This window comes from Kitasatospora sp. NPDC002227 (genome assembly GCF_040296285.1).
GTDB lineage: Bacteria > Actinomycetota > Actinomycetes > Streptomycetales > Streptomycetaceae > Kitasatospora.
This window is the reverse complement of the sequence record NZ_JBEOWY010000045.1, coordinates 1-57,671: the sequence shown is the minus strand read 5'-3', so window position 1 is coordinate 57,671 and position 57,671 is coordinate 1. Positions and strand designations below refer to the sequence as shown.

44 protein-coding genes and 3 pseudogenes (1 of these 47 running past the window's edge) are annotated in these 57,671 nt (G+C 72.3%); 27 read left to right on the top strand and 20 right to left on the bottom strand.

Features of this window, described 5'->3' with window-relative positions; all coding sequences use genetic code 11:
* A protein-coding gene (locus tag ABT095_RS29915) for a LacI family DNA-binding transcriptional regulator (protein WP_350532673.1) crosses the window boundary here: on the bottom strand, positions 1-91 show its 5' portion. 944 nt of this gene lie to the left of the window's left edge; only the first 91 of its 1,035 coding nucleotides appear in the window; its start codon is at positions 89-91; its stop codon lies beyond the left edge, outside the window.
* A 258-nt stretch (positions 92-349) separates the two neighbouring features.
* Between ABT095_RS29915 and ABT095_RS29910 the strand changes: the two genes are divergently transcribed.
* The 8 genes and pseudogenes from ABT095_RS29910 to ABT095_RS29875 form a co-directional block, all read left to right on the top strand.
* Positions 350-1,669 (top strand): ABC transporter substrate-binding protein, encoded by a 1,320-nt coding sequence (locus tag ABT095_RS29910; RefSeq protein ID WP_350532672.1) that lies wholly within the window; start codon positions 350-352, stop codon positions 1,667-1,669.
* A gap of 71 nt (positions 1,670-1,740) precedes the next feature.
* Positions 1,741-2,718 (top strand): carbohydrate ABC transporter permease, encoded by a 978-nt coding sequence (locus tag ABT095_RS29905; protein WP_350532671.1) that lies wholly within the window; start codon positions 1,741-1,743, stop codon positions 2,716-2,718.
* Positions 2,715-3,587 carry a carbohydrate ABC transporter permease gene (locus ABT095_RS29900; protein ID WP_502885051.1) on the top strand — a complete coding sequence of 291 codons (873 nt, stop codon included), beginning with the start codon at positions 2,715-2,717 and terminating at the stop codon, positions 3,585-3,587. The genes ABT095_RS29905 and ABT095_RS29900 overlap by 4 nt, the downstream gene beginning before the upstream one ends.
* A gap of 41 nt (positions 3,588-3,628) precedes the next feature.
* The gene (locus tag ABT095_RS29895; RefSeq protein WP_350532670.1) at positions 3,629-5,083 is read left to right on the top strand and encodes a GH1 family beta-glucosidase; all 1,455 of its coding nucleotides are present in this window, start codon (positions 3,629-3,631) and stop codon (positions 5,081-5,083) included.
* 121 nt (positions 5,084-5,204) lie between these two features.
* Entirely contained in the window at positions 5,205-6,209 is a 1,005-nt protein-coding gene (locus tag ABT095_RS29890; protein ID WP_350532669.1) for a LacI family DNA-binding transcriptional regulator, read from the top strand.
* 147 nt (positions 6,210-6,356) lie between these two features.
* On the top strand, positions 6,357-9,362 hold the full coding sequence (locus tag ABT095_RS29885; RefSeq protein ID WP_350532668.1) for an MGH1-like glycoside hydrolase domain-containing protein: 3,006 nt from the start codon (positions 6,357-6,359) through the stop codon (positions 9,360-9,362).
* 112 nt (positions 9,363-9,474) lie between these two features.
* Positions 9,475-11,052, top strand: a complete 1,578-nt coding sequence (locus ABT095_RS29880; RefSeq protein WP_350532667.1) for an alpha-L-arabinofuranosidase B — start codon at positions 9,475-9,477, stop codon at positions 11,050-11,052.
* A gap of 107 nt (positions 11,053-11,159) precedes the next feature.
* Positions 11,160-11,825, top strand: a pseudogene (locus ABT095_RS29875) (CE1 family esterase); the annotation flags it as partial.
* A 518-nt stretch (positions 11,826-12,343) separates the two neighbouring features.
* Here the strand turns inward: ABT095_RS29875 and ABT095_RS29870 are convergent.
* From ABT095_RS29870 to kdpB (ABT095_RS29825), 10 genes and pseudogenes are all read right to left on the bottom strand, one after another.
* Positions 12,344-13,018, bottom strand: coding sequence for a response regulator (locus ABT095_RS29870; RefSeq protein WP_350532666.1), 675 nt, complete (start codon positions 13,016-13,018; stop codon positions 12,344-12,346).
* Positions 13,015-15,564, bottom strand: a complete 2,550-nt coding sequence (locus tag ABT095_RS29865; RefSeq protein WP_350532665.1) for an ATP-binding protein — start codon at positions 15,562-15,564, stop codon at positions 13,015-13,017. The genes ABT095_RS29870 and ABT095_RS29865 overlap by 4 nt, the downstream gene beginning before the upstream one ends.
* Before the next feature lie 100 nt (positions 15,565-15,664).
* Positions 15,665-16,300, bottom strand: coding sequence for a K(+)-transporting ATPase subunit C (gene kdpC / locus ABT095_RS29860; protein ID WP_350532664.1), 636 nt, complete (start codon positions 16,298-16,300; stop codon positions 15,665-15,667).
* A 12-nt stretch (positions 16,301-16,312) separates the two neighbouring features.
* Entirely contained in the window at positions 16,313-18,418 is a 2,106-nt protein-coding gene (gene kdpB, locus ABT095_RS29855; RefSeq protein ID WP_350532663.1) for a potassium-transporting ATPase subunit KdpB, read from the bottom strand.
* Positions 18,418-20,079, bottom strand: a complete 1,662-nt coding sequence (gene kdpA, locus ABT095_RS29850) for a potassium-transporting ATPase subunit KdpA (protein WP_350532662.1) — start codon at positions 20,077-20,079, stop codon at positions 18,418-18,420. The genes kdpB (ABT095_RS29855) and kdpA overlap by 1 nt, the downstream gene beginning before the upstream one ends.
* 1 nt (position 20,080) lies before the next feature.
* Positions 20,081-20,170, bottom strand: a complete 90-nt coding sequence (kdpF, locus tag ABT095_RS29845) for a K(+)-transporting ATPase subunit F (protein WP_350532661.1) — start codon at positions 20,168-20,170, stop codon at positions 20,081-20,083.
* Positions 20,167-20,424 (bottom strand): hypothetical protein, encoded by a 258-nt coding sequence (locus ABT095_RS29840; protein WP_350532660.1) that lies wholly within the window; start codon positions 20,422-20,424, stop codon positions 20,167-20,169. Before ABT095_RS29840 ends, kdpF begins: the two co-directional genes overlap by 4 nt.
* Before the next feature lie 88 nt (positions 20,425-20,512).
* Positions 20,513-20,704: pseudogene (locus ABT095_RS29835) on the bottom strand (hypothetical protein); the annotation flags it as partial.
* A 45-nt stretch (positions 20,705-20,749) separates the two neighbouring features.
* Positions 20,750-21,160: a hypothetical protein gene (locus ABT095_RS29830; RefSeq protein ID WP_350532659.1), complete on the bottom strand. Its 411-nt coding sequence runs from the start codon at positions 21,158-21,160 to the stop codon at positions 20,750-20,752.
* A gap of 127 nt (positions 21,161-21,287) precedes the next feature.
* The gene (gene kdpB, locus ABT095_RS29825; protein ID WP_350532658.1) at positions 21,288-23,414 is read right to left on the bottom strand and encodes a potassium-transporting ATPase subunit KdpB; all 2,127 of its coding nucleotides are present in this window, start codon (positions 23,412-23,414) and stop codon (positions 21,288-21,290) included.
* Between the two features lie 398 nt (positions 23,415-23,812).
* Between kdpB (ABT095_RS29825) and ABT095_RS29820 the strand changes: the two genes are divergently transcribed.
* Together ABT095_RS29820 and ABT095_RS29815 are read left to right on the top strand one after the other, a co-directional pair.
* A complete protein-coding gene (locus tag ABT095_RS29820) occupies positions 23,813-24,568 on the top strand; it encodes a DUF4118 domain-containing protein (protein WP_350532657.1) in 756 nt (251 codons plus the stop codon).
* Positions 24,569-24,733: 165 nt separating this feature from the next.
* On the top strand, positions 24,734-26,278 hold the full coding sequence (locus tag ABT095_RS29815; protein ID WP_350532656.1) for a Na+/H+ antiporter: 1,545 nt from the start codon (positions 24,734-24,736) through the stop codon (positions 26,276-26,278).
* A 134-nt stretch (positions 26,279-26,412) separates the two neighbouring features.
* Here the strand turns inward: ABT095_RS29815 and ABT095_RS29810 are convergent.
* The 5 genes and pseudogenes from ABT095_RS29810 to ABT095_RS29790 form a co-directional block, all read right to left on the bottom strand.
* Positions 26,413-26,775: pseudogene (locus ABT095_RS29810) on the bottom strand (phosphoketolase family protein); the annotation flags it as partial.
* Positions 26,776-26,912: 137 nt separating this feature from the next.
* Positions 26,913-27,332: a hypothetical protein gene (locus ABT095_RS29805; RefSeq protein ID WP_350532655.1), complete on the bottom strand. Its 420-nt coding sequence runs from the start codon at positions 27,330-27,332 to the stop codon at positions 26,913-26,915.
* Between the two features lie 186 nt (positions 27,333-27,518).
* Positions 27,519-28,364, bottom strand: coding sequence for a universal stress protein (locus tag ABT095_RS29800; protein ID WP_350532654.1), 846 nt, complete (start codon positions 28,362-28,364; stop codon positions 27,519-27,521).
* Positions 28,365-28,526: 162 nt separating this feature from the next.
* A complete protein-coding gene (locus ABT095_RS29795) occupies positions 28,527-28,790 on the bottom strand; it encodes an LPXTG cell wall anchor domain-containing protein (protein WP_350532653.1) in 264 nt (87 codons plus the stop codon).
* Positions 28,791-29,162: 372 nt separating this feature from the next.
* Entirely contained in the window at positions 29,163-29,954 is a 792-nt protein-coding gene (locus ABT095_RS29790; protein ID WP_350532652.1) for a universal stress protein, read from the bottom strand.
* A gap of 415 nt (positions 29,955-30,369) precedes the next feature.
* Here ABT095_RS29790 and ABT095_RS29785 point away from each other — a divergent pair, with 415 nt between their 5' ends.
* The 4 genes from ABT095_RS29785 (at position 30,370) to ABT095_RS29770 (ending at position 33,602) form a co-directional block, all read left to right on the top strand.
* The gene (locus tag ABT095_RS29785) at positions 30,370-31,224 is read left to right on the top strand and encodes a universal stress protein (protein ID WP_350532651.1); all 855 of its coding nucleotides are present in this window, start codon (positions 30,370-30,372) and stop codon (positions 31,222-31,224) included.
* A gap of 58 nt (positions 31,225-31,282) precedes the next feature.
* Positions 31,283-32,266, top strand: a complete 984-nt coding sequence (locus ABT095_RS29780; protein ID WP_350532650.1) for an Acg family FMN-binding oxidoreductase — start codon at positions 31,283-31,285, stop codon at positions 32,264-32,266.
* 123 nt (positions 32,267-32,389) lie between these two features.
* Complete coding sequence (locus ABT095_RS29775) at positions 32,390-33,079, top strand: response regulator (RefSeq protein WP_350532679.1); 690 nt, start codon at positions 32,390-32,392, stop codon at positions 33,077-33,079.
* An 88-nt stretch (positions 33,080-33,167) separates the two neighbouring features.
* A complete protein-coding gene (locus ABT095_RS29770) occupies positions 33,168-33,602 on the top strand; it encodes a pyridoxamine 5'-phosphate oxidase family protein (RefSeq protein WP_350532649.1) in 435 nt (144 codons plus the stop codon).
* Between the two features lie 8 nt (positions 33,603-33,610).
* Here the strand turns inward: ABT095_RS29770 and ABT095_RS29765 are convergent, their stop codons facing one another.
* Positions 33,611-35,320, bottom strand: a complete 1,710-nt coding sequence (locus tag ABT095_RS29765; protein WP_350532648.1) for a sensor histidine kinase — start codon at positions 35,318-35,320, stop codon at positions 33,611-33,613.
* 231 nt (positions 35,321-35,551) lie between these two features.
* Here ABT095_RS29765 and ABT095_RS29760 point away from each other — a divergent pair, with 231 nt between their 5' ends.
* The 3 genes from ABT095_RS29760 to ABT095_RS29750 all read left to right on the top strand — a co-directional run bounded on the left by ABT095_RS29760 (position 35,552) and on the right by ABT095_RS29750 (position 40,551).
* Positions 35,552-36,289, top strand: a complete 738-nt coding sequence (locus ABT095_RS29760) for an MIP/aquaporin family protein (RefSeq protein WP_350532647.1) — start codon at positions 35,552-35,554, stop codon at positions 36,287-36,289.
* Between the two features lie 269 nt (positions 36,290-36,558).
* Positions 36,559-38,172, top strand: a complete 1,614-nt coding sequence (locus ABT095_RS29755; RefSeq protein WP_350532646.1) for a peptide chain release factor 3 — start codon at positions 36,559-36,561, stop codon at positions 38,170-38,172.
* A 192-nt stretch (positions 38,173-38,364) separates the two neighbouring features.
* Positions 38,365-40,551, top strand: a complete 2,187-nt coding sequence (locus tag ABT095_RS29750; RefSeq protein ID WP_350532645.1) for a transglycosylase domain-containing protein — start codon at positions 38,365-38,367, stop codon at positions 40,549-40,551.
* Positions 40,552-40,602: 51 nt separating this feature from the next.
* Here the strand turns inward: ABT095_RS29750 and ABT095_RS29745 are convergent, their stop codons facing one another.
* The gene (locus ABT095_RS29745; protein WP_350532644.1) at positions 40,603-41,715 is read right to left on the bottom strand and encodes a substrate-binding domain-containing protein; all 1,113 of its coding nucleotides are present in this window, start codon (positions 41,713-41,715) and stop codon (positions 40,603-40,605) included.
* A 303-nt stretch (positions 41,716-42,018) separates the two neighbouring features.
* Between ABT095_RS29745 and ABT095_RS29740 the strand changes: the two genes are divergently transcribed.
* Positions 42,019-44,979, top strand: a complete 2,961-nt coding sequence (locus ABT095_RS29740) for a polysaccharide lyase family 8 super-sandwich domain-containing protein (RefSeq protein ID WP_350532643.1) — start codon at positions 42,019-42,021, stop codon at positions 44,977-44,979.
* Positions 44,980-45,099: 120 nt separating this feature from the next.
* Positions 45,100-46,158 carry a LacI family DNA-binding transcriptional regulator gene (locus ABT095_RS29735; protein ID WP_350532642.1) on the top strand — a complete coding sequence of 353 codons (1,059 nt, stop codon included), beginning with the start codon at positions 45,100-45,102 and terminating at the stop codon, positions 46,156-46,158.
* Between the two features lie 6 nt (positions 46,159-46,164).
* On the opposite strand, the gene ABT095_RS29730 is transcribed toward ABT095_RS29735, so the two are convergent.
* The gene (locus ABT095_RS29730; RefSeq protein ID WP_350532641.1) at positions 46,165-46,944 is read right to left on the bottom strand and encodes a sugar phosphate isomerase/epimerase family protein; all 780 of its coding nucleotides are present in this window, start codon (positions 46,942-46,944) and stop codon (positions 46,165-46,167) included.
* A gap of 5 nt (positions 46,945-46,949) precedes the next feature.
* Positions 46,950-48,869, bottom strand: coding sequence for a DUF2264 domain-containing protein (locus ABT095_RS29725; protein ID WP_350532640.1), 1,920 nt, complete (start codon positions 48,867-48,869; stop codon positions 46,950-46,952).
* 292 nt (positions 48,870-49,161) lie between these two features.
* On the opposite strand from ABT095_RS29725, the gene ABT095_RS29720 reads away from it, so the two are divergent.
* From ABT095_RS29720 to ABT095_RS29685, 8 genes are read left to right on the top strand one after another with little or no spacing between them, the layout of a single operon-like run.
* Positions 49,162-50,508 carry an ABC transporter substrate-binding protein gene (locus tag ABT095_RS29720; protein WP_350532639.1) on the top strand — a complete coding sequence of 449 codons (1,347 nt, stop codon included), beginning with the start codon at positions 49,162-49,164 and terminating at the stop codon, positions 50,506-50,508.
* Positions 50,505-51,455: a carbohydrate ABC transporter permease gene (locus ABT095_RS29715; RefSeq protein ID WP_350532638.1), complete on the top strand. Its 951-nt coding sequence runs from the start codon at positions 50,505-50,507 to the stop codon at positions 51,453-51,455. Before ABT095_RS29720 ends, ABT095_RS29715 begins: the two co-directional genes overlap by 4 nt.
* Entirely contained in the window at positions 51,452-52,297 is an 846-nt protein-coding gene (locus tag ABT095_RS29710; protein WP_350532637.1) for a carbohydrate ABC transporter permease, read from the top strand. The genes ABT095_RS29715 and ABT095_RS29710 overlap by 4 nt, the downstream gene beginning before the upstream one ends.
* Before the next feature lie 29 nt (positions 52,298-52,326).
* Positions 52,327-53,307, top strand: a complete 981-nt coding sequence (locus tag ABT095_RS29705) for a hydroxyacid dehydrogenase (RefSeq protein ID WP_350532678.1) — start codon at positions 52,327-52,329, stop codon at positions 53,305-53,307.
* 45 nt (positions 53,308-53,352) lie between these two features.
* Positions 53,353-54,504: a Gfo/Idh/MocA family protein gene (locus ABT095_RS29700; RefSeq protein WP_350532636.1), complete on the top strand. Its 1,152-nt coding sequence runs from the start codon at positions 53,353-53,355 to the stop codon at positions 54,502-54,504.
* On the top strand, positions 54,504-55,652 hold the full coding sequence (locus ABT095_RS29695) for a dihydrodipicolinate synthase family protein (RefSeq protein ID WP_350532635.1): 1,149 nt from the start codon (positions 54,504-54,506) through the stop codon (positions 55,650-55,652). Before ABT095_RS29700 ends, ABT095_RS29695 begins: the two co-directional genes overlap by 1 nt.
* Positions 55,649-56,470 carry a sugar phosphate isomerase/epimerase family protein gene (locus ABT095_RS29690; protein ID WP_350532634.1) on the top strand — a complete coding sequence of 274 codons (822 nt, stop codon included), beginning with the start codon at positions 55,649-55,651 and terminating at the stop codon, positions 56,468-56,470. The genes ABT095_RS29695 and ABT095_RS29690 overlap by 4 nt, the downstream gene beginning before the upstream one ends.
* The gene (locus tag ABT095_RS29685; protein WP_350532633.1) at positions 56,467-57,549 is read left to right on the top strand and encodes a glycerate kinase; all 1,083 of its coding nucleotides are present in this window, start codon (positions 56,467-56,469) and stop codon (positions 57,547-57,549) included. Before ABT095_RS29690 ends, ABT095_RS29685 begins: the two co-directional genes overlap by 4 nt.
* The last annotated feature ends 122 nt before the right edge of the window (positions 57,550-57,671 follow it).

Here is a 57,671-nt window from a genome sequence, read left to right as displayed (position 1 = left end):
GGGACACGGTGCCCCGGCCCACCCCGGCCCGTGCGGCGACCGCCTCCAGGGTCGGTCGGACGGCGGACGGCTGCTGTTCGGCTCGGCTCATGATCGGTCTCCCGGAGGGCGGCGGGCGGCTGTTCCGAGAGGTGCCGGACACGTTCCGGTAACGGAGCCGACTCGCACCCTTGACACTCCCTCGCCTGACGCAGCAATCTTCCCACATCGTAGTGGGAGCGCTCCCAAGATGGATACCGACCGCGCTCCCGAATCCCCACCCAGCTCCCCGCTGTTCCATGTCGCAGCACAGCCGGCCGCCCCAGTGCGGCGCATCCACGAACCACCCTGGACGAGGAGACATTCGGCCATGCGGAACTCCGGCACCACCCCGGGCAGAAGCGCCCTGACCACAGCATCGGCACTGGCCCTGAGCGCCCTGCTGATCAGCGGCTGCAGCAGCTCGGGCTCCGCCTCCACCGGTGACGCCGCCTCCGGCGGCAAGGTCACGCTGACCGTCGGCGACTTCGGCACCTTCGGCTACAAGGAGGCGGGCCTGTTCGACGCCTACCAGCAGGCCCACCCGGGCATCACCATCGTCGAACACAACGTCCAGCAGGAGGGCGACTACTACCCGGCCCTCCAGACCCACCTGGCCTCCGGCAGCGGCCTCGACGACATCCAGGCGATCGAGGTCGGCCGGATCGCCCAGGTGGTGAAGAAGCAGGCGGACAAGTTCGCCGACCTCGGCAAGGCCGACGGCGTCCACCAGGCCGACTTCCTCCCCTGGAAGTGGCAGCAGGCCACCACCACCGACGGCAGGACCATCGGCCTGGGCACCGACATCGGCCCGATGGCGGTCTGCTACCGCAAGGACCTCTTCCAGCAGGCCGGGCTGCCCACCGACCGCGACCAGGTGGCCAAGCTCTGGAAGGGCGACTGGGCCAAGTTCGTCGAGGTCGGCAAGCAGTACCAGGCCAAGGCGCCCGCCGGCACCTTCTTCACCGACTCCGCGAGCGGCCTCTTCAACGCTGTAGTCACCTCCAGCACCACCCAGTACGCCGACAGCAGCGGCCAGTTGGCCTACAAGGACAGCGCCTCGGTCAAGACCGCCTGGGGCCTGGCGGTCAGTGCCGCCCAGTCCGGGATCAGCGCCGGGCTCAAGCAGTTCGACACGCCCTGGAACCAGGGCTTCGCCAACTCCAAGTTCGCCACCGTCGCCTGCCCCTCCTGGATGACGGCCATCGTCTCCGGCAAGTCGGGCGACGCCAACAAGGGCAAGTGGGACATCGCCGCGCCCCCGGCGGCCGGCAACTGGGGCGGCTCCTTCCTCGCCGTGCCCAAGGCCGGCAAGCACCAGAAGGAGGCCCAGGCCCTGGCCGCCTGGCTCACCGCGCCCGAGCAGCAGGCCAAGGTCTTCGCCAAGGTGGGCAACCTGCCCTCCAACGTGGCCGCGCTCAGCCGGCCCGAGGTGCAGGACGCCAAGCTCGACTACTTCGCGGACACCCCGACCGGCAAGGTCTACGCCGCCACGGCCGGCTCCGTCCAGCCCGCGGTGATCGGCGAGTGGGACGGCCTGGTCAAGGACACCCTCTCCAACGGCCTGCTCGGCATCGAGCAGCACCACAGCGACCCGGCCAAGGCGTGGAGCGCCGCCGTCAAGGAGATCGACGACAAGGTCAGCGGCTGACCCAGACGCCAGTCCCCTCGGCCCCGCCCGGCGTACCCGGGCGGGGCCCGCTCCCCGAGAGAGGCCACACCATGCTCGACGAGGCCGTGCCGGCCAGCACCGTCGGTGTCCCCCGTCCCGCTCCCCCGCCCAGCCCCTGGCGGACCCGCCTGTACCGATGGGACGTCAAGGCCTCGCCCTACGCCTACATCGCCCCGTTCTTCCTCTGCTTCGCGGCCTTCGGCCTCTTCCCGCTGCTCTACACCGCCTGGGTCTCCCTGCACAGCGTCGACCTGCAGACCTCGGACCAGCTGCAGTGGCGGGGCCTGGACAACTACACCCGGCTGCTCCACGACGACCTGTTCTGGAACGCCCTGCGCAACACCTTCACCATCGGTGTGATGTCCACCGTGCCGCAGCTGTTGATGGCCCTGGGCCTGGCCCATCTGCTCAACTACCGTCTGCGCGGCCGTGGTTTCCTCCGCGTCGCGATGCTCGCCCCTTATGCGACCTCGATCGCGGCGGCCACCCTGGTCTTCTCACTGCTCTTCGGCCGCGACTACGGGATGATCAACTGGCTGCTCGGCCAGGTCGGCCTCGGTCACGTCGACTGGGAGGCCGGCACCTGGAGCTCGCAGATCGCCGTCTCCACCATCGTCACCTGGCGCTGGACGGGTTACAACGCACTGATCTACCTCGCCGCCATGCAGGCCGTCCCGCACGACCTCTACGAGGCGGCGGCGATCGACGGCGCGAGCCGGTGGCAGCAGTTCCGGCACGTCACCGTGCCCGCCATCCGGCCCACCGTGCTGTTCACCGTCCTGGTCTCCACCATCGGCGCCACCCAACTCTTCGGCGAGCCCCTGCTGTTCGGCGGATCGAACGGCCACAGCGGCGGCTCCGCGCACCAGTACCAGACGCTCGGCCTCTACCTCTACGACCAGGGCTGGTACGCCTTCCACCTCGGCCGGGCCGCCGCCGTCGCCTGGACGATGCTGCTCCTCCTGCTGGCGATCGGCGCCCTCAACCTCGCGTTCGCACGCTACCGCCGTGCCAAGGAGGGACGTTGACCACGACCACCCCGACCGGCCGCCTGCGACCCCGCACCGGGGCCCGCGGCCTCCACGGCGCCGGACCGCTCACCTACGTCATCCTGATCCTGGTCGCCTTCGTCTCGCTCTTCCCGCTCTACTGGACGCTGGTCGGCGCCTCCACCTCCAGCACCAGGATCTCCCAGACCCCGCCCCCGCTGCTGCCCGGCGGCAACCTCTGGCACAACCTCGACATCGCCTGGAACCAGGTCCACCTCGGCCAGGCGCTGCTCAACTCCACCGCCGTGGCCGGCTGCGTCACCGCCAGCACCGTGCTCTTCGCCACCCTGGCCGGCTTCGCCTTCGCCAAACTGCCGTTCCGGGGCCGGAACGCGCTGCTGACCCTGGTCGTCGCCACCATGACCGTCCCGGCCCAGCTGAGCGTCATCCCGCTCTACCAGATCATGGCGAAGCTGCACTGGACCGACCAGCTGCAGTCGGTGATTCTTCCCAACCTGGTCGCCGCGTTCGGCGTGTTCTTCATGCGGCAGTACCTCTCCGAGGCCCTGCCCCTCGAACTGGTCGAGGCCGCCCGGATGGACGGCGCCAACAGCCTGCGGATCCTGCGCAGCGTGGTGCTGCCGATCGCCCGCCCCGGCATGGCCGTGCTCGGCATGCTGGTCTTCGTGCAGTCCTGGAACGACTTCTTCTGGCCGCTGATCGCCCTCAGCCAGAGCAACCCCACCGTCCAGGTGGCTCTGGCCAGCCTCGGCGGCGGCTCCTACGACTCCGACCAGGCCGTCATCCTCACCGGCGCCCTGATCGGCACCGCACCCCTGCTCCTGGTGTTCGCCCTGCTCGGCAAGCACATCGTCGGCGGCATCACCGCCGGCGCCGTCAAGAGCTGACGTACCGTCAGTTCAACCGTCTCGATGAGGGAGAAGCCAGCATGACAGCCGTACGGGCCGAGTCGGCCCCCATCCGCACCGCCACCTTCCCCACCGGCTTCGTCTGGGGCGCCGCGACGGCGGCGTACCAGGTCGAGGGCTCCGTCGACATCGGCGGCCGGACGCCCTCGATCTGGGACACCTTCAGCCGCACCCCCGGCCGGACGGCCGGCGGCGACACCGGCGACCAGGCCACCGACCACTACCACCGCTACCGCGAGGACGTCCGGCTGATGGCCGAACTCGGGCTGGACGCCTACCGGTTCTCGGTCTCCTGGCCCCGGGTGCAGCCGACCGGGCGCGGACCGGCGGTGGAGCGGGGCCTGGACTTCTACCGCCGCCTGACCGACGAGCTGCTCGAGCAGGGCATCTCGCCCGTCGTCACGCTCTACCACTGGGACCTCCCGCAGGAGCTGGAGGACGTCGGCGGCTGGCCGGCCCGGGACACCGCCGCCCGCTTCGCCGACTACACCGCGCTGGTGGCCGACGCCCTCGGCGACCGGGTCTCGACCTGGATCACCCTCAACGAGCCATGGTGCTCCGCCTTCCTGGGCTACGGCTCCGGCGTCCACGCGCCCGGCCGCGCCGACTGGGCCGACTCCCTGCGGGCCGCCCACCACCTCAACCTCGGCCACGGCCTCGCGGTCGCGGCCCTGCGCGCCGCGCTGCCGGCCGACGCCAAGGTCGGCGCCTCGCTCAACCTGCACGCCGTCCGCCCGCTGAGCGGCTCGCCCGCCGACCTCGGGGCCGCCCGGCGGATCGACGCCGTGGGCAACCGCGTCTTCACCGGGCCCATGCTGAAGGGGAGTTACCCGGAGGACCTGCTGGCCGACACCGCCCACCTGGTCGACTGGCAGAAGCTGGTCCACGACGGCGACCTCGCCGAGATCGCCCGGCCCGTCGACCTGCTGGGCGTCAACTACTACACCCCCACCGTGGTCTCCGCCCGACCGGCCGACCACGACCCGGCGGCCGACACCTCCCGCGACGACGGTCACGGCGGTGGGGCCCAGTCACCCTGGCCGGGCAGCGAGGGCGTGCTCTTCCACAAGGCGCCGGGCGACGTGACCGCGATGGGCTGGCCGATCGACCCGACCGGCCTGACCGACCTGCTGCTCGACCTCCACCGCGACCACCCCGGCCTGCCGCTGCTGGTCACCGAGAACGGCGCGGCCTTCGAGGACACCCTGACCCCGGACGGCGCCGTCCACGACCACGAGCGGATCACCTACCTGCACGCACACCTGGCCGCGCTCCGGGCCGCGATCACCGCCGGTGCGGACGTTCGGGGCTACTTCCTCTGGTCGCTGATGGACAACTTCGAGTGGGCGTACGGCTACGCCAAGCGCTTCGGCCTCTACCGCGTGGACTACGCGACCCAGCTGCGCACCGCCAAGGACAGCGCCCACTGGTACGCGGAGGTGATCCGGCACAACGCGCTGCCCGGAACGGAATGAGCGGTTCGCGTCAGATCTCTTGACGCTGATCGCCGGGCGGCCCAAGCTTGCGGGTGGCCCGATGCGGGTGACGGCCGACGCGCAGCCCCTCCCTGTCATGGACCGATCCAGGACGGCCCGCATGCAGTCGATCCCCCGTACCGAATCCGCCCCCACCCTGGCCGAGGTCGCCCGCCGGGCCGGCGTCTCCACGGCGACCGCCTCCCGGGTGCTGAACCGCTCCGCCCGGGTGTCCGCCGAGGTGGCCGCCCGGGTGGAGCGCGCGGCGCACGATCTGGCGTACGTCCGGCGCCGGGCCCCCAGCACCCGGGACACCGGGGTGGTGGCCGTGGTGGTCTTCGCCGATCCGCTCCAGTACCACGTCGACACCTTCCACGTCCGCCTGCTCGCCGGCCTGCGGCGCGCCCTGCCCGGCGTGGACCGGGAGTTGGCGGTCTTCACGGTGCCCAGGCGCTCGCGAAGGCCGCCGCTGGTGCGCTACCTGTGCGGCGGTCACGCCGACGGCGTGGTCCTTGTCGGCCCGTGGGGGGACGTCGCGCTCGCCCGGCTGCTGCACGCGGCCAGGATCCCCGTGGTCTCCCTCGGCCGTCCGCCGGAGCCCGGCGTGGTGGCCTTCGTGGACGCCGACAACCTCACCGGCGCCCGGGACGCGGTGCGGCGGCTCTGCGCCTCCGGCCGCCGCACGATCGTCACCGTCGCGGGGCCGCCCGACACCGCCGTGGGCGCGGACCGACTGGCCGGCTACCACCAGGCGGTACGCCAGAACCGCCCGGCGGCCCGCCCCGCCGTGGCGTACGGGGATTTCACCAGCGCCTCCGGCGAGCACGCGATGCACCGGCTGCTCGACCAACGCCCGGACCTGGACGCGGTGTTCGTCGCCTCCGACCAGATGGCCGCAGGCGCGCTCAGGGCCCTGCGGCGGCGCGGGCTCCGGGTGCCCGAGGACGTCGCGGTGATCGGCTTCGACGACGCTCCGGTGGCAGCCCGATCCCGCCCGGGCCTGACCACAGTGCGTCAGCCGGTCGAGGAACTCGGCTCCCGCGCCCTGGAGTTGCTGCTGCAGGGCCCGAAGGCCGGCGAGTCGGTCGTACTCCCCACCCGCCTGATCGCCCGCGCCTCGGGCTGACCGCACCACCCGAGGCCAAAACGTACCGGGCTATTGACTCGCCAGAACTTGCCATGGACACTTCTGCGAGCATGTGAGCGCTAACAACTATTTGTGAGCGTTAACAACTGTACTGACAACTGCACATGACCACCCGACGGAGATCCCATGCGTCGCCACTCCGACCTGCCTCACCGGGTGTTGTTCCCACTGCTCTCCGTGGCGCTGGCCGCCGCCGTGCTCCCCGGCGTCACCCGGGCTCAGGCGGCGGCCGCCACCGGGGCCTCGGTCATCGACGAGGATGCCGTCCTCGCCGCCCAGGGCCTGGCCGAGCCGCAGTGGTACAAGGACAACATCCCGTTCCTGGACACCCCGGACTCGAACATCAACGGCGTCTACTACTACCGCTGGAGCACCTACAAGCAGGCCCTGCGCTACACCACGCCGGGCACCGGGTACATCGCCACCGAGTACGACCAGCCCGTCTGGTACTCGGGCAACGCGTCCTACAGCGGGCTGTCGGACGCGGCCGGCTACCACATCCTCGACGGCCGCTGGCTGCGCGACCGGACGTACCTGGACGACTACCTCGACTACTGGCTGCGCGGCTCCGGCGAGGCCGGCGCCCGGGGCTTCAGCGAGTCGATCACCAGTGCCGCGTACCAGCGTTACCTCGCCACCGGTGACGCCACGCAGCTCAAGGCGGACCTGCCGCAGCTCATCGCGCTGTACGACAAATGGAGCTCCAACTACACCCGGAACATCACCGTCAACGGCGCCCCGACCGACGACGGCCTCTACTTCCAGTCACCGCTGTCCGACGCCACCGAGTACACCGAGACCTCGATGCACAGCACCAACTGGTTCTCCGGCGGCTCCGGGTACCGGCCGACGATCAACAGCTACCTGTACGCGGCGGCCCAGGCGATCGGCAAGGTCGCCGCCATGACCGGCGACAGCGCGACCGCGAGCACCTTCAGCGCAAAGGCGAGCGCGCTCAAGACCGGTGTGCAGGACGCGCTGTGGGACCCGCAGCGCAACTTCTTCATGCAGGTGTACAACGACAACTCCACCAACGGCGGCCTTGCGTGGACCCGCACCACCTGGCGCGAGGCGATGGGCTACACCCCGTGGGCGTTCGAACTGCCGGACGCGAAGTACTCCAGCGCCTGGCAGTACGTCAACGACCCGCAGCGCTTCGGCGCCTCCCACGGGCCGACCACCCTGGAGCGGACCCACGACCTCGAGGCCGAGCAGGCCGCCGTCGTCCACGCGAACGTGCACGGCAGTCCGAGCGCCTCGAACGGCCAGTACGTCGGGCAGATCGACTACCCCGACAGCGCCGTCACGTTCACCGTGAACGCCCCCGGCGCCGGGACCTACCCGGTGACCGTCCACTACGCCAACGCGACCGGTGCCACCTCCACCCAGAACCTGACCGTCGACGGAGCCGCCACGCCGATCACGGTGAGCTACCCGCCCACCTCCGCCTGGGGCTCCTTCGCCCCCACGCAGACCGTGACGGTCCAGGTGCCGCTCAATGCCGGTGCGAACACCCTGAAGTTCACCAAGGGCACCGGCTTCGCCGAACTCGACGAGATCGCCGCGAACCCCTACTTCGACTACCAGGCCTCCCCCGCCGTCCAGCACCACGACGACACCAACTGCTGCCACTGGAACGGCCCGAGCTGGCCATTCGACACCTCGGCGATCCTCACCGGGATGGCGAACCTGCTGCAGGACTACCCCGCCCAGGGGTACGTCACCAAGCAGACGTACGACACGATGCTCAGCCAGTTCGCCACCCTGCAGCACCGGGGCGGCAAGCCCTACGTCGCCGAGGCGGCCGACGGCGACACCGGCGACTGGCTCTACGACGCCTCGGACTTCAGCGAGAACTACAACCACTCCAGCTTCAACGACCTCGTCCTGACCGGCCTGCTCGGCATCAAGCCCCAGGCGGACGACACGCTGGTCCTCAAGCCGCTGGTGCCGGACAGCTGGGACTGGTTCGCGCTCCAGGACCTGCCCTACCACGGCCACACGCTGACCGTCCGGTGGGACCGGGACGGCACGCACTACCACCAGGGCTCCGGCCTGCAGGTCTTCCAGGACGGCACCCGGATCCACCAGTCAGCTGGTCTCGGCACCACCACCGTCCTGGTGGCGGCCCCGATCGTCCCCGTGGCGAAGACCAGGCTGGAGAACGTGGCCGCCAACGCCTGGACGGCCGACCAGGACTGGTTCAAGGGTTGGGACAACCGCAGCTACCAGCCGACCTACCCCAAGGCCTTCGCCTCGTACACCAACACCGGCTCCAACGGCCTCCGCTGCCGCAGCGCCGACAACCCCCGCTGCGTCCAGGCCCACGACTCGCCGCTGAAAGCGATCGACGGCTTCGTCGGGTACGAGCAGCTGCCCGACGACCGGTGGACGAACACCGGGTCGCCGAACGCCACCGACTACCTCGGGGTGGACTTCGGGGCCGAGCGGCCGGTCGACGAGGTGAAGCTCTACACCTACGACGACGGGCAGAACGTGCGCGCGCCGCAGAGCTTCGACCTGCAGTACCTCTCGGGCAGCACCTGGACGTCGGTACCGGGCCAGACCAGGACGCCGGCCGCTCCCGTCGCCAACGGGCCCGAGGAGGTCACCTTCCCGACGGTCACCACCTCCCAGCTGCGGGTCGTCCTCACTCCCCAGCCGGGCAAGTCCATCGGCGTGACCGAGCTGGAGTCCTGGTACCCGCAGACCACCGTGCGGATCGTCAACCGGAACAGCGGCCTGCCGCTGGGGGTCCCCGGGGCGTCGACCGCAGCCGGAGCCGCCGTCGTTCAGCAGACGGCCGACAACGGCGGCGACCAGCAGTGGCGGCTGGAGCCGGCCGGGGGCGGTTACTACAAGATCGTGAACCGGAACAGCGGCCTTGTCCTCGGAGTCTCCGGCGCCGCCACGACCGCCGGAGCCACCGCCCTGCTGTGGGGCGACAACCTGACGCCGGACCACCTGTGGAGCCTGGTCGACGCGGGCGGCGGCTACCGGAGGCTGGTCAACCGGAACAGCGGCCTGCTGCTCGGCGTCCAGAACGCGTCCACAACTCCCGGAGCCGCCGCCCTCCAGTGGAGCGACAACGGCACCGCCGACCACCTCTGGTCCCTGGAGCCGGTCGGCTGACCGACCAGGACCATTGTTAGCGCTAACCCGAGCGTTAGCGCTAACACGAGATTGTGAGCGCTAACACAAGATAGCGCTCGCCTCACACCCACCCATGTGAAGGAGTTCTGACGTGACCAAGCCCCCCTGGCTCCGCCGCGCGACCCGCGCCGCCCGTGCGCTGCTCGCCACCGGCACCACAGCCGTACTCGCCGCCGGCCTGCTGACCGCCACGGCCACCACCTCGCAGGCCGCCACCCAGGCTCCGTGCGACATCTACGCAGCCGGCGGCACCCCCTGCGTCGCCGCCCACTCCACCACCCGGGCCCTGTATGCGGCGTACAACGGCCCGCTCTACCAGGTCAGGCGCGCCTCCGACAGCGCCACCAAGGACATCAACCCGCTCACCACCGGCGGCTACGCCAACGCCGCCGCGCAGGACTCCTTCTGCGCGGGCACCAGCTGCCTCATCACCGTCATCTACGACCAGTCCGGCAAGGGCAACAGCCTCACCCAGGCCCCCAAGGGTGCCTTTTCCGGCCCGGCCGCGGGCGGGAACGACAACCTGGCCAACGCCGTCGAGGCACCGGTGACGGTCGGCGGCCACCAGGCGTACGGCGTCTATGTGGCCCCCGGCACCGGCTACCGGAACAACCACACCTCGGGCATCGCGACCGGCGACCAGCCCGAGGGCATGTACGCGATCTTCGACGGCACGCACTTCAACGGCGGCTGCTGCTTCGACTACGGCAACGCCGAGACCAGCAGCACCGACACCGGCAACGGCCACATGGAGGCCATCTACTTCGGCAACAGCAACTTCTGGGGCTCCGGCAGCGGCAACGGCCCCTGGGTCATGGCCGACCTGGAGAACGGCCTGTTCTCCGGGGCCGGCACCGGCAACAACCCGGGTGACCCCTCCGTCGCCAGCCGGTTCCTGACCGCCGCCGTCAAGGGCGGCCCGAACCAGTGGGCCATCCGCTCCGGCAACGCCCAGTCCGGCGGCCTCGCCACCGACTACAGCGGCGTGCGCCCTAACGCCTCCGGCTACAACCCGATGCACAAGGAGGGCTCGATCATCCTCGGCATCGGCGGCGACAACAGCAACGCCTCCGCGGGCACCTTCTACGAAGGCGTCATGACCTCCGGCTACCCCTCGGACGCCACCGAGAACGCCGTCCAGGCCAACATCACCGCCGCCGGTTACAGCTCCGCCGCCACCAGCACAGGCGCCCTCACCCCCGGCTCCCGGATCTCCCTCCAGGCCACCACCGCGCCTTGCTGCACCTCGCACTACCTCCGCCACGACGACGCGGACAGCAAGGTGGTCATCTCTCCCATCAGCTCCGCCAGTTCGGCCACCGACAAGGCTGATGCCGGCTGGATCGTCCGGGCGGGCCTGGCCAACAGCTCCTGCCTGACCTTCGAATCCGCCAACCAGCCCGGCCGCTTCCTCCGCCACTACGCCTTCCAGCTGTACCTGGACGCTGACGACGGCGGCAGCAACTTCGCGCAGGACGCCACCTTCTGCGCCACCACGGGCAACAGCGGCACCGGGCGCTCCTTCCAGTCGGTCAACTACCCGGCGAAGTACCTCCGTCACTACAACTACACGGGCTACCTCGCCGCCGACGGCGGCTCCAACTCCTGGGACGCCACAGCGTCCTGGGCCCAGGACACCAGCTGGCTCACCGCGGCGCCCTGGAGCTGACGAGCAGCTGGCCGCTTCACCGGATCAAACCCGTTTCGACCGGCCGGCGGAGGCTCCGCCGGCCGGTGCCCTGAACTCCTGTCCGCCCACAGCGAAGGGAAGAGCCCATGAAACGCAGGTCCTTACTCACCCCCGTGCTGGCCGCGACGGTCGTCATCGTGACCGCACTCACCCTGGCGCTCGGCACCGGCCCCGGCGCGACCGCCACTCCGGTCAGGGCAGCCGCGGCTGCGGGTACCGGCGGCTGCGGCAGGGCCCCGGCCCTGGCGAGCGGCGCCCACACCATCACCAGCAGCGGGCAGAACCGCAGCTACATCCTGCGGGTCCCCGCCAACTACGACCAGAACCACCCCTACCGGCTGATCTTCGGACTCCACTGGCGGGGCGGTACCGCGGGCGGCGTCGACTCCGGCGGCACCGACGGCTACAACTGGTCGTACTACGGGCTCCGGAAGCCGGCGAACGCCGACAACAGCACCGTCTTCGTCGCGCCGCAGGGCTTCGACAACGGCTGGGCCAACTCGGGCGGCCAGGACGTCACCTTCATCGACGACCTGACCAGGCAGCTCGAGGGCCGCCTGTGCATCGACACCACCCAGCTCTTCTCCGCCGGTTTCAGCTACGGCGGTTCGATGAGCTACGCGCTCGCCTGCGCCCGGCCGACGGTCTTCCGCGCGGTCGCGGTCTACTCCGGCGCGAACCTCAGCGGCTGCAGCGGCGGCACCCAGCCGGTCGCGTACATGGGGCTCCACGGCCTGCGGGACGACGTCCTGCTCAGCCCGGGCCTGCTGGACATCCGTACGCGGGAAGCGGCCCATGGCCTGGACAGGTGGCCGCGCCTGTTCATGCACCGAGCTGTGTGACAGTTCCATCAGGGCAGTTGCCCAGCACGAGCAGCACAAGCGGCGGACCGCCAGCACCAACCCGGCGATGCGGACGGACCGGACTCCACCGCCTCGTGATCGCCGGATGGCAGGTGCGGGGCGCGCCGCGCGGTGACCGGAGCTGTCTTCCGTGAGCAGGCCCCCCAGGCCGGCTCGCCATCTCCGGGTTCGACCGTGTTGGTCGTTCTCCGCTGTTGTGTGCCGCGCGCCGCCGCACCCGATCTCCGCCGGCCCTCCATGGCTCTCGACACCGCCGGCGGAACCGGACCGGCTCCCTCCCCCCACGGAGTGGACCGGCCCGTCACCGAGAACGCTACGGCCCGAGTTGACGAGATCCGGCCGTCCTGACGCTCCCCTTGCGCCGCTGGTGCCGATCTTGACAGTGCGTTGACGGAGCAGCGGCCGCTTCAGGGCCGGAAGCGGTAGCCGATGCCCGGTTCGGTGATGAGGTGCTGGGGGTGCGTGGGGTCGCGCTCGAGCTTGCGGCGCAGGCCGGCCAGGTAGACGCGCAGGTAGTTGCCGCGTTCCTCCGCCTCGGGGCCCCAGATCTCCCGGAGCAGCTCCCGGCCCGGCACCAGGCGGCCGGGGGCGGCCAGCAGCATCCTGAGGATCTGCCACTCGGTCGGGGTGAGCCGGACGGTGCCGTCCGGGCCGGTGACGGTGTTCGCGGCCGTGTCGACCACGTGGTCGCCGATGATGGCGTCCGGCGGGAGTGTGAGGGCGGGGGCTCGCCGTAGCACGGCGCGCAGGCGGGCGAAGAGCTCGTCCACCACGAAGGGCTTCGTGAGGTAGTCGTCCGCGCCGGCGTCCAGGGCGCCGATCCGGTCGGCGACTCCCGAGCGGCCGGACAGCACGATGATCGGTGCGGAGAGTGAGGCCCGCAGGCCGCGGATGATGTCGACGCCGTCGAAGTCGGGCAGCCCGAGGTCGAGGACGACGGCGTCCGGGCTCGTTCGGCTGACGGCGTCCAGGGCCTGCTGGCCGGTGGCGGCGGTGAGCACCGAGTAGTGGCGGGCGTGCAGGTTGATCTTCAGGGCGCGCAGCAGGGCGGGCTCGTCGTCCACTACGAGGATGTGGCTCACTCGGTCTCGTCTCCCTCTGTCTCGGTGGTCTCGTCGGCCGCAGGAAGGGAGAGGAGCATCGTGGTGCCGCCGCCCGGGGTGTCCTCGACCTCCAGGGAGCCGCCCATGGTCTCGGCCAGCCCCCGGGAGAGAGCGAGGCCGAGGCCGACGCCGGTGGTGTTGTCGTTGTCGCCGAGGCGCTGGAACGGGAGGAAGACCCGGTCGCGGTCCTCGAAGGGGATGCCGGGGCCGCGGTCGATGACGCGGATCTCGACCCTTTCCTCGTGCCGGCTGGCCGCGACCAGGACGGGTGCGCCAGGGGCGTTGTAGCGCAGCGCGTTGGTGATGACGTTCGCCAGCACCCGTTCAAGCAGCGGCACATCGGCCAGCACCGGCGGGACGGTGTCCAGGTCGAGCGGCTGGACGGGGACGTCGGGGCGGGCGAGGGAGTCCATCGCCCGGCGCAGCACCTCGTCGACCGGGGTGGGTTCGAGGTGGAGGGTGAGTGCGCCGGCCTGCAGGCGGCTCATGTCGAGCAGGTTGTCGACCAGCCGGGTGAGCTTGACCAGTGATTCGTCGGCCAGGTCGAGGAGTTCGGCCTGGTCCTCGGGCGCGAAGTCGACGTCGGGGCTGCGCAGTGAGCCGACGGCGGCCAGTGCGGCGGCGAGCGGCGTGCGGAGGTCGTGGCTGACGGCGGCGAGCAGGGCGGTGCGCATCCGGTCGGCGGCCTTGATCGGCTCGACCTCGGCGGCGACGGTGGCCAGCCGGTCGCGCTCGAGGGCGGCGGCGATGTGGGCGGCGAAGGCGGTCAGCACCCGCTGGTCGGCGGCGGGCAGTCGGCGTCCGGCCAGCACCAGCAAAGCGCCCTGGCCGACCGGGACTTCGGTGATCGCCTGCTCGGCAGCGGGTGCGCCGTCGGCGTCGCTGCGGCCGATGGTGTCGCCACTCGTGCGGTCGAGCAGGGCGACGGAGTCCAGCGCGAAGGCGGTACGGGTCTTCTCCAGCAGGGCGGGCAGGGCGTCGGCGCCGCGCAGCACGCTGCCGGCCAGGGTGGAGAGGGTCTCGGCCTCCGCGGTGGCCCGGGCGGCGCGCTGGGTGAGACGGGTGGCGCGGTCGACCACGGTGGAGACGGTGAGGGCGACGGCGGCGAAGACCAGCAGGGCGATGACGTTGTTGGTCTCGCCGATGGTGAACGTGTGGATCGGCGGGATGAAGTAGTAGTTCAGCAGCAGGGAGGCCACCAGCGAGGCGACCAGGGCGGAGAGCGCCCCACCCAGCAACGCCACTGCGACGACGCCGAGTTGGAAGATCAGCGCGACCGTTGTGAGGTTGAGGCTCTCCCGCAGCTGGGAGAGGGCCGAGGTCAGCAGGACGGGCAGCAGCAGCCCGGCGGCGAAGCCGGCCACCGTCCGGCGCGGCGAGTGGCGGCGGCCCAGGGCGGGCAGCCGGCCGCGGCCGGTGAACTCGTGGGTGACCATGTGGACGTCGATGTCCTCGGAGGCGTCGACGATGGTCTGCCCGTTGCCGGGGCCGGTGAGGAAGCGGCCCAGCCGGCCGCGGCGACTGGTGCCCAGCACCAGCTGGGTGGCGTCGTGGGCGCGGGCGAAGGAGAGCAGCGAGGTGGGGATGTCGTCGCCGACCACCACGTGGTAGCTGCCGCCGAGGGTCTCGACCAGCTGCCGCTGCTCGGCGAGCGCGCCGGGCGAGGCCCCGGCCAGCCCGTCGCTGCGCGCGACGTGCACCGCGAGCAGCTCACCGCCCGCCGTACGGTCGGCGATCCGGGCGGCGCGGCGGATGATGGTCTCGCCCTCGGGGCCGCCGGTCAGGGCGACCACCACCCGCTCGCGGGTCTCCCAGACCCGGTCGATGTTGTGGGTGGCACGGTAGTCGCGCAGCCCCTCGTCCACCCGCCCGGCCACCCAGAGCAGGGCGAGCTCGCGCAGCGCGGTCAGGTTGCCGACGCGGAAGTAGTTGGAGAGCGCGGCGTCCACCTTCTCGGCCTTGTAGACGTTGCCGTGGGCCATCCGCCGGCGCAGCGCCTGCGGGGCCATGTCGACCAGCTCGATCTGGTCGGCCCGGCGGACGATCTCGTCCGGCACCGTCTCGCGCTGCGGGATTCCGGTGATCTTCTGCACCACGTCGTTGAGCGACTCCAGGTGCTGGACGTTGACCGTGGTGATCACGTCGATCCCGGCCGCCAGCAGCTCCTCGACGTCCTGCCAGCGCTTGGCGTGCCGGCCGCCGGGGATGTTGGTGTGCGCCAGCTCGTCCACCAGTACGGCCGAGGGGCGCCGTTCCAGGATCCCGTCCAGGTCCATCTCCTGGAAGTCCGTGCCCCGGTAGGTCCGGGTCAGCCTCGGCACCAGCTCCAGGCCTTGGAGCATGTTCTCGGTGTGCCGGCGGCCGTGGCACTCGATGAAGCCGACCACCACGTCGGCCCCGCGATCCCGTCTGCGGTGGGCCTCGTCGAGCATCCGGTACGTCTTGCCGACGCCGGGGGCCGATCCGAGGTAGACCCTCAGCTGCCCACGGCGCCTGGCGGTGGCAGAGGTGAGGTCACGGGACATACGGGCTGCTCTCCTGGTACGAGTCCTGGCCGGATTGGGGGGTGCGCAGGCAGCCCGGGTACGCGCACTGCGCACCCGGGCTGGCTCTACTGACTGACCGTCACTTCGTCTCGCTCAGCGCCTTGTTCAGCAGGACGACGTTGACGCCGGCCTGGCCGAGGAAGCCGAGCGAACGGCCCTCGGCGTACTTCTCCACCAGCCTGCCCACCACGTCCGAGGACAGGTGACGGGTCTTGGCGACCCGGGCGACCTGCTCCTGGGCGTAGGCCACCGAGATGTGCGGATCGAGACCGGAACCGGAGGCGGTCAGCGCGTCCACCGGGACACTCGCCGGGTCGACCCCGTCGAAGGCGGCCACGGCGGCGCGGCGGTCGTTCACGGCCTTGAGCAGGTCGTCGCTGTTCGGGCCGAGGTTCGACGCGGACGAGCTGTGCGGGTCGTACCCGGTGCCGGCCGCCGAGGGACGCGGCTGGAACCACTGCGGGTCCGGCTGGGTCTGCTCCTTCGGGTCGTTGGGGTCCTTCTTCGGCAGGTTGTAGTTCTCGCCGAGCAGGCTCGAACCGATCTCCTTGCCGTTCGCGCTGACGACCGAGCCGTTGGCCTTGTCGGCGAACGCGACCTGGCTGAGACCGGTGACCAGCAGCGGGTAGGCGATCCCGAGGATCACCGTCATCACCAGCAGCATGCGCAGCGCGGTGGAGTACGTCCGCACGACGGCGGGCAGGGGCTTGGACATGTCTGGCCTCTCTCAGCTCAGGCCGGGGATGAACTGGACGACGAGGTCGATCGCCTTGATCCCGATGAAGGGGACGATCAGGCCGCCGATGCCGTAGACCAGGATGTTCCGGGTCAGCAGCGAACTGGCGTCCGACGGGCGGTACTTGACGCCGCGCAGGGCGAGCGGGATCAGGCCGATGATGACCAGGGCGTTGAAGATGATCGCCGAGGTGATCGCGGAGGTCGGGCTGTGCAGGCCCATGATGTTGAGGTGGCGCAGGCCCGGGTAGACGGTGGCGAACATCGCGGGGATGATCGCGAAGTACTTGGCCACGTCGTTGGCGATCGAGAAGGTGGTCAACGCCCCACGGGTGATGAGGAGTTGCTTGCCGATCTCGACGATCTCGATCAGCTTGGTCGGGTTGGAGTCCAGGTCCACCATGTTGCCGGCCTCCTTGGCCGCCATGGTGCCGGTGTTCATGGCGACGCCGACGTCGGCCTGGGCCAGGGCAGGGGCGTCGTTGGTGCCGTCGCCGGTCATCGCGACCAGCTTGCCGCCCTCCTGCTCCTTCTTGATCAGGGCCATCTTGTCCTCGGGCGTGGCCTCGGCGAGGAAGTCGTCCACGCCGGCCTCGTCCGCGATCGCCTTGGCGGTCAGCGGGTTGTCGCCCGTGATCATGATGGTCTTGATGCCCATCCGGCGCAGCTCGTCGAAGCGCTCGCGCATGCCGTCCTTGACCACGTCCTTGAGGTAGATCACCCCGAGGACCCGGGCGGGCGCGTCCGCGACCTTCGTCGCCACCACCAGCGGCGTACCACCGGCGGCCGAGATGCCGTCGACCAGCGCCGCGACGTCCGCGCCGACGCTGCCGCCGTTCTCCGTCACCCAGCGGGAGACGGAACCGGCCGCGCCCTTGCGCACCTGATGCAGACCGTCGGTCTCAGCGAGGTCGACACCCGACATCCGGGTCTGCGCCGTGAACGGCACCCAGGTCGCGTGGGTCAGCTCACCCTGGGCGCGGGCCCGCAGGCCGTACTCGGTCTTGGCGAGCACGACGATCGAGCGGCCCTCGGGGGTCTCGTCGGCGAGCGACGAGAGCTGAGCGGCATCCGCCAGATCGTCCACCGAAACACCCTCGGCGGGCTGGAACTCGGCGGCCTGGCGGTTGCCGAGCGTGATGGTGCCGGTCTTGTCGAGCAGCAGCGTGTTGACGTCACCCGCCGCCTCCACCGCGCGCCCCGACATCGCCAGCACGTTGCGCTGGACCAGCCGGTCCATGCCCGCGATGCCGATCGCCGAGAGCAGCGCCCCGATGGTGGTCGGGATCAGCGCGACGATCAGCGCCACCAGCACGATCATCGTCTGCGGCGCACCGGCGAACGTCGCCATCGGCTGCAGCGTCACCACGGCGACCAGGAAGACGATGGTCAGCGAGGCCAGCAGGATGTTGAGCGCGATCTCGTTCGGCGTCTTCTGCCGGGCGGCGCCCTCGACCAGCGCGATCATCCGGTCGATGAAGGACTTGCCGGGCTCGGTCGCGATCTTCACCACGATCCGGTCCGACAGCACCTTCGTGCCGCCGGTCACGGCCGAACGGTCACCACCGGACTCGCGGATGACGGGTGCGGACTCACCGGTGATCGCCGACTCGTCCACCGACGCGACACCCTCGACCACGTCACCGTCGCCCGGGATGACCTGCCCTGCCTCGACCACAACGTGGTCGCCGAGCCGCAGCGCGGTGCCGGGCACCTCCTCCTCGGCCTGCGAGGCGGGCCAGTTGGTCAGACGGCGGGCGACGCTCTCGGTCTTGGCCTTGCGCAGGGTATCGGCCTGGGCCTTGCCCCGGCCCTCCGCCACGGCCTCGGCCAGGTTCGCGAAGACGGTGGTCAGCCAGAGCCAGACGGTGATCGCCCACGCGAACACGGACGGGTTCGCGACGGCCGACACGGTGGTGACCACCGAGCCGACCTCGACCACGAACATGACCGGGTTCTTGACCATCACCCGGGGGTCGAGCTTCTTCACCGCGTCCGGCAGCGAAGTGAGGATCAGCTTCGGGTCGAGCAGGCCGCCCTGCACTCTGTGCGGGGTCTGCGGCTGGTCAACCGGAGCAGGAGTAAGAGTGGTGGACATCAGTGCAGACCTTCCGCGATCGGCCCGAGAGCGAGAGCCGGGAAGTAGGTGAGGCCGACGACGATCAGGACGACGCCCGACAGCAGGCCGACGAACAGCGGCTTGTGGGTGGGCAGGGTGCCCGCCGACGCGGGAACCGGCTGCTGCTGGGCGAGCGAGCCCGCCAGCGCCAGCACGAACACCATCGGCAGGAACCGCCCGAACACCATGGCCAGACCCAGCGCGGTGTCGTACCAGGGGGTATTGGCGGTGATGCCGCCGAACGCCGACCCGTTGTTGTTCGCCGCGGAGGTGAACGCGTACAGCACCTCGGAGAAGCCGTGCGCCCCCGAGTTGAGCATCCCCGCCCGCTCGCCCGGCAGGGCGATCGCGACACCGGTGCCGATCAGCACGATCGCCGGCGTGGTGAGGATGTACAGCGAGGCGAACTTCATCTCGCGCCCGCCGAGCTTCTTGCCCAGGTACTCCGGGGTGCGCCCGACCATCAGACCGGCCACGAAGACTGCGACGATCGCCAGGACCAGCATCCCGTACAGGCCCGAACCGGTACCGCCGGGCGCGATCTCGCCGAGCATCATGTTGAAGATCGTCAGACCGCCACCGAAGGGGGTGTACGAGTCGTGGAAGGAGTTGACCGCACCGGTCGAGGTGAGCGTCGTCGACGCGGCGAACAGCCCGGAGGCCGCGATGCCGAACCGCTGCTCCTTGCCCTCCATCGCCCCGCCGGCCGCCTGCAGCGCGGAGCCGGAGTGCTGCGACTCGGCGAAGGTGATCAGCGCGGCCGAGGCCACCCAGAACATCGCCATGACGGCCACGATCGCGTAGCCCTGGCGGTTGTCGCCGACCATCTTGCCGAAGGTGCGCGGCAGCGAGAACGAGATCACCAGCAGCAGGAAGATCTCCAGCAAGTTGGTGAAACCGGTCGGGTTCTCGAACGGGTGCGCCGAGTTCGCGTTGAAGAAGCCGCCGCCGTTGGTGCCCAGCTCCTTGATGACCTCCTGCGAGGCCACCGGGCCGCCCGGGAGGGACTGCGTGTCCCCGCCGAGCGTCGCGATGTCGTGGAAACCGTGGAAGTTCTGCACCACACCGTTGGCCACCAGCACCAGGGCGAAGACGATCGAGATCGGCAGCAGCAGCCGCAGGCTGATCCGGGTCAGGTCGACCCAGAAGTTGCCGACCCGGTCGGTCTTGTTCCGGGTGAAGCCCCGGATCAGCGTGGCCACGACGGCGATGCCGACGGCGGCGGAGACGAAGTTCTGCACCGCCAGGCCGGCCATCTGCACCAGGTGGCCCATCGCCGACTCACCCGAGTACGACTGCCAGTTGGTGTTGGTGACGAAGGAGATCGCGGTGTTCCAGGACTGGTGCGCCTCCATCTCCGGCACGCCGAGGTTCAGCAGCAGGTGCGTCTGGAGCCGGATCAGGCCGTAGAGGAAGAGCACCGAGACGGCCGAGAAGGCCAGCACCGAGCGCAGGTAGACGGACCAGCGCTGGTCGGCGTCGCCGTCCACGCCGACGAGCTTGTAGAGGCCGCGCTCGACTCTGAGGTGCTTGGCGGTGGTGAGCAGCTTGGCGATGTAGTCGCCGAGCGGGCGGTAGCACAGGGCCAGCGCGCCCACCAGGGCGAGCGCCTGCAGCCACCCCGCAAGAGTGGAACCCATGTCAGAACTTCTCCGGGTAGATCAGCGCCACGACGAGGTAGCCGATGAGCGCGACGGCGACGATGAGACCTGCGAGGTTCTCGGCGCTCACAGCTTCTCCACCCCCCGCGCGATGAGGGCGATGACGGCGAACACGGCGACCGTGATGCCGACGAAGACGAGATCGAGCATGGGTGCTCCACCAACTGGGTCATGGGCTGTCGCCGCCGAGCTCCCCCGGACCTCCTGACGGCACCGGTGGATGACCGGCGAGAAGCAGCAAATCAGCTGGTCATCGCCGTTTGCGGTTCCCTGACGCCCTCCATACGGCTGCCTCGACAACATTGACGCGGCATTGACGGCCACGTCATTCACCCGAGACCTGGACTTGGCCGGAACGTGCCGATGGCCCCCGGGAACGATGGCGCTGTTCCCGGGGGCCGGCTCGTACGCGTCAGATCCGCTCGGGCTCGGCGACGTCTCTCACCGGGGCGGGCTCGCCCCGTCGGGTGGCGCCGGGCGCGCGGCGGGCCGGGCGGTCGGCGCGCGGGGCCGAGGCGAGCTGCCAGGGCACGCTGATCACCATCACACCCGGGGTGAACAGCAGCCGGGACTTCAGCCACAGCGCGGACTGGTTGTGCAGCAGGGGCAAGGCGGCGTCACCCGCCCTGATGAATCCTTGACAGCCTGCTCAACCAGCTGTTCCCGCAGGCCTGATGACCTCGACCTTGATCCGGCGGCGCGGCATGGCGGCGGGCAGCGAGGCCAGCAGCGCGGCCCCGGCGAAGGCCAGCAACGGCAGCTCGTCGGAGCGTCCGGCCCAGCCCAGCTCCGCGTACCGGTGCACGGCGAACCCGTCGAAGAACAGCCACGCACCGAGCCCGACCAACGGTGTGGCCACCGGCCGCGAGATCACACCGAGCAGCACGCACAGCACGGTGTACGCCCCCAACGCGAACCACCCCGGGTTCAGCTCCCCCACCCAGCGCAGCACCGGCGCCAGCGTGCCCGAGCCCACAAGCGCAGCAGCCAGCGACATGCCGACCCCCAGCCGGCGCACCGCCGGACGGAACCTCCGGCCGCCGGGCCGCACGCGGTACATCCTCACCACCCCAGCCAAGCCGGTACGACGGCCGTCGAATCTCCCCTTGACGCCTCCCTGACGCGTGTCGCCTGATTCCTTACGCTGTCTTAGCGCTTCAGGACGAGCGCCCTCGGAACAGGCCCCGTCAGAACAGGAACTGCACCACCAGCAGGTCGATCAGCTTGATGCCGACGAACGGCAGCACCAGCCCGCCCAGCCCGAAGATCCGCAGATTGCGGGCGAGCAGCTGCGAGGCGGAGGCCGGCCGGTAGCGGACGCCGCGCAGGGCGAGCGGGATCAGCGCGACGATGATCAGCGCGTTGAAGATGATCGCCGAGGTGATCGCAGACGTCGGGCTGTGCAACTCCATCACATTGAGGTGGTGCAGCCCCGGGTAGGCGCCGGCGAACATCGCGGGGATGATCGCGAAGTACTTGGCCACGTCGTTGGCGATCGAGAAGGTGGTCAACGCACCACGGGTGATGAGGAGTTGCTTGCCGACCTCGACGATCTCGATCAGCTTGGTCGGGTTGGAGTCCAGGTCCACCATGTTCCCCGCCTCCTTCGCGGCGGACGTCCCGGTGTTCATCGCCACCCCGACGTCGGCCTGCGCCAGGGCCGGGGCGTCGTTGGTGCCGTCCCCGGTCATCGCGACCAGCTTGCCGCCCTCCTGCTCCCGCTTGATCAGGGCGAGCTTGTCCTCCGGGGTCGCCTCCGCCAGGAAGTCGTCCACCCCGGCCTCACCCGCGATCGCCCGCGCGGTCAGTGGGTTGTCACCCGTCACCATCACGGTCCGGATGCCCATCCGCCGCAGCTCGGCGAAGCGCTCGCGGATACCGTCCTTGACCACGTCCTTGAGCTGCACCACGCCCATCACCCGCGCACCGTGCTGGTCATGGACGGCCACCAGCAGCGGGGTGCCGCCGCCCGCCGAGATCACGTCCACCGTCTTGAGCACCTCCCCCGGCACCAGGCCGCCGCGCTCGTACACCCAGGCCGAGACCGCCGCCGAAGCGCCCTTACGGACGCCGATCACCGCCCCGTCCGGCCAGACCAGATCCACCCCGCTCATCCGGGTCTGCGCGCTGAACGGCACGAACTCCATCGCCCCCAGCTCACCCGGCGCCCGCTCCCGCAGCCGGTACCGCCCTGCCAGCGCCACGATCGACCGGCCCTCCGGGGTCTCGTCCGCCAGCGAGGACAGCTGCGCGGCCTCGGCCAGCCGGTCGCCGGGCACGCCGGGGGCGGTCAGGAACCGCACCGCCTGCCGGTTGCCGTACGTGATGGTGCCGGTCTTGTCGAGCAGCAGCACGTCCACGTCACCCGCCGCCTCCACCGCCCGCCCGGACATCGCCACCACGTTGCGCTGCACCAGGCGGTCCATCCCGGCGATGCCGATCGCCGAGAGCAACGCCCCGATCGTCGTCGGGATCAGCGCCACCAGTAGCGCCACCAGAACAGCCGTCGACTGCTCGGCCCTCGCGTAGATGGCGATCGGCTGCAGGGTGACCACGCTCAGGATGAACACGATCGTCAGCGAGGCCAGCAGCAGGTTGAGCGCGATCTCGTTCGGCGTCTTCTTCCGCTCGGCGCCCTCGACCAGGGCGATCATCCGATCGATGAAGGTCAGCCCCGGCCGCGAGGTGATCCGCACGACGATCCGGTCCGACAGCACCCGCGTGCCCCCGGTGACGGCGCAGCGGTCGCCGCCGGCCTCCCGGATCACCGGCGCCGACTCACCCGTGATCGCCGACTCGTCCACGGCAGCCACACCCTCGACCACGTCACCGTCCCCGGGGATGGTCTCCCCCGCCTCCACCACCACGAAGTCACGCAGCCGCAGCTCCGCCGCCGCCACGCTCTCCTCCTCGAGACGGGCCACCCCGACCCGCCAGTTGCGCAGCCGCCGCGCCGTGGTCCCCTGCCGGGCCTGGCGCAGCGAGGCCGCCTGCGCCTTGCCCCGCCCTTCCGCCACCGCTTCGGCCAGGTTGGCGAACACCACCGTCAGCCACAACCAGGCGCTGATCAGCCAGGTGAACAGGCTCGGCTGCACGACCGCCGACAACGTGGTCAGCGCCGACCCGACCTCGACCACGAACATCACCGGGTTGCGCACCATCACCCGGGGATGCAGCTTGCGCAGCGCCTCCGGCAGCGCGGCGAGCAGCTGCGCCGGATCGAACAGCGCACCGCCCGTAACCCGGTGCCGGCTGCGCGCCGGTGCTGCCGGGGCAGGGGTGGCGGAGTCCTTCTCAAGAGTCTGGGGAAGCATGCGGCAGACCTTCTGGGCGTTGGACGAAGACCGGCCCAGCCAAGTGGGCCACCCAGTCCTGACATGCCTCCACTGACAGAATCCTGACGCTGAGCCAGCTCTCATTGACGGAGCGTTGACACGGCCGGCCCAACCACGTGAAGCTCACGTCAGAACTCGGCGCCCGCACGGCAGGGTTCCGTCAGGGCCGGTCTCCGGGGCCGGACACTCGTTCACCCACGTCTTCCCCTGGATACGTGTCGTCCGTACCCAACAGCGACGCCCCCGGCTCGGGGAGCTGGCCGCCGGCGTATGGCTTCGGCAACTCGCCCCGCCTACGCCAGGAACGCGTCAATTCCGGCGGGCCAAGGCGCGCTGCCCGCTCTCCGGCTGCTACACCGGAGAGCAGGAGGTGCACCATGCGCCGATTCCTCGCCCCGTCGGGTCCGCTCTCCCTGCTCGCGGCACTCCTCGCGCCGCTCGCGCTGAGCGCCGTCCTGCTGCTCTTCCGGGGCAGCCTGGCCAACACCAACGTGGCCCTGCTGCTGGTCGTGGTGGTCGTCGCGGTGGCCGCCCTCGGCCACCGGCTGGCGGGCGCCGTGGCGGCGGTGAGCTCCGCCGTCTGGTTCGACCTCTTCTTCACCGAGCCGTACGAGCGGCTCGCCATCAGCAAGTCCGACGACCTCACCACCGCCGCACTGCTGCTCGCCGTTGGCCTGACGGTCTCCCAACTGGCCGCCAGGGCCCGGCGCTTCCAGGTGATAGCGATCACCGACGCCGGCTACCTCGCCCGCGTCCACCACACCGCCGTGCTGGCCCGCAACGCCAATTCGGCGCTGACCGTGGTGGACCACGTCCGCGACGAACTCGTCGACCTGCTCCGGCTGCGCGGCTGCCGCTTCGAGTACGGCTCCCTGCTCGGCCGCCCGCCGAGCCTGCAGCACGACGGCTCCGTACGGGTCGGCAACCGCGTCTGGGACGTCGAGGCCCTCGGCCTGCCGGAGGAGGGTGTGGAACTGCGGCTGTTCGGCAACGGCAAGTACGTGGGCCGGTTCATGATGGAACCCACCCCGGGCGCGGTGCCCTCCCGCCAGGCCCTGCTGGTCGCGGTGACCCTGGCCGACCACGCGGGCGCCGCCCTGGACAGCCTCTCCCGGCCGGTGAAGGCCGCCTGACCTCACACCAGGATCACGTCACGGCTCCTGCCTCATTCGGCCACCGACGAGCCCATAAGCCCTTGATAAGATCGAAGGCCAGGTGTGCCGGGAAGTCTGGTCGGCCGGGGGACGGACTGCGGCAGCCGCCGCGGCGCCCTCGTGAACTGATCCGGGGTTTCTCCGATGCGCGCGGTGGGAGCGGTCCTCCTCCTCATAGTCCTGGCCACCACGGTCGCCACCGGAGCCAGGCGCTGGCGCGTCCCCGCCCCCTCCCTGCTCGTCCTGGCCGGTCTCGGCGTGGCCCTGGTCCCCGGTGCGCCCGCTCTGCACATCGCCCCGGAGACCATCGGCCTGGTCGTCCTGCCCCCGCTGCTCTACGCCTCCGCCGAGGAACTCTCGCTGCGTGACCTGCGGTCGGTCTGGCGCCCCGTCACCGTCCTGGTCTTCGGGCTGGTGCTCGCCTCGGCCGCCACGGTCGGCGCCCTCGCCGCCGCGCTGACTCCGCTGCCCGCCTCGATGGCCTTCGTCCTCGGCGCGGTGCTCGCCAGTACCGACCCCGTCGCGGTCACGGCACTCGGCCGCCGCCTGTCGCTCCCGGGGCGGGTCCAGGTGCTGGTGCAGGCGGAGAGCCTCTTCAACGACGCCACCTCGCTCGTCCTCTTCCGGGTCGCCGTGACCGTCGCGGTGGCTTCCGGCGCGGTGAGCTGGCAGGCGGCCGGTGCCCAGTTCGCCGTGCTGGCCGGGGGCGGCAGCGCCATCGGCGCGGCGGTCGCCGCCGGCGTCACCCTGATCCGCCGCCTCACCACCGACCCGGTGCTCGAGACCGTCATCGCCCTGGTCACCCCGTACGGCGCCTACGTACTCGCAGAATCCGCCCACACCTCCGGCGTCACCGCGGTGGTCGTCGCCGGAGTACTGCTCGGCTACTCCGGACACCGGCTCACCGACGCCCGGATCCGCCTCCAGCTGCACGCGGTATACGCCGTCGTGATCTTCCTCCTGGAGAGCGTGGTCTTCAGCATCGTCGGCCTCGAACTACCGGCGATGGTCCGCGAGCTGCCCGCCGGCAGCGCGGCCTGGCCGCTCCAGGCCCTCGCCGTCGCCGCCGTCCTGATCGCCCTTCGGGTGTTCTGGATGCTCCCGCTCTCCACCGCCGTCCGGTCCCACCGGGGGCGGCCCTCCTGGCGGGTGGCAGCCGTGGTCAGCTGGGCCGGCACCCGCGGCGTGATGCCGCTGGCCGCCGCGCTCTCCATCCCGCTGGCGGCCGAGGACGGGCGTCCGCTGCCCGGCCGCGCCCTGGTGCTCGTCCTGACCACCGCCGTGGTGGTCTTCACCCTGGTCGTCCAGGGCCTGAGCCTGGCTCCCCTGGTCAACCGGTCCGGTCTGGCCCTCGAACCCGAGCACACCGCCCGTGAGGAGGCCGAGGCCCGGGAGGCCCTCACCCGGGCAGGTCTCGTCCACCTCGACCAACTCACCGACCTGGAGAGCATCCCCGAACACGTCGTCGACCGCGTCCGGCGCGGCCTGGAGGCCCGGCTCGAGCAGGGCGACGAACCGGCCACCGGTGCCCCCGCCCTGGCCTCGTACCGTGCGCTGCGCCGCGAGGTCATCGCCGTCCAGACCACCGCCCTGCGCCACCTCTACGACGACCACCTGGTCAGCGACACCACCCGGCGGCAGCTGCAGCGCGACCTCGACCTCGAGGAGACCGGCCTCGGCACCCCCTGACACCAGGTCATCCGGCCGGCCTGCCGACACCCGACTCGACTCGGTCGCGGAGGAACCGCCGGGGTCGGGGTTCGGCAAACGGCCCGCCAGCGACCCCCACGGCAGAGGGCGGGCCGTCTCCTCGCAGCTGACGCCAGGTGCCTGGGGTTGTCCCGGACTTGGTCGAGCGGCACTTGGTGAGCCCGCCAGGTGCCCTCGACAGGCACGCCGTCCACCTCGGCCGGCCCGGTCCAGCCCTTGGGGGTGCGCAGCACGATCATCGGCAAGTGCGGGCGCCGGGTACTGCCGTCGGTCCGGGCCTCGTACTGGATGGCGGCGATCCGGTCCAGTGCGGTGTCCATCGCCTCGGCCATCGCCCGGTGCACGGCGAGCGGGTCGCGGCCGGTGACGTACAGCGGCAGGTGGCCGTAACCGCGCAGCAGGGCGTCCAGCTCGGCCTCGGGCAGCCGGGACAGCACGGTCGGGTTGGCGATCTTCCAGCCGTTCAGGTGCAGGATCCGCGATCGGACGGGCTGCACCGGTCGCCGACGGCGGGCCGGGCCCATCCTCGCCCCGGCTCCGGGCCCCGCCCCAGGGCCGTTCGGTCCCCGTCGCAGGGCCGCTCGGCGCCCGGGCGGCTGTCTCCGGGCTTGGCTCAGCCCTCCGCCGGAACCGTCTGCGCCCGCCCGGCCGATCGCAGCGCGAGCAGCGCCACCACCACGAGCACGAGCTCCACCAGGAGGCTGACCAGGCCCAACGGCTCGGTCCAGTTGCCCTTGTCGTCCGTGTAGTCGGGCAGGCCTGGGCCGCGCGAGAGGACGTACCCCGCCAGCGGCCCGAGGCCGACCCCGGCCGCCAGCAGCCAGGACGCCACGCCGGTCCGCCGGCCGGTCAGCAACAGGCCCGCCACCAGCAGGCCCGCCAGCTCCAGCACGTAGTAGCCGGCTCCGACATAGGACGGCTCCTTGTCGCCGGGGAACCCGCCCTGGTCCTGCACGTGGATCAGCGTGACGGCGAGACATAGTGCGGACGCGAGCCAGGCTGTGCCGGTCCGGGCTGCGGGAAGTGCGGACATAGCTGTGCTCCAAGGGGTCACGGGAGGAACGGCGCCCGGTCCGCCGGGCTCCGGCCACGGCAGTCTGCCACCGGTCAACTTGACGGGTCATCACCAATCGGCTCTGAACTCCCTATGAGTCCCGGCAGCTCCCGGGGCCTTCGCCGTGTCCGGCCAAGGCCCCGGAGACGTCCCGTTGATCTGCCGTCAGTCGTGCGGGACGACGGCGACCGGGCAGTGCGCGTGGTGCAGTACCGCGTGCGCCACCGGCCCCAGGTGGGGCGCGGCCATCGGGTGGCCGGGCGAGCGGCGCCCCAGCACCAGGAGCGAGGCGGCCCGGGACGACTCGGTCAGCACCTTGGCCGCCGGCTCGGGCACGACCTCGGCCACGGTGCGCACCGCGGGGTACTTCTCCCGCCACCGCGCCAGGGCGTCCCGCAGGGTGGTTTCCTCGGCGGCGAGGACGGCGTCGCGGATCTCCCATGGCTCCATCGGCGCCTCGGTGCGGTACCGGCCGGCCGCCTGCGTCCGGCTCTCCACCGCCCGCAGGACGACGCCCCGCTCGGCGGCCTGCGCGAAGGCGAACCCGAGCACCGCGTCGCAGGGGCGTCCGCCCTCGACCCCCACCACCACCTCGCCGGGGTACCCGCCCTGGTTCGCGGCCCCGGCCCGGACCAGCACCACGGGGCACCGGGAATGCGCCGCCGCCCCGAGCCCCACCGAACCCACCAGGGTCCCGCCGAATGCCCCGAGCGCCCGGGAGCCGAGCACCAGCAGCCCCGAGCGCTCACCGGCCGCCGCCAGCACGTACTTCGGGTCCCCCGGTGTCCGCTCGCAGCGCAGCTCCACCTCCGGGTAGCGGTCGGCGATCACCTCCCGTACCGCCGCGACGGGCAGCGGGAAGGTACCGGCCGAGGCCGACTCGGGCTCGGCGCCCGCCACGTACAGCATCCGCAGCGGCCGACCGCTGCGCCGGGCCGCCTGGGCCGCCCAGTCCGCCGCCGCCGCACTCCGGGCCGACCCGTCGACCCCCACCACCACTGCCTGGTCCATCCCAGTTCCCTCCTCACGTCCCTGCGGGCCCGCCCCTCGGCGGCCCGCGTCCTGGACACGTAGCGTCCGACCTCGAGCACCCCTCGCCCCAGGGGCCGGAGCGCCTCCGCCCGGCGCCGAAGGTCCCGGTGTGTCCCGCCCGGCCGCAGGCGGCCCGCACCGCTACGGCAGGTCGCCCGGGCCCTGCTCCGCGCCCTGAACGCTGGTGAGCCGCCGGCGGCTCACCAGGATCGCTCCACCGGCCAGGGCGGCCGCGGCCGCACCGACCATCAGCGGGACCGACTCGTCGGCACCGGTCACCTCCGTCCGGCCGAGGCTGAGCGAAGGTTTCGGCGGCACGGCATGCAGAGCGAAGGGCTCGACCAGGTGGTGGAGTGCGTCGACGAGTTGTCCTTCCTCGCCCGCGAGGAGCGGCTGACCACACACCCGGGGCCGATCCTCACCGCCGCCCTCGACTCGGTCAGGCGTTCCGACCTGAAGTACCTGCGCCGCGGCCTGCGGATGCGGACCGTCCTGCACAGCAGCGCGCTCGACTCCGGGACGGTCCGTCGCTTCGCGGTGGAGCTGACGGAGCAGGGAGCCGAGGTACGCGGCACGACCAGCCCGCTGGAGCGGATGGTGATCTTCGATCGGCGGACCGCCCTGGTGGCCACCGACCCGGACGACATCACCCAGGGTGCGCTGATCATCCGTCGATCCGGCCTGCTGTCACACTTGCTGTCCCTGTTCGAACGCCGCTGGTCGCAGTCCTACGGCATGACGGAGGAACCACCGGGCGACACCGAACGACGGCGAGACTCAGCTCTGGGGGACGAGGGCGACAGGACAGTCCGCGTGGTGGAGCACGGCGTGCGCCACCGACCCGAGGCCGGAGCCGGTCGATCGACGGCCCAGCACCAGAAGACGCGACTTCTCCGAGGCAGCGACCAGCACCTGGCCCCCTCCGCCGTACTCCGTCGTGGCCCACAGCTCGACCTCGGGGTGGGTCCGCTGCCATGGAGCCAGCACCTGCGCCAACAGCTCGGCCTCGTCGGCCGGGCCGCCGGGGCACCGGCCCGCCTGCAGTGCCCGCAGCGGGAGCCCGTACCGGGCAGCGGCGGCGAAGGCGAACTCCAGCGCCGCCTCGGCGGGCGAGCGGGCGTCCACTCCGACCACCACCTCCTCCCGGTGCTGCCGGCCGAGCGGAGCGGCGGGCAACAGCACCGTCGGGCACCCGGCCCGGGCGGCCACCCGCAACGCGGTGGAGCCGACCCGCAGCCCGGGGAAGCCACCGTCACCCCGCGCTGCCAGCACCAGCAGCTCTGCGTCCTCGGCAGCCGCCACCAGTGCCGCCGTGGCGAGGTCGCGCACCTCCTCGGTGCGGGTGGGCAAGAAGGGGTGACGCTGAGCTAGCACGTGCCCCACCCCGTGCAGCAGTGCGGCCGGCTCCGGCCTGGTTGCCGCCCAGCTGGGCAGCAGGTGCGGCATCAGCGGCAGCGCGTGCAGGACCCGGAGCGGCCGGCCCCGCAGCGCCGCCTCGGCGGCGGCCCACTCGGCCGCCGCCAGACTCGCGGCGGAGGTGTCCACCCCGACCGTGACAGGCAGTTCCATGGCGACGTCTCCAGTCGTCTCGAAGGTGGCGGCTGCCCCATCGGACGCAGGGGCCGACGCGACGTACGGCAGGGCCGGGGACGCCCCCACGCGTTCCCCGGCCCTGCCCGTGGTGGCCCGACCGAGCCCCCACAGCGGGGCCGGGCCCTGCCCGTGCGGTGCGCCGCACGGGAGTGTCGGAGCCGTCCGACCCGCGACCGTGCGGGCCTTCCGACCCACTCAGCCTGCCGCGCGGCGCGCCACCGGGCCGAGGGCCGAACGTCCCTGGCGCCGAGCCGTCCGTCCCGACCCGCGACGGTCGGGACCACCGGCCCGCGAGCAGGCCCGGTCGGCCCTCCCGGCCGGCTTCCCTGGTCGGCCAGAGTCCTGTTCTGCCGGGCGGAGGGACCGCCCCGGCCGAGGGAGAGGACCCATCATGAAGAGCTACGTCCTGGCCGGCGTCGACGGATCCCCGCACAGCGATGCGGCCGCCCGCTGGGCCGCCGCCGAGGCGCAGCGGCGCGGCACCGGCCTGCGGCTGCTGCACTGCTGGCCCTGGCTGCGCCACCAGGCACCGGACGGCACCCGCACCGGCGACCTGCGCGCCGCCGCCCGGCAGGCGCTCGACCACACGGTCGAGGAGCTCCGGCGGGACCACCCCGGCCTGGCCGTCGAGGCCGTCACCGTGACGGACTCCCCCGTCGAGGGCCTGGTCATCGGCGCCCGGGAGAGCGAGCTGCTGGTGCTCGGCACCCGGGGTCTCGGCGGCTTCGCCGAACTGCTGCTGGGGTCGGTCAGTCTCGCGGTGGCCGCCCGGGCGGGCACCCCGACGGTGCTCGTCCGCGCCACCGAGGAGGGCGCGCCCGGCCGGCTGCTGCTGGGCCTCGACGCGCGCCAGCCGGCCGCCGAGGTGCTGGAGTTCGCCGTCCGGGAGGCCCGCCTGCGCGGCGTCCCGCTGCACGTGGTCCACGGCTGGTCGCTGGAGGCGGTGTACGCCACCCCGGGCTGGTTCCCGCCGCAGGTGGACGTGGCCGAGCTCCAGACGGCGGAGGAGACGCTGCTGACCGAGGCGCTCGCACCGTGGCAGGCCAAGTACCCGGAGGTCGAGTTCCGCCCGCAGGTACGGCGCGACGGTGCGGTGCAGGCGCTCCTGGAGCCGCGTTCGGCGGCAGACCTGGTGATCATCGGCCGCCGCGAACGCCGCCATGACCTCGGCCTGCGGCTGGGCGCCGTGGCCCACGCCGTGCTGCACCACGCCGCCGCCCCGGTCGCGGTCGTCCCGCACGACTGACGAGCCAGGTCCAGCACCGGTCCGCCCCGCACACCACACCGACAAGGACAGCCCCCGCATGCCGGCTCGCTCCCTCACCGAAGGCGTCGCGCTCACCCTCGTCACCGCGGCCACCGCGGCCCCCTCCCTGCACAACACCCAGCCCTGGCGGTTCCGCCTCGACCGGGCCGCCCGGACGGTGCACGTCCACTCAGCTCCTCGCCTCCAGCTCCCGGCCACCGATCCGGACGGCAGGGCGGTGCACATCTCCGTCGGCGCCGCCCTGCGCAACCTCCAGGCAGCCGCCGTCCACCAGGGCTGGGAGCCCGTCACCCGGCTGCTCCCCTGCCCTGGCACGCCGGACCTGCTGGCCGCCGTACGACTGGCCGGGCCGCCCCGGGCGGCTCTGCTCCAGCGGCCGGACCTGCACCGGGCGATCTGGCGCCGCCGCAGCAGCCGGCTGCCGTTCACCCCCGAGCCGGTGCCGGAGACCGTGCTCACCGAACTGGCCGACGCCGCCAGGCTCGACGGCGCCGAGCTGCACCGCCCCGGTCCGGGCGAGCGGGCGGACTGGCTCCGGCTCACCGCCGAAGCCGAGCTGCGCAACTCGCTCGACCCCGCTCGGCGTGCGGAGAGCGGCTCCTGCGTGAGCGGACCGCGGCGGGACTGGGGCCTGCCCGCGTACGCCTGCGGCCCGGCGGACTCGGCCGGTCTGCTCCCCGTCCGCGCCTTCGACCCAGAGCGGCCACGCGGCCACACCGTCTTCGAGTCAGAACCGCAACTCCTGCTGCTCACCACCGCCCACGACAGCCCGGCCGACTGGCTGCGCGCCGGACAGGCCCTCCAGCACGTCCTGCTGGTCCTCACCCTGCACGGCGTACGTGCCTCCCTGCTGCACCAGGCCATGGAGTGGCCCGACCTGCGGCGCCGTCTCGCCCGCCCCGGGGCTCGCCACCACGTGCCACAGGTGCTCCTGCGGGTGGGCTACGGCCCGGCCGGGTTCCCCACTCCTCGACGGCCGGCTCCGACCGTCCTGGACGAACTCGTCCGGCTCCCCGCCTGACCGGACGTCACGCGCACCCGCAGATGGGGCCTTCCGGCCCTACCGGCGGGTGCGCACGTGCGTCAGACTCCTGGAAGCTTTCGTTCCCCGCCCCACAGCTGGTCAGAAGTCCCCGGAGAGATGATGACGGACACCGCCCCCGCCCGGCCCGCCACCCCCGTCAAGGTGTTCCTCCTCGACGACCACGAGGTGGTCCGCCGCGGCGTGTACGACCTGCTCGACGCCGAGCCGGATCTCACCGTCATCGGCGAGGCCGCCACGGTCGAGCAGGCGCTCGCCCGGGTGCCCGCGCTGCGGCCGGACGTCGCCATCCTCGACATGCGCCTGCCCGACGGCGACGGCGTGACGGTCTGCCGCGAGCTGCGCTCGCGGATGCCCGACCTGGCCTGCCTGATCCTCACCTCCTTCGACGACGAGGACGCCCTGCTCGACTCGGTGATGGCCGGCGCCGCGGGCTACGTCCTCAAGCAGATCAGCGGCACCGACCTGGTCTCCGCCGTCCGTACCGTGGCCTCCGGCCAGTCCATGCTCGACCCCGGTGCCGCCACCCGGCTGATGGCCCGGCTGCGCTCGGACGCCGCCCCGGCCGAACCCGAGTTCCCCAGCCTCACCGCCCGCGAACGGGAGATCCTCGCCCTGATCGGCGAGGGCCTGACCAACCGCCAGATCGGCGAGCGGATCTTCCTGGCGGAGAAGACCGTCAAGAACCACATCTCGCGCCTGCTCGCCAAGCTCGGCGTCGAACGCCGCGTCCAGGCCGCTGTCATCGCCACCCAGGTCACGGCCCAGCCGGCCTCTCACCGGGGCCACTGAAACCCGTGCCACGAGCAGGCCACCCGGCCGGGCCAGGAGGACCGAACGGCCCTGCCGCCGCCGGGCGCCGCCGCCGACCATGGACGGTATGAGCCGTAGCCCCGCCACCCCCGCCGCGCCCGTCGGCACCCCACTCGCCGAGGTGGAGTGCCTGCGCCTGCTGGCCCGTGCCTCGGTCGGCCGGGTCGTCTACACCGTGGGCGCCCTGCCCGCGGTCCTGCCGGTCCGGTACCACCTCGGTGTCGACGCTTCCGTCCTGTTCCGCGCTCCCGCCGGGTCCGAGCTGGTCCGCGCGGTCAGCGGTGCCCTCGTGGCCTTCGAGGTCGGGGAGCTGAGCGGGGCCGACGGCTCCGGGTGGAGTGTGACCGTCCTCGGCCGCGCGGATCTCGCCGACGACCCGCCGCACGCGCCCGCCGAGGACGTGATGCCGCACCCGGGCGAGGAGCCTGGCCGGGTCTGGATCCGGATCCGCCCCGAACTCGTCACCGGCCACCGCCTCGCAGAGACAGCGGCCCCCGGCTGAGGGCCTTGTCACCCCCCGATCGGCGCCGTCCACACCAGTCGGGTGCCGCCCTCGGGCGGGCTGAGCACCTCGAAACTCCCGGCGACCTGCTCGGCCCGCTCGGCCAGGTTCCGCAGTCCGCTGCGCCGCCCCTGCTCCAGGATGCCGACCCCGTCGTCCTGTACCGCGAGCACCACCTGGCTTCCGGTCGCCCGCAGGCTCACCTCCACCCGGCGCGCCCCCGCATGCCGGGCGGCGTTGCTCAGCAACTCACCCAGCACCGCCATCACGTGGTCCGCCGTCTCCGCCGGGACGTCGGTGTCCAGCAGCCCCTCCAGGCTCACCCGGGGCGCGAACCCGAGCCCGGCCTGCGCCTCCTCGGCCGCCCGGACCACCCTGGCCCGCAGACCCTGCGCCTCGCCGCTCTCCCTGGCCCGCAGGCCGAAGATCGTGGAACGGATGATCTTGATCGTCTCGTCCAGGTCCGCCACCGCCCGGAGCACCCGTTCCGAGGCACCCGGGTGCTCCACGAACCGGGCCGCGCTCTGCAGCGTCATCCCGGTGGCGAACAGCCGCTGGATCGCCAGATCGTGCAAGTCCCGCGCGATCCGGTCCCGGTCCTCCAGCATCGCCAGCTGCTCCGCGTCGCGCCGCCGCTCGGCCAGCTCCAGGGCCAGCGCCGCCTGGTCGGCGAAGCCGAGCAGCGGAGCGGTCTCCCGATCGGTGAAGGCCGGCTCCCCGGCCCGCCGGGCCAGCAGCAGCAGCCCCGCCACCTGCTCCTTCGACCGCCCCAGCGGCACGGCCACCGCCGGCCCGAGCCCGGCGAAGGCCCCGGCCCCGACCGTCAGACGCGGGTCGCCGGGGAGGTCGGAAGTGGTCACCGACGCCCCGGCCGCACAGGCCAACCCGGGCAGCGAACCCGCCAACGGCACCTCAAGACCCGCCCGACCGTCCTCCCCGCCGAGCGCCAGCTCGACCCGGACGGTGTCCGCCCCGGCCACCGGCACCGACACCTCCGCCAGCTCCGCCCCCGTGATCTCCCGGGCCCGCTGGGCGACCAGCCCGACCACCTCCGACCGCGCGCTGCCGGACAGCAGCGCCCGGGTGATCTCGGCGTTGGCGCTCAGCCACCGCTGCTGACGCTGCGCCTCCTCGAACAGCCGGGCATTGTCGATGGCCACCCCGGCGGCCACCGCGAGGGTGGAGATCACCGACTCGTCGTCCGCGTCGAACTCCTCACCGCCGCGCTTGTCGGTCAGGTACAGGTTGCCGAACACATCGTCCCGCACCCGCACCGGTACCCCGAGGAAACTGCGCATCACCGGGTGGTGCACCGGGCAGCCGTACGAGGCCGGGTGCTCGGACAGGTCCGCCAGGCGCAGCGCCTCGGGGTGCCGGATCAGCTCACCGAGCAGCCCCTTGCCGGTCGGGTACGGGCCGATCCGGGCGATCTGCTCCTCGCTCAGGCCCACCGTCAGGAACTGCGAGAGCGTCTCGCCGTCCGGCCCGATCACCCCGAGGGCCGCGTACCGGGCGTCCACCAGCGCGGCGGCCGTCTCCACGATCTGCCGCAGCACCTGCGTCAGGTCCAGCTCCCGGCCGACCGACAGCACGGCCTCCAGCAGGCTGTGCACCCTGTCCCGGGTGCCGCGCGCTGCGTCGATCCGCGCCTGCAGCTCCTCCAGCAGTTCGTCCAGCCGCAGCTGCGGAATCCGGGACCGTGCCTCGCCGTCACCCACCGGTAACCCCTCCTCTGTCGGCCGACGCAGGCCAGATTCTCGCAGATCACCCCCGCCGCCGGGTGCGGACGGCCGAGAGCGGCCGGTTCCCGCCCCGGGCTCGCCGCCGAGGCCCGGCCCGGGACCTTTCCCGCCGGATCCGGGCCGATCGGACCAAGCCGACGCCGACCCCAGCCGCCACCATGAAAACACCCGCGCATCCCGCCGCAGGTCGTCCGGGAGGGACACACGATGAGAGCAGTACAACCGGCCCACCGACGCCGGCTGGCCGCCGAGGCGGTCGGCACGTTCTTCCTGGTGCTCACCGCCGCCGGCGGTGGCGTGGTCGCGGCGGCCACCCACGGCGCGGTGAGCCGCACGGCAGCGGTCACGGCGCCGGGACTCATGGTGCTGGCCCTGATCTACACGCTCGGCGAGACCTCCGGCGCCCACCTCAACCCGGCGGTGACGGTGGCCTTCGCCGTCCGGCGGCACTTCCCGTGGCACCGCGTCCCGGGCTACCTGCTCGCCCAGCTGGCCGGGGCCTTGGCGGCGGCCGGGGTACTGCGGGCCCTGTTCGGCACCGCTGGCGGACTCGGTGCGAACCGGCTGACGCCCGGGGTGAGCCCGGCGGCCGGCTTCACCCTCGAGGTCCTCCTCTCGATGGGGCTGATGACAGTCATCCTCGGCACCTCCTCCGGCGCGCGGAACATCGGCCACAACGCCGCGATCGCCATCGGCGGCTACATCACCCTGGCGGGCCTGTGGGCAGGACCTATCACAGGCGCCGCCATGAACCCGGCCCGCAGCCTGGCCCCGATCCTCCTCGGCGGCCACGGCGGCCCCCTCTGGATCTACCTGCTGGGCCCGTTCCTCGGCGCCCTGCTCGCCGTGCCGCTCGCCCAGCTCCTGCGGGGCTCACCCAGTACCGAGGCCACCCGTGCGGCCCAGGGGACGGACCTGGCAGAATCGCGGGACACCCGCCGCTGACCACACCGCCCACCGGGCCCTGCTCCGTCGTGCTCTGAGAGGACGTCAAGTCCGTTTCTGGCAGCGGCCGCGTCCGGGTCGGGGCTTCGGACTCATGGCAGTTCGGCCATTTCCCGGACGGAGCCGGAGCAGCAGCCGGCAGACGGGAATTTCGGTGCCACGCCGCCCGACAGCATATTATCGCTCCCTGGGCCTGCGGACCTGATCCCCGGCTCACCAGGTACGGAGACGCCACCCGGCCTGCTGCCGATGCGTACCCGAGGGAACACGTGAGCACCGTCCAGTCAATCCCCGTCCCGCAGGTCCTTCATGAGGCCGGCCGCCGGCGGACCTTCGCTGTGATCAGCCATCCGGACGCGGGCAAGTCCACGCTCACCGAGGCGCTGGCACTGCACGCGCGGGCGATCACTTCTGCCGGTGCGGTGCACGCCAAGGGTGACCGTCGCGGCGTGACCAGCGACTGGATGGAATTGGAACGCGAGCGCGGCATCTCGGTGACCTCGGCCGCGCTGCAGTTCGGCTATCGCGGCCATGTGATGAACCTGGTCGACACCCCCGGCCACGCCGACTTCTCCGAGGACACCTACCGGGTGCTGGCCGCCGTCGACTGCGCGATCATGCTGGTCGACGCGGCCAAGGGCCTGGAGGAGCAGACCCGCAAGCTCTTCTCGGTCTGCCGCCATCGCGGCGTACCCGTGATCACCTTCATCAACAAGTGGGACCGGCGCGGCCGGGAGGCACTGACCCTGCTCGAGGACATCGAGACGCACCTCGGGATCACCCCCGTCCCGGTCGTCTGGCCGGTCGGCAACGCTGGCAACCTGCGCGGCCTGGTCGAGGCGGAGAACACCGAGCAGATGCTGCGCTACACCAAGGTGCCGGCCGGCACGCACGCCGCGCTCGAGGAGCAGCTCACCTCCGAGCAGGCCGCCGAGCAGGAGGGCGAGGCCTGGACGACCGCGTTGGAGGAGTTGGAGCTGATGCTCTCCTCCGGCCCCGGTTACGACCAGGAGGCCTTCGAGGCCGGCAAGATCAGCCCGGTCTTCTTCGGCGCCGCGCTGACCAACATCGGTGTGAAGCTCCTGCTGGACGCCGTGGTCGACCTCGCTCCGGCTCCCGGGCCCCGCCCGCTGGCCAAGGGCGGCAGCCGCGAGGTCGGCGAGGAGTTCTCCGGCCTGGTGTTCAAGATCCAGGCGAACATGGACCCGGCCCACCGCGACCGGATCGCCTTCGTCCGGGTCTGCTCCGGCGTCTTCGAGCGCGGCATGCACGTCACCCGGGCGGCCAGCGGCCGCTCGTTCGCGACCAAGTACGCGCACACCGTCTTCGGAGCCGAGCGCACGGTGGTCGACACCGCGTACCCCGGCGACGTTGTCGGCCTGATCAACGCGAGCGCACTGCGGGTCGGCGACACCCTCTTCACCGGCAAGAAGGCCGAGTTCCCGTCGCTGCCCGCCTTCGCCCCCGAGTACTTCGCGGTGGCCCGGCCCAAGGACATCAGCCGGTCCAAGCAGTTCCGCAAGGGCATCGCCCAGCTCGACGAGGAAGGCGTGATCCAGGTGCTGGTCTCCGACCGGCGCGGCGACCAGGCGCCGGTCATGGCCGCGGTCGGCCCGATGCAGTTCGACGTGATCCTGCACCGGATGGAGCACGAGTTCTCCTCCCCGATCGCCCTCGACCAGCTCTCCTACCGCGTGGCCCGGATCACCGACGCCGAAGGCGCCGCGGCCCTGGCCAAGTCCCGCCTGATCAACGGCGAGGTGCTCACCCGCCGCTCGGATGACGTGCTGCTGGCCCTCTTCGCCGACAAGTGGCAGCTGAACGCCTTCCAGCGCGCCCAACCCGACATCCTCCTCCAGCCGCTGATCGCCACGGCGGACTGATCGCCGCCCGCTCGGCCCGGCGGCGCCGCTCGGCACGCCGGGCCACGGACGGCGCGCGGTGCGGCGCGGCCGTCGCTTCTGGACCCCCGAGCGGGCAGCTGGTGGCCACCGGAGCCGGGTTGTGTCGATGTTGTGACGAATGGGGGTGGCTCGGGGCGTGATTCTCACATGATCGGACCGTACGCTCCTGACGTGGAGTCAAAGAATTCGACCCGAGTCCGTGGCCCGCTCGTGTTCGGCGCGCTGGGCCTGCGCTTCCTGTTGGTGAGCGGAACCGCCGGTGTGCTGCTGGCCGGCATGGCGCTGCCGTTCGTCGGAGGAGTCGGCCTGGCCGCCAAGTCCGCGGCCGACGGCTTCGAGAACCTGCCCGACGACTTCAAGGCCCCGCCGCTGTCCCAGGCATCGTTCATCTACGACGCGGCCGGAAACCTGATAGCCACGGCCTACGCCCGTGACCGCACCGTCGTGCCGGCCGACCAGATATCGCCGCTGGTCCGCAAGGCCTTGGTGGACGTGGAGGACAACCGCTTCTACCAGCACGGCGCGATCGACCCCAAGGGCATCGCCCGCGCGCTCGGCAACAATGCGGGCGGCGGCGGCACCCAGGGCGCCTCGACGCTGACCCAGCAGTACGTGAAGAACGTCTTCGTGGACGAGGCCGGCGACGACCAGGCCAAGGTCCAGGCGGCGCAGCGCCAGACGGTGGGCCGCAAGCTGCAGGAGATGCGGTACGCGATAGAGGTGGAGAAGACCCTCACCAAGGACCAGATCCTCACCAACTACCTGAACATCACCTTCTTCGGTGAGCAGGCGTACGGGATCGAGGCGGCCTCCGAGCGGTACTTCAGCGTCCACGCGAGCCAGTTGAACCTGCCGCAGGCCGCGCTGCTGGCCGGCATCGAGCAGTCGCCGACCAGCTACGACCCGATCCTGCACAAGGCCGCCGCCAAGGAGCGGCGCGACACCGTGCTCAACAAGATGGCCCAGTACGGCAGCATCAGCCGGGCCGACGCGGAAGCGGCGATCAAAACCGACATCCAGCTGAACGTCAGCCGCCCGCAGCAGGGCTGCATCACCGCCGGGAACGGCGAGGGCTTCTTCTGCGACTACGTGAAGAAACTCGTGCTGAGCCAGCCGGTCTTCGGGGCGACCGCCGCCGACCGCCAGACGCTGTGGAACCGCGGCGGGCTGCAGATCCGCACCACCCTGGACCCCAAGGCGCAGACCGCGCTCAACAAGGCGCTCACCACCAAGGCCAAGCCGACCGACAAGCCGGTCGCCGTGATGAGCATGGTGCAGCCCGGCACCGGCAAGATCCTGGCGATGGGCCAGAGCCGCCCGTACGGGCTGGACGCCAACTCCCAGACCACCCTCAACCTGAACGTCGGCAAGGCGATGGGTGGTGGCGAGGGCTTCCCGACCGGCTCCACCTTCAAGGCGATCGTGGCCGCCGCGGCACTCGAGTCCGGCCTCGGCCCCGACACGACCTACAACACTCCCTACAGCATCCAGTGGCCCGCGATGACGGACTGCCAAGGCAGGCGGAACGCCTCCAAGGACCAGGTGCACAACGACTCGCAGAGCGAGGCCGGCAACTTCGCGATGCCCGGCGCGCTGGCCGCATCGATCAACACCTACTTCGCCACCCTGGAGGGCGAGGTCGGTCTCTGCGAGACCTCGAAGATGGCCAACAAACTGGGTATCAGCCAGCAGGCCGGCGGCAAGCCGCTGGACGTCGTCCCGGCGATGGTGCTCGGCGTCAACTCGCTGACCCCGCTCGGCATGGCCGCGGCCTACGCCGCCTTCGCCTCGCACGGCACCTACTGCGCGCCGACCGCGATCACCTCGGTGACCGGCCCCGGCGGCAAGAACCTGGCGGTGCCGCCGAGCAGTTGCTCGAGCGTGATGTCGCCGACCACCGCGGACACCGTCACCGAGATGCTCAAGGGTGTGGTGCAGGACGGCGGCACCGCGCTGGGCATCGGTCTGGACGACCGCGACAACGCGGGCAAGACCGGTACCACCAACGAGGGCAAGCAGGTGTGGTTCGTCGGCTACACCCCCGACCTGGTGGGCGCCACCGTGGTCAGCGACATGGGCACCCAGGAGGCGCTGCAGGGCCAGCGGCTCGGCGGCTCCCGCATCGCCCAGGCGTTCGGTGCCCAGGTCGCCGGTCCGTTCTGGCGCGCCGCGATGAGCGGCGCTCTGGACGACGTCCCCGCGACGTCGTTCCCCCACGTCAGCCTGCCGGCCGCCCCGCAGCAGAACCCCTCCGCCTCCCCCAGCGCCGACCCGAGCGGCTCGGCCAGCCCGGCCAGCCCGACCAGCCCGACCAGCCCAGGCACCGCCGGTCCGACCCGCGGCGGGACCGGCCACTGAAGTGGTGCTCCTGGATCGCCGGTCCGGTTCGAGCTGTGCGACGTGATCCCGTCAGCGCCCGGTCGCCCGAGCGGCTCCGCAGGAGTCGCGCACGGTGATCGCGGGCCGCAGCAGCACCTGCCGACGGGCCTCCTCCGGGCGCTCCAGCCGGTCCAGCAGCACCGCCGCCGCCGTCCGCCCCAGCAGGTGCTTGGGCGGCGCCACGGCGGTGAGCGGCACTTCGGCGAGGTCGGCGATCTCGTCGTCGTAGGCGACCAGCGCCAGATCGCCCGGGACGCCCAACCCGGCCCGACGGCAGGCGGCCTCCAGGAGGGCCGCCTGCCGGTCACCGAAGCAGACGGCCGCCGTGGCGCCCGCAGCACGCAGCCAGGCCAGGCAGCGGTCTGCCGCGGCAGGGCTCCACTCCTCCCGTGCGGCCCTGAACTCGGCTCCGGTCAGACCGAGTTCGCGGACGGCCTGGTGGAACCCCAGCGCCACCGGTTCGGTGGTCGGGCTGTGCAGCCGCAGCACCAGGCCGATGGTCCGGTGGCCGAGCCGGGCCAGGTGCCGGACGGCGTCGTAGCCCCCGGCCTCGTGGTGGGTGCACACGCTCTCGGTGGTGTCGCCGAGGCTCGTCCCCCGCCGCTCCACCAGGACGGTCGGCACCGGCAGCCCGGCCAGCCGGGCCAGGTACTCCTCGGGGGTCTGCGGCCCGGCCAGCGTGGGTACCAGGAGCAGCCCCTCGGCACCCGCGTCGAGCATGTCGGCGAGCGCCCGGAGCTCCCGGTCCTGGTCGTAGCCGGAACAGGCGATCACCGACCGCGCACCCGCCCTCCTGAGCTCCTCCTCGATGCCCGCGAGCACCCGGGGGTAGTAGAAGGCAGTGTCGGGCACGACGACTCCGACCAGGGCGGAGCGTCTGCGGGCCGCCCCCTGGCCGAGCACGTAGGTGCCCGAGCCCTGGCGGCGCACCACCAGTTCCTCGGCGACCAGCTCCGCGACCGCGCGGCGGACGGTGCTGACGGAGGCGCCGTGCACCCGGGCCAGCTCCGGCTCGCTCGGCAGCCGTCCGCCCACTGGCCAGCGGCCCTCCCCGATCTCCTGACGGAGGCGCTCCGCGACCGAACGGAACTTCAGCCCCCTGGCTTCAGGCGCGTCGGCCGGTCGGTGAACCGAGCCGGTCATGCGTTCTCCCAGGTCCGTCACCCGACGGAGCCTGACTGATCACGGGCACCGTTCCCGCCCAGGATTCGGCACGATCCGGACGGCGTCAACACCCGATCGGGCAGATGACTTCCCTATGAATCGCCCCGTCGGCGGTCCGTCCCCCACCAGGGAAACCGCGGTCTCGCCTTCCGTGACGGCCCTTGACGAGCCGCCGCGAATCATGTGCTCGGTCATGTGCTCCGGGCTCATTGACCCTCCCCGGAAAGCGCCCTTACGGTCCTCTCCATTCGGGATCGGGGGGTTCATCGAGGAGGACGCCCTGTGGACACCGTTCAGCCCGCCAGTCGCATCACCGCCACCATGAACCGCCGCCGCCTGCTCCAACTGGCCGGTGCCACCGTCGCCCTGGCCGGCGCCGCGCAGCTGATCAGTCCGGCCACGGCCCGGGCCGCCGACGGCTACGACGCCATGCGCGCCACCTGGGTGCAACTGCTCACCGGCAGCGGCTTCGACCCGACGGCCGCACCGTACGCCGGCGTGCTCGCCACCCTCGGGGCCCAGGCCGACTCGTACCGGACGTCGATGGCGCCCACCACCGGCTCGCTCTGGCCGGACCTGCCGATCGGCTCGGTCTCCGCCAACGTCACCAGCAGCTACGACCGGCTCCGCACCATGGCGACGGCGTACGTCCAGCCGAACACGGGCGTCACCGGCAGCGCCGCGCTCGCCACCGCGATCCTCACCGGGCTCGACTGGCTGGACAACAACGCCTACACCCCCGCTACCACCACCTACAACAACTGGTGGGACTGGCAGATCGGCGCCCCGCAGCGCCTGCTGGACACCGCGCTGCTGCTGTACCCCCAGCTGACCGCCGCCCGGATCGCGGGCTACTGCGCCGCGGTCGACCACTTCGTCCCCGCCGCCGCGGTCGCCACCTACAGCGGCACCAGCACGGGCGCCAACCGGGTCGACCTCTGCCGCGTCCTGATGCTGCGCGGCGTCCTCGGCAAGAGCCCGTCCGCCCTGACCACCGGGCAGACGGCACTCTCCCCGGTCCTCCCGTACGTACTCGGCGGCGACGGCTTCTACCCGGACGGCAGCTTCGTCCAGCACAGCTTCGTCCCGTACGCCGGCACCTACGGCGACGTCCTGCTCGGCGACCTGGGCAAGCTGCTCGCCCTGACCGCCGGGACGGCCTGGGCGATCACCGACCCCGCCGTGCAGAACTTCTACGCGGCGGTGGACACGGCCTTCGCGCCGTTCGTCTTCAACGGCCTGGTCATGGACGGCGTGTGCGGCCGCGCCGTCAGCCGTGGCATCGGGGCCACCAACAACCCGGCGCAGTTCCAGCAGGACGACAACAACCGGGGCCACGGCGTGGTCTCCGACATCCTGCGCCTCGCCACCTCCGGCGCGGTGCCGCCCGACCGGGCGGCCGCCTGGAAGTCCATGGTCAAGGGCTGGCTGCAGCGCCAGTACTACGAGCCCCTGCTGAACAACCCGAACCTCGCCGTACCCGAACTCGCCCGCGCCCAGACTCTGCTGAACGACTCCACGGTCACCTCGGCCGCAGAGCCCGTGAACAGCAAGGTCTTCGGCATGGACCGTGCCGTCCACCGCCGCCCCGGCTGGGCGGCGCAGCTGAGCATCTGCTCCTCGCGCACCACCTTCTACGAGACCGGCAACGGCGAGAACCTGAAGGGCTGGCACCAGAACAGCGGGATGCTCTACTGGTACGGCGACACTTACGGCAACGGCCAGTACGCGGACGCCTTCTGGCCGACGGTCGACCCGTACAAGCTCCCCGGCACCACCGTCTCCACGCTGGCCCTGGCCGACGCCGCCGGCCCCGCCTGGGGCGGCTCCCACCCCGGCACCGCCTGGGCCGGCGGCGCGACCGACGGCACCTACTCGGTGGTGGGCCAGGACGTCCGCGGACTGCAGTCCACCTTGACGGGCAGGAAGTCCTGGTTCCTGCTGGACGACTCGGTGTACTGCCTGGGCGCGGGCATCACCTGCACCGACGGCGTCGGCGTGCAGACCACCGTCGACAACCGCAACCTCGGGGCGGGCAACGGCGCGGTCCTGACCATCGACGGCACCGCCCAGCCGACCACCCTCGGCTGGGGGCAGACCTTCACCGGCGCCCGGTCCATGGCCGTCAAGGGCATGGGCGCCTGGGTCTTCCCCGCCGGCGCGACGGTCCGCGTCAAGCGTGAGGCCCGGACCGGCGCATGGTCGGACATCAACACCGGCTCCGCCACCACCCCGATCACCCGCAACTACCTCACGATGTGGTTCGACCACGGCACCGACCCCACCGGGGCGAGCTACTCCTACCAGCTGATGCCGGGCGCGACCGCCGCGCAGGCCGCCGACCGCGCCGCGAACCCTGACGTCACCGTGCTCGCCAACACGTCCACCGTGCAGGCGATCAGCTGCCCCGCGCTCGGCCTCACCATGGCCAACTTCTTCGCCGCCGGATCGGCCGGCCCGGTCACCGCCTCCGGCCCGTGCTCGGTGCTGGTCCGGGAGCAGGGCGGAGCCATGACGGTGGCCGTCAGCGATCCGACCCGGGCCGCCACCACCGTCGAGGTCACCATCGCCCGCACCGGCTACGCCTCCGTCACCTCGGCCGCCGGCATCACCGTGCTCTCCACCTCCGGGCAGGTCAGCCTGATCGCGGAGACCGGCGGCAAGCACGGCGCGAGCCAGACCGCCACCATCGGCAGCTCGGGCACCGCGCCCGCGTCGGCGACCGCCGCCCGGCTCGCGGCGAACGCCTCCACGTACGTCCGCGACGGCTCCTACGGGAACACCGACTACGGCAATGCGACCACCATGGTGGTGAAGAACAGCAACGCCGCGAACAACGGCTACAACCGCCAGTCGCTGCTCAAGTTCGACCTCTCCGGGCTCACCGGCAGGGTCTCCCGGGCCGTGCTGTGGGTGCACGGCAACGTCCAGGACTCCGCCGGGACGCAGACCACACTCCAGGCGTTCGGCCTCGCCTCCGACGGCTGGACCGAGACCGGCGCCACCTGGAACACCGCTCCGAGCCGCACCACGGCGCTGGGCACCGGGGCGCTCTCCACCGGGGCGGACTGGGTCGGCCTCGACGTCACCGGTGCGGTCGCCGCCGCCCGGACCGCTGCCGGGGGCGACGGCACGGCGGCGCTCGCCGTCTTCGAGCCGGCCGGTACCGCCGGTCTCGCCGTCGTCCTGGACACCAGGCTGAGCTCCGGAAACCCGCCGCAGCTGGAGGTCATCACCTCCTGACCTTCCCGCGCCGAGCGCGCGTCGCCTACTGTGTACTCGATCAGAACATGAGCAAGTGATATCCGATCGGTCCGGGCAGCGCGCCACCGCCTCGGGTTGCCGGGCAGGGAGAAGAGGGACATGACCATCACGGCGGAGGAACGGCGGGCCCGGATCCTCGAGGTCGTCCGCGAGCTGGGCACCGTCCGCGTGATCGATCTGGCGGACCGGATCGGCACCGCGGCGGTCACCGTGCGGCGGGACGTCGCGGCCCTGGCCGACGCGGGCCGGCTGCGCCGCTCGCACGGCGCCGTCTCCCTGCCCCACGACAACTCCGCCCCCGGCCCGGAGGGCCGCGACCGGGTCATCGGCATGCTGGTGCCCACGGTCGGCTCGTACTTCGACGAGATCATCGACGGCGCCCGCACCGCCGCCGTGGCGGCCGGGGCCAGGCTGGTGCTCGGCATCTCCACCTACGAGTCGGCGGACGACCGCGCCCAGGTGGACCAGCTGCTCGACGCCGGGCTGGACGGCCTGCTGCTGACGCCGAACTGGCGGCCGGGAGCGGAGACCGTGGAGACGGGCTGGATGCGCGAGCTGCCGGTCCCGGCCGTCCTGGTCGAGCGGCCCGCCCCACCGGACAGTGCCGCCGCCGAGCTGGACTCGGTCGGCTCGGACCACCGGCACGGCGTGCTGCTCGCCCTGCGGCACCTGCAGGCGCTCGGCCACGAGTCCGTGGCGCTGGCCGCCCGGCTGGACTCCTGGACGGCCGGGCAGGTGCGGGCCGGGTACGAGGACGGCGTCCGGCTGCTCGGTCTCGACCCTCGGCCGGTGATCGACATCCACCGCCCGGGCATCGAGACCGAGCAGCTCGCCACCCAGATCACCGAGGCCGTGGGCCAGGGCGTGCGGGCCTTCCTGGTCCACAACGACCAGGAGGCGATCCAGCTGACGCCGCTGCTGCGCGCCCGGGGGCTGCGCGCGCCCGACGACCTGGCGCTGATCTCCTACGACGACGTCTTCGCCGCGCTGGCCTCACCGCCCCTGACCGCCGTCTCCCCGCCCAAGCGCGCGGTAGGGGCCGGTGCCGTCGAGCTGATGCTGCGCCGCATCGAGCACGGGACGGAACTCCCGGTCCACCACGTCCAGTTGCTGCCGGAGCTGATGGTCCGCACCTCCTGCGGCGGCGCCGCCGACTGATCCGGCTCAGCCGGCGAGCCGGGCCAGCAGGGCGGCGCCGGGCCCGAGCAGGCCGTCGAGCGCCGGGGCGTCCGGGAACCACGGCGCCTCGTACTCCCAGGACACCCAGCAGTCGCGGGGCAGCAGCCCGAGGCACTCGGCGAGCGGCAGCACGCCGGCGCCGAGCGGCAGCGGGGCGAGGTCGCCCGGGCCGGCGATGTCCTTGACCTGGACGTACCCGAGGTGCGGCGCGAGGGCGGCCCAGGTTTCGGGGGGCCCCTCCCCGGCGAGGTGGGTGTGCATCACGTCCCACAGCGCACCGACCGCGGGGTGGCGCACCTGGTCCAGCACCCGGGCCACGTCCCGTCCGGCGCGGTGCGAGTCGTGGGTCTCCAGCAGGATCCGCACGCCCAGGGCCTCCGCGCCGTCGGCCACGGCCGCGAGCCGCCGCGCCGCCCGCTCGTCGGCCTCGGCCGCCGGTCCGTCGCCGCCGCGCGGGAAGACCCGCACGTACCGCGCGCCGAGATCGGCGGCCAGGCGCAGCTGGCCGCGCAACTCGGCGACCGTCTCGGCATCGTCGCCGGGAGCCGCGACGCCGACGTAGCCCGCGAGGGTCAGCGCGGTGATGCCGCTGCGGCGGAACTCCCGGGCGGCCGCCGACCGTTCGGCCGCGGTCATCGCCGGGTGCACCGCCTCGCCGGGGGCGCAGCGCAGCTCCAGCCCGGCCCAGCCGTGCGTGGCGGCCAGGCCGAGGGCGTCGGCGAGCGGGCGGCCCGGGAGGCCGAGGGTAGAGAAGGCAAGGCGCACGGCGGTCAGCTCCCCGACGTGACGGTGACGGTGACCTCGCCGGGTGCGAGGAGGGCTTCCTGCACGGTGCCGTCCGGCCAGTCGACGCGCACCTGGCCGGCCTCGACACGCACCCGGGGCTCTCCGCCCACGGAACCTGACCGGTCCAGCCTGGCGGTGCAGACGAACAGCGCGGCCTCGGCGCCGGTCAGGCCGGTGAGCACCGGTACGGCGGCGGCCGGCCCGAAGGCGGTGCCGCCGGCCAGCCGGTGGCAGGCCGCGGTGGTGAAGCCGTGGGCGCCCCGCAGGGTGGAGACCAGCCGCCCGTCGGCGCGCACCGCGGCGCCGAGGCCGTCCGCCGTGGTCTCGGCCGTGGCACCGGCCGCCGCCCAACCGCCCTGGCGGACCTCGCTGCCGGGCCGGGCACCGCTGACCAGGTGCGCCCGGACTTCGTCGGCACCTCGGGCGAGGGTCAGCGAGGTGACGGTGACTCCGTCCGCTGCGCACCCGCCCGTCCGGGGGTGGTGGGCGGAGGCGGCCCACCCCTCGCCGGTGCCGAGCGGGCGGATCCGGCCGCGTTCGCTGAGCTCGCCGTCCACCACCAGCCCGAAGTGGTTGTCCGCCGGTCCGTCGAAGGCGGGCCCGGTCGCGGTGGAGTGGGCGAGCCGGGCGTAGAGCGGGTCGTCGGGGAGCACCTGGTCGGCCGGCTGGTCGTCACTGCCGTGGTTGTGCAGGCGGACGATGCCGTCCGCCGCCGTGGACTGGATCAGCCAGCCGGGCTCCGGGAGCGCGGTGACGGCGTCCGCCGTCTCGGCCGGTCCGGGCTCCTCCGGCGCCGTCCACACGGGGTGGTCGGCGGGCAGCAGCAGGCCCAGGAACCCCTTGCTCGCCCAGTACGGCGAGGCCGGGCCGGAGTAGCTCTGGACCATCGCGGGGTATCGGCCGAACCAGCCGAGCGGGAGCAGGCCGTCCGCGTCGAGCGCGCCGCCGTCGACGAAGTACCGCAGCGCGCCGGAGGCCAGGCGGCGGGTGGTGCCCGGGGAGAGCGGGGTGTGGCCGGTCAGGGCGCCGGCCCACAGCGGCGCGGCGGCCGCGAAGCGGTAGGCGAGCGAGCGACCCTGGTGCACGGGGGCGCCGTCGGCGCCGAAGGTGCGGGCGTAGCCGCCCAGGTGGGCGGCGAGCCGGGGGCCGTAGGTGCCGAGCAGCCCCTGGTCGCCACTCAGGTGGGCGTGCAGCAGCGGGTAGAGGTGGAGCGCCCAGCCGTTGTAGTGGTCGAAGGCGCGCGGGCGGCCGTCGGTGTACCAGCCCCCGCCCAGGTACCACCGCTCGATCCGGTCCAGCCCGCGGTCGACGGCGCGCTGCCCGGCACCGTCGTGGTCCAGCCCGGCCTCGGCCAGGAAGGCGCCGACCATGGCGGGGAAGAGCCACCAGTTGTTGTCGACCGGCGAGGGCGCGAGCCCCGGGGCGAGCCAGGCCCGGACCTGCTCGCGGGTCCGCCCGTCCAGCCTGTCCCAGAGCCACGGACGGGTCAGGCGCAGGCCGACGGCGATCGACGCGGCCTCCACCAGAGCCTGGCGCCGCTCGGTGATCAGCGGCCAGGAGACCAGGTCACCGTCGGCGAGGTCGCCCTCGGCGGTCGGGGTCCGGGTGCCCGCCGCCAGCCCTTCGGCGTACCGGTCCAGCAGACCGGCCGGGTCCGCTCCGCCGGCTCCCGCGACTCGGAGGGCCGCGAGCAGGAAGGTCCTGGCGTACCCCTCCAGCGCGTCGGAGCGGCGCCCCGAGATGCTCGGGCGCTCGCCGGGCAGGGTGATCAGCGCGTGCTCGGGCCCGGCGAAGCGCCCCACGGACGCCAGCAGGCCGTCCGCGACCGCCTCCCAGTGGGCCCTGGTCCATCCGGTGTACGGGCTGAGCGTCCGGTCTTCGGGCGGGAGCGCGATCGGCGGCATGGTGGGGCTCTCCTTGCTCGGGGCGGCCGATCGAATCTAGGAAGTCGCGGATCATTCGTCAAGACGATCAGAAAATGATCTGCCAGCTCACCCCGACGCCCACCCAAGCCCCCAGTTCACCGGGGAATCCCTACCCCTAGGGCGAGTTACGATCGGATCACATCAGATCAATTGATCGCAATCTCTTGACTCCGATCGAAGGTGGTCGCAGGATGGCCACACCTCGCCGACCGTCGACCACTCCGACGACCGGCCTCAAACGGCACTCCGCCCCCTCCTCAGGAGCCGCGCCATGTCGACCACCCCCACCACCGCTCGCCCGCGCAGAGCGCACCTCGCCGCAGCCGCCACCGCCGGCGTGCTCGCCCTCTCCCTCGTCGCGGCCTGCGGCAGCGGGAGCTCCGGTGACACCGGCGCGAGCTCCGGCCCGGTCACGATCACCTTCTGGGGCTGGGCCAAGGGCACCCAGGACGTCGTCAACGCGTTCAACGCCTCGCACCAGGACGTCCACGTCGACTTCCAGCAGATCCCGTCCGGCGTGGCCGGCGGCTACGCGAAGATCTCCGACGCGGCCAAGGCCCACAACGCGCCCGACCTGTTCAACGTCGAGTACGCGGCGCTGCCGGACTTCGTCAGCCAGGGCGCCGTGCAGGACATCACCAAGCTCGTCCCGGCCTCCCTCAAGGACAAGTACCTGCCGCAGGCCGTCGAGCTCACCACCCTCGCCAAGAAGTCCTGGGGCCTGCCGCTGGACGCCGCCCCGCAGGCGCTGTTCTACCGCAAGGACCTGTTCGCCCAGGCCGGCATCACCACCCCGCCCAAGACCTGGGACGAGTACCGGGCCGACGCCCAGAAGCTCAAGCAGGCCGTGCCGAACACCCGGATCGGCACCTTCCTCCCGGACGACCCGAGCACTCTCGAAGCGCTCGCCTGGCAGAACGACGCGCACTGGTTCACCGGCATCGGCGACACCTGGAGCGTCGACATCAACTCCCCCGAGACCAAGCGCGTCACCGACTACTGGCAGCAGCTGATCGCCGACGACCTGGTGCGCGTCCAGCCCTCGTTCAGCCAGCAGTGGACCGCCTCGCTGCAGAAGGGCGAGACCGCCGGGTACGTCGGCGCGGCCTGGGGCGGCGGCGTGCTCAAGTCCACCCTCGCCTCCTCCCCCGACGCCGCGGGCAAGTGGGCGGTCGCCCCGATCCCGACCTGGGACGGCAAGCCCGCCAGCGGCATGCTCGGCGGCACCACCTTCGCCGTCTCCAAGGACAGCAAGAAGGCCCAGGCCGCGGTGGAGTTCGCCACCTGGGCGACCACCACCCCCGAGGGCATCCAGGCTCGCATCGCCTCCGGCACCTCCTCGCTCTTCCCCGCCGACCCGGACCTCGTGCCCACCGCCAAGGCGGCGTTCAAGACCGACTTCTACGGCGGGCAGGACATCTACTCGGTGTTCGTCGACGCCGCCAAGGCGATCCGGCCCGACTGGCAGTGGGGCCCGGCCATGAGCGTCACCAACAACGCCATGAAGGACGCCTTCTCCAAGCTGACCAGCGGCGGCACCGTCGGCGCGGCCGTCGACGCCTCCCAGCAGGCCACCCTCGCCGAGCTCAGGAACCGCGGCCTCAAGGTCTCCCGATGACCAGCCGCGCTCCTGGGTCGTCCCCCAAGCACTCCCCCCGCGCCGCCACCGTCAGGCGGCGCGGGGGCGGGGCCCCGGCCCTGTTCCTCGCCCCGTTCCTGCTGCTCTTCGCCGCCGTGATGCTGGTGCCGATCGGCTACGCGGTCTACCTCAGCCTGTTCACCGAGCACAGCTCGGGCCTCGGCTTCGGCGGCACCGAGACGGTCTTCACCGGCTTCGGCAACTACGCCCGGGCACTCGGCGACGCGGCCTACCGGGCCGGCTTCCTGACCATCATCCAGTACTGCCTGCTCTACCTCCCGGTGATGCTCGGCCTCTCGCTCCTGGTGGCCCTGCTGCTGGACTCCGCGCTGGCCCGGGCCAAGCGCTTCTTCCAGCTGGCGCTCTTCCTGCCGCACGCCGTGCCGGGCATCATCGCCGCCCTGATCTGGACCTACCTCTACACCCCGGGCATCAGCCCGGTGGTCGAGGCCCTCAACTCGGCCGGCGCCCACCTCGACCTGCTCGGCCACCCGGTGCCCGCCGTGGTCAACATGGCCGTCTGGGAGTGGACCGGCTACAACATGGTGATCTTCTACGCCGCGCTGCAGGCCATCCCGCGCGAGGTGCTCGAGGCCGCCCTGATGGACGGCGCAGGCCCGCTGCGCACCGCCCTCAGCGTCAAAGTCCCGCTGATCCGCGCCTCGGTCACGATGGTCGCCATGTTCACCGTCATCGGCTCGCTGCAGCTCTTCACCGAACCGATGGTCCTCTACCGCAACGCACCCGCCGTGGTCAGCTCCTGGACACCCAACATGTACGCCTACACCGCCGCCTTCGACCACAACGACTACGGTCTCGCCGCGGCCTCCTCCGTGCTGCTCGCCCTGGCGGCCGCCGCGCTGTCCTTCGTCGTCACCCGCGCCACCCGTGGCCGGTCCGAGCGCCGAGCGGAGGCCACCGCATGAGCCCCCGTCCCGCATACCTGTCCAAGGCGGTGGTCAACGGCGCACTGCTGCTGTTCACCCTCTACACCCTGCTGCCGCTCGGCTGGCTGGTCACCGCCGCCGCCAAGAACACCCCGGACCTGCTCGGCGGCAACACGCTCACCCCCGCCAACGTCCACCTCGGGCAGAACCTGCACGACCTGGCGACCACCGACGGCGGGATCTACTTCCACTGGTACCTCAACTCCCTGCTGTACGCCGGTGGCGGCGCCCTGCTCTGCGCGTTCGTCTGCGTCTGCGCGGGCTACGCCTTCGAGGTCTACCAGTTCCGTGGCAAGGAGAAGCTCTTCGGCCTGGTGCTGCTCGGCGTGCTGGTGCCCACCACGGCGCTCGCGCTGCCGATGTACCTGGTGGCCTCCAAGGTCGGCCTGGTCAACACCTTCTGGGCCGTGCTGCTCCCCAGCCTGGTCAACCCCTTCGGGGTCTACCTCGCCCGGGTGTTCTGCGCCGGCTACGTGCCGGGCGAGGTGCTGGAGGCCGCCCGGATGGACGGCGCGGGCGAGCTGCGCACCTTCTGGTCGATCGGCCTGAAGATGGTGATGCCCGGCTTCGTGACGGTCTTCCTGTTCCAGTTCACCGCCATCTGGAACAACTTCTTCCTGCCGCTGGTGATGCTCACCGACAGCAAGCTCTTCCCGGTCAGCCTCGGGCTCTACTCCTGGAACACCCTGACCCGCAGCGAACCCACCTTCTACCCACTGGTGGTGACCGGCTCGCTGCTCGCGGTCGTACCGCTGGTGGTCGCCTTCGTCTCCCTCCAGCGCCACTGGAAGGCGGGCCTCACCGCAGGGAGCGTCAAGTGACCCACGCCCGTCCCCGAGCCGTGCTCGCCATGCACCGCGAGCTCGCCCCCAACCTGCTCGACGCCCGCACCCTCGGCCGGCTCACCAGCCTGGCCGACCTCGACCCCGCCCTGGTCGTCGACGACTTCACCACCCCCGAGGCACGGGCCGCCCTGGCCGAGGCCGAGATCATCGTCAGCAGCTGGGGCTGCCCGCCGATCGACGAGACCGTGCTCGCGGCCGCCCCCCGGCTGCGCGCCGTCCTGCACGCCGCCGGCTCGGTCAAGCACCACGTCACCGACGCCGTCTGGGCCCGCGGCATCCAGGTCACCTCGGCCGCCTGGGCCAACGCCCTGCCCGTCGCCGAGTACACCGTCGCCGCCGTCCTGTTCGCCAACAAGCAGGCGCTGCGGATCAGTCACGAGTACCGGCAGAACCGGGCCCGGCGCGACTGGCAGCACGCCCACCCCGGGATGGGCAACTACCGCAAGACCGTCGGCATCGTCGGCGCCTCGCAGATCGGCCGCCGGGTGCTGGAGCTGCTCCGCCCGTACGATCTCGAACTCCTGCTCCACGACCCGTACGTGACGCCGGACGAGGCCTCCGCACTCGGCGCCCGCGCGGTGCAGCTGCCCGAACTCTGCACGCTCAGCGACGTGGTGAGCGTGCACGCACCGGAACTGCCCGACACCCACCACCTGATCAGCCGCCGGATGCTGGCCCTGATGCCGGACGGCGCCACACTGGTCAACACCTCCCGCGGGTCGCTGATCGACCAAGGCGCGCTGGTCGAGGAGCTGGTCGCCGGACGCCTCAGCGCCGTCCTGGACGTCACCACCCCCGAGGTGCTGCCCGCCGACTCGCCGCTGTACGAGCTGCCGAACGTGCTGCTCACCCCGCACATCGCCGGCTCGCTCGGCAACGAGCTGCACCGGATGGCGGCCGCCGCCGCCGACGAACTCGCCTGCTACACGGCGGGGTTGCCCTTCGCCCACCCCGTCCTGCCCGAGGCCATCCACCGCACCGCCTGACGGCCCGCCAGCCACCCCGCACCACACCACACGAGGAGAGCCCCCATGTCCCGCAGAGTGATCGGCGTCGTGATGAACGGCGTCACCGGCCGGATGGGCTACCGCCAGCACCTGGTCCGCTCGATCCTGGCCATCCGCGAGCAGGGCGGCCTGCCGCTCGGCGACGGCGAAGTCCTGTGGCCCGAGCCCATCCTGGTCGGCCGCAGCGAGCACAAGCTCAAGGAGCTCGCCGACCGGCACGGCCTCACCCACTGGACCACCTCGCTCGACGAGGCCCTGGCCCATCCGCTGGCCGAGATCTACTTCGACGCCCAGGTGACGCAGGCCCGCGAGCAGGCGATCCGCAAGGCCGTCGCCGCCGGCAAGCACATCTACACCGAGAAGCCCACCGCCGAGTCGGTCGAGGCCGCCCTGGAGCTGGCCCGGCTGGCCCGCGCCGCCGGGGTGTGCAACGGCGCGGTGCAGGACAAGCTCTTCCTGCCCGGCCTGCTCAAGCTCAAGCGGCTCGTCGACGGCGGCTTCTTCGGCCGGATCCTCTCCGTGCGCGGCGAGTTCGGCTACTGGGTCTTCGAGGGCGACTGGCAGGCGGCCCAGCGCCCGTCCTGGAACTACCGCGCCGAGGACGGCGGCGGCATGATCCTCGACATGTTCCCGCACTGGCAGTACGTGCTGGAGGGCCTCATCGCCCCGATCCGCTCGGTCTACGCCCACACCGCCACCCACATCCCGCAGCGTGTGGACGAGCAGGGCAAGCCGTACCCGGCCACCGCCGACGACGCCGCGTACGGCATCTTCGAGCTCGAGGGCGGCATCACCGCCCAGATCAACTCCTCCTGGGCCGTGCGGGTGGACCGCGACGAGCTGGTCGAGTTCCAGGTGGACGGCACCGAGGGCAGCGCCGTCGCCGGGCTGCGCAACTGCCGCTTCCAGCACCGCGCGGCCACTCCGAAGCCGGTCTGGAACCCGGACCTCCCGGTCACCGAGTCCTTCCGCTCGCAGTGGCAGCAGGTGCCGGACAACGCGGAGTTCGACAACGGCTTCAAGGTGCAGTGGGAGCTGTTCCTCCGGCACGTGGTGACCGGCTCCGAGTACCGCTGGGACCTGCTGGCGGGCGCCAAGGGCGTCCAACTCGCCGAGCTGGGCCTGCGCTCCGCCGCCGAGGGCCGCCGCCTCGACGTCCCCGCGCTGGAGCTCTGATGGCCGAGATCACCCTGCCCGGCACCGGCTCCCTCCGGCTGCGCGAGCCCGACCCGCTCGACCTGCCCGGCACCGCCGCCGCCTACCGGACGGCCTTCGCGGCCGCGCACGTGGTCGCCGACCCGCTCGGCCCCAACGCACCGGGCGCACCCGCCGCCGTCGACTGGGAGGCCACCCTCGCCTTCCGCCGCCACCTGTGGTCGCTGGGCCTCGGTGTCGCCGACGCGATGGACACCGCCCAGCGCGGCATGGGCCTGGACTGGACGGCCACCAAGGAGCTGATCACCCGCTCCGGCGCCGAGGCCGGTGCCGTCGGGGGGAGGCTCGCCTGCGGCGTCGGCACCGACCAACTCACCCACCCCACCGCGACCTTGCCGGTGATCCTGGCCGCCTACGAGCAGCAGCTGGAGGTGGTGGAGGCGGCCGGCGCGCAGCCGATCCTGATGGCCAGCCGGGCGCTCGCCGCCACCGCCGACGGCCCCGACGACTACCTGCGGGTGTACGGCCGGCTGATCGGCCAGGCCAGGCAGCCCGTCATCCTGCACTGGCTCGGCGAGATGTTCGACCCGGCGCTGGCCGGCTACTGGGGCTCCGCCGACCTCGACCGGGCCACCGAGACGGTGCTCACGCTCGTCAAGGAGCACGCCGGCCGGATCGACGGCATCAAGGTCTCGCTGCTCGACGCGGACCGTGAGATCGCCCTGCGCCGCGCCCTGCCCGCCGGGGTCAAGCTCTACACCGGCGACGACTTCAACTACCCCCAGCTCATCCGGGGCGACGAACTCGGCCACAGCCACGCCCTGCTGGGTGTCTTCGACCCGATCGCCGCCCAGGCCGCCGCCGCCCTGCACGCGCTGGACGCGGGTGACCTGGCCCGCTACGACGCCCTGCTGGCCCCGACCCTGCCGCTGGCCCGGCACCTGTTCGCCGCGCCCACCTACCACTACAAGACCGGCATCGTCTTCCTCGCCTGGCTGGCCGGCCACCAGGACCACTTCACCATGGTGGCCGGAGCCCAGAGCGGGCGGTCCGTCCCGCACCTGGTCGAGCTGTTCCGGCTCGCCGACCTGGCAGGCGTCCTGCCCGACCCGGACCTCGCGGTGCACCGGATGCGGCAGTTCCTCGCCCTGGCGGGGGTGGCCGCATGACCAGGCTCTCGCTCAACCAGATCACCACCAAGCACTGGAGCCTGCCCGAGGCCGTCCAGGGCTGCGTCGACGCCGGAGTACCGGCGATCGGACTCTGGCGGGACAAGGTCGCCGAGGCCGGGGTCGCCGAGGCCGCCAGGCTGGTCCGGGACGCGGGCCTGGCGGTGAGCACCCTGTGCCGAGGCGGATTCCTCACCGCCACCGGCCCCGAGGGCCGCCGGGCAGCCCTCGCCGAGAACCTCCAGGCCCTGGAGGAGGCCGCCGAACTCGGCACCGACACCTTGGTGCTGGTGGCCGGCGGACTGCCCGCGGGCAGCCGCGACCTCGCCGGGGCCCGGAGCCGGGTCGCCGAGCTGCTGGCCGAACTCGCCCCGCACGCCGGGGACTTCGGTGTCCGGCTGGCGATCGAGCCACTGCACCCGATGTTCTGCGCGGACCGCGCCGTGGTCTCCACCCTCGGGCAGGCCCTCGACCTCGCCGAGCTCTTCCCCGTCGAGCAGGTCGGCGTGGTGGTGGACAGCTACCACGTCTGGTGGGACCCGGAGTTGGAGCGCCAGATCGCGCGGGCCGGCGAGCGCATCGCCTCGTACCAGGTCTGCGACTGGACGCTGCCGCTGCCCGCCGACGCCCTGCTCGGCCGGGGCCACGTCGGTGACGGGCACATCGACTTCGCCGCGCTGACCGCCATGGTCACCCAGGCCGGCTACACCGGCTGGATCGAGGTCGAGATCTTCAACGAGCAGGTCTGGCGGACCGCCGGGGACCGGACGCTCCGGACCATGATCGACCGCCACCGCGCGCACGTGGAGACCTCGTGAGGGTCGTCCTCGCGCCGGATTCGTTCAAGGGCACCGTCACCGCGGCCGACGCCGCCCGGGCGCTGGCCGACGGCTGGCGCTCCGTCAGACCGGCGGACCACCTGGCGCTCCGCCCCATGGCCGACGGCGGCGAGGGCACCCTCGCCGCCGTCCTGGCCGCCCACCCGGGGGCCGCCCCCACCCGGGTGGGCGGCTGCACCGGCCCCGACGGCCGCCCGGTGGACGGGGAGTACGCACTGCTGCCGGACGGCACCGCCGTGGTCGAGCTCGCCACCGCCAGCGGGCTCCCCCTGCTGTCCGGTCCCGCCCCGCTCACCGCCACCACCCGGGGCACCGGCGAGCTCGTCGCCGCCGCGCTCGATGCCGGAGCGCGGCGGCTCCTGATCGCCCTGGGCGGCTCCGCCTCCACCGACGGCGGCGCCGGTCTGCTGGCGGCGCTCGGCCTGCAGTTGCTGGACGCCGACGGCGTGCCCCTGCCCGACGGCGGGGGCGCACTCCACCGGGCCCACCGGCTCGACCGCGGCCGGTTCCGGGCCGCCCCGCCCGGCGGTGTGCGGCTGCTCACCGATGTCGCCAACCCACTGCTGGGCCCGGCGGGCGCCGCCGCCGTCTACGGCCCCCAGAAGGGCGCCTCCCCCGCCGACGTCGAGCTGCTCGAAGCGGGCCTGCGCCGGCTCTCCGAGCTGCTCGGCGGCGAGCCGGAGCAGCCCGGGGCGGGCGCGGCCGGCGGCACGGCCTACGGCCTGACGGCCGCCTGGGGCGCCACCGTCACCCCCGGTGCGGTGGCCGTCGCCGACCTCCTCGGCCTGGACGCGGCGCTGGCCGGGGCCGACCTGGTGGTCACCGGCGAAGGCCGGTTCGACGCCACCAGCCTGCTCGGCAAGGTCGTCGGCGAGGTCCTCTCCCGAGCCTGTCGCGCCGGGGTCACCGCGCGGATCGTCGCCGGGGAGTCGTCCGAGGAGGGTGTGCTCACCCTCACCCGGCTCGCCGGCGGCCCGGACCGGGCCCGCACCCAGGCGGTCCGCTGGCTCCGCCGGGCCGGTGCCGCGCTCGCCACCGAGGCCGGCACCCGCGGCTGAACAACCCGAGGGGGCGGTACGGATCACCCGCCCGGCCCTGGAGAAGGTGCGCAAGGGCGATCTGGACGGCCTGGTCTCGGCCGGGCCGGACGGCACGGTCGTGCTCCGCTTCAGCGCGTCCG

Bases quoted from the DNA above. Each gene is read 5' to 3' on its own strand.
- ABT095_RS29735 (WP_350532642.1), top strand. From the start codon at position 45,100: ATGACCATCACGGCGGAGGAACGGCGGGCCCGGATCCTCGAGGTCGTC.
- kdpA (WP_350532662.1), bottom strand. From the start codon at position 20,079: ATGGGTTCCACTCTTGCGGGGTGGCTGCAGGCGCTCGCCCTGGTGGGC.
- ABT095_RS29725 (WP_350532640.1), bottom strand. From the start codon at position 48,869: ATGCCGCCGATCGCGCTCCCGCCCGAAGACCGGACGCTCAGCCCGTAC.
- ABT095_RS29770 (WP_350532649.1), top strand. From the start codon at position 33,168: ATGAGCCGTAGCCCCGCCACCCCCGCCGCGCCCGTCGGCACCCCACTC.
- ABT095_RS29705 (WP_350532678.1), top strand. From the start codon at position 52,327: ATGCACCGCGAGCTCGCCCCCAACCTGCTCGACGCCCGCACCCTCGGC.
- ABT095_RS29780 (WP_350532650.1), top strand. From the start codon at position 31,283: ATGCCGGCTCGCTCCCTCACCGAAGGCGTCGCGCTCACCCTCGTCACC.
- ABT095_RS29690 (WP_350532634.1), top strand. From the start codon at position 55,649: ATGACCAGGCTCTCGCTCAACCAGATCACCACCAAGCACTGGAGCCTG.
- ABT095_RS29775 (WP_350532679.1), top strand. From the start codon at position 32,390: ATGACGGACACCGCCCCCGCCCGGCCCGCCACCCCCGTCAAGGTGTTC.
- ABT095_RS29885 (WP_350532668.1), top strand. From the start codon at position 6,357: ATGCGTCGCCACTCCGACCTGCCTCACCGGGTGTTGTTCCCACTGCTC.
- ABT095_RS29890 (WP_350532669.1), top strand. From the start codon at position 5,205: ATGCAGTCGATCCCCCGTACCGAATCCGCCCCCACCCTGGCCGAGGTC.
- ABT095_RS29745 (WP_350532644.1), bottom strand. From the start codon at position 41,715: ATGACCGGCTCGGTTCACCGACCGGCCGACGCGCCTGAAGCCAGGGGG.
- ABT095_RS29720 (WP_350532639.1), top strand. From the start codon at position 49,162: ATGTCGACCACCCCCACCACCGCTCGCCCGCGCAGAGCGCACCTCGCC.
- ABT095_RS29805 (WP_350532655.1), bottom strand. From the start codon at position 27,332: ATGTCCGCACTTCCCGCAGCCCGGACCGGCACAGCCTGGCTCGCGTCC.
- ABT095_RS29830 (WP_350532659.1), bottom strand. From the start codon at position 21,160: ATGTACCGCGTGCGGCCCGGCGGCCGGAGGTTCCGTCCGGCGGTGCGC.
- ABT095_RS29815 (WP_350532656.1), top strand. From the start codon at position 24,734: ATGCGCGCGGTGGGAGCGGTCCTCCTCCTCATAGTCCTGGCCACCACG.
- ABT095_RS29695 (WP_350532635.1), top strand. From the start codon at position 54,504: ATGGCCGAGATCACCCTGCCCGGCACCGGCTCCCTCCGGCTGCGCGAG.
- ABT095_RS29715 (WP_350532638.1), top strand. From the start codon at position 50,505: ATGACCAGCCGCGCTCCTGGGTCGTCCCCCAAGCACTCCCCCCGCGCC.
- ABT095_RS29895 (WP_350532670.1), top strand. From the start codon at position 3,629: ATGACAGCCGTACGGGCCGAGTCGGCCCCCATCCGCACCGCCACCTTC.
- ABT095_RS29790 (WP_350532652.1), bottom strand. From the start codon at position 29,954: ATGGAACTGCCTGTCACGGTCGGGGTGGACACCTCCGCCGCGAGTCTG.
- ABT095_RS29785 (WP_350532651.1), top strand. From the start codon at position 30,370: ATGAAGAGCTACGTCCTGGCCGGCGTCGACGGATCCCCGCACAGCGAT.
- ABT095_RS29710 (WP_350532637.1), top strand. From the start codon at position 51,452: ATGAGCCCCCGTCCCGCATACCTGTCCAAGGCGGTGGTCAACGGCGCA.
- ABT095_RS29800 (WP_350532654.1), bottom strand. From the start codon at position 28,364: ATGGACCAGGCAGTGGTGGTGGGGGTCGACGGGTCGGCCCGGAGTGCG.
- ABT095_RS29820 (WP_350532657.1), top strand. From the start codon at position 23,813: ATGCGCCGATTCCTCGCCCCGTCGGGTCCGCTCTCCCTGCTCGCGGCA.
- ABT095_RS29910 (WP_350532672.1), top strand. From the start codon at position 350: ATGCGGAACTCCGGCACCACCCCGGGCAGAAGCGCCCTGACCACAGCA.
- kdpB (WP_350532663.1), bottom strand. From the start codon at position 18,418: ATGTCCACCACTCTTACTCCTGCTCCGGTTGACCAGCCGCAGACCCCG.
- kdpC (WP_350532664.1), bottom strand. From the start codon at position 16,300: ATGTCCAAGCCCCTGCCCGCCGTCGTGCGGACGTACTCCACCGCGCTG.
- ABT095_RS29865 (WP_350532665.1), bottom strand. From the start codon at position 15,564: ATGTCCCGTGACCTCACCTCTGCCACCGCCAGGCGCCGTGGGCAGCTG.
- ABT095_RS29700 (WP_350532636.1), top strand. From the start codon at position 53,353: ATGTCCCGCAGAGTGATCGGCGTCGTGATGAACGGCGTCACCGGCCGG.
- ABT095_RS29760 (WP_350532647.1), top strand. From the start codon at position 35,552: ATGAGAGCAGTACAACCGGCCCACCGACGCCGGCTGGCCGCCGAGGCG.
- kdpB (WP_350532658.1), bottom strand. From the start codon at position 23,414: ATGCTTCCCCAGACTCTTGAGAAGGACTCCGCCACCCCTGCCCCGGCA.
- ABT095_RS29905 (WP_350532671.1), top strand. From the start codon at position 1,741: ATGCTCGACGAGGCCGTGCCGGCCAGCACCGTCGGTGTCCCCCGTCCC.